Source organism: Type-A symbiont of Plautia stali, from assembly GCF_059731155.1.
Genome location: NZ_AP035891.1, coordinates 633089 through 690759, shown reverse-complemented (window position 1 = coordinate 690759; position 57671 = coordinate 633089). Strand labels below are relative to the sequence as shown.

General features: G+C 56.0%; 44 protein-coding genes and 16 pseudogenes (2 of these 60 running past the window's edge). 19 read left to right on the top strand and 41 right to left on the bottom strand.

The genetic code is table 11. The features are described 5' to 3' along the window. From malP to glpE, 4 genes and pseudogenes are all read right to left on the bottom strand, one after another. Positions 1-1384 (bottom strand): annotated as a pseudogene (malP, locus tag AC6I8M_RS03640) (maltodextrin phosphorylase) (it extends 1015 nt beyond the left edge of the window). 240 nt (positions 1385-1624) lie between these two features. Further along, positions 1625-2383: a DeoR/GlpR family transcriptional regulator gene (locus AC6I8M_RS03635; RefSeq protein ID WP_010617410.1), complete on the bottom strand. Its 759-nt coding sequence runs from the start codon at positions 2381-2383 to the stop codon at positions 1625-1627. 43 nt (positions 2384-2426) lie between these two features. Then, entirely contained in the window at positions 2427-3251 is an 825-nt protein-coding gene (gene glpG, locus AC6I8M_RS03630; RefSeq protein ID WP_010617411.1) for a rhomboid family intramembrane serine protease GlpG, read from the bottom strand. Between the two features lie 32 nt (positions 3252-3283). Then, positions 3284-3610, bottom strand: coding sequence for a thiosulfate sulfurtransferase GlpE (glpE, locus tag AC6I8M_RS03625; protein WP_010617412.1), 327 nt, complete (start codon positions 3608-3610; stop codon positions 3284-3286). 229 nt (positions 3611-3839) lie between these two features. On the opposite strand from glpE, the gene glpD reads away from it, so the two are divergent. The 3 genes and pseudogenes from glpD to AC6I8M_RS03610 all read left to right on the top strand — a co-directional run bounded on the left by glpD (position 3840) and on the right by AC6I8M_RS03610 (position 6816). Continuing rightward, positions 3840-5351 (top strand): glycerol-3-phosphate dehydrogenase, encoded by a 1512-nt coding sequence (glpD, locus tag AC6I8M_RS03620; RefSeq protein ID WP_498013673.1) that lies wholly within the window; start codon positions 3840-3842, stop codon positions 5349-5351. Positions 5352-5531: 180 nt separating this feature from the next. Continuing rightward, a pseudogene (locus AC6I8M_RS03615) lies at positions 5532-6368 on the top strand (DUF3289 family protein). A gap of 82 nt (positions 6369-6450) precedes the next feature. After that, positions 6451-6816, top strand: a complete 366-nt coding sequence (locus AC6I8M_RS03610; protein WP_082231746.1) for a DUF943 family protein — start codon at positions 6451-6453, stop codon at positions 6814-6816. Between the two features lie 82 nt (positions 6817-6898). Here the strand turns inward: AC6I8M_RS03610 and iolE are convergent, their stop codons facing one another. From iolE to iolD, 3 genes are all read right to left on the bottom strand, one after another. Beyond that, complete coding sequence (gene iolE / locus AC6I8M_RS03605; protein WP_010617416.1) at positions 6899-7795, bottom strand: myo-inosose-2 dehydratase; 897 nt, start codon at positions 7793-7795, stop codon at positions 6899-6901. A gap of 52 nt (positions 7796-7847) precedes the next feature. Beyond that, the gene (gene iolG, locus AC6I8M_RS03600) at positions 7848-8879 is read right to left on the bottom strand and encodes a bifunctional inositol 2-dehydrogenase/D-chiro-inositol 1-dehydrogenase (RefSeq protein WP_010617417.1); all 1032 of its coding nucleotides are present in this window, start codon (positions 8877-8879) and stop codon (positions 7848-7850) included. A 64-nt stretch (positions 8880-8943) separates the two neighbouring features. Next, the gene (gene iolD, locus AC6I8M_RS03595; RefSeq protein WP_010617418.1) at positions 8944-10878 is read right to left on the bottom strand and encodes a 3D-(3,5/4)-trihydroxycyclohexane-1,2-dione acylhydrolase (decyclizing); all 1935 of its coding nucleotides are present in this window, start codon (positions 10876-10878) and stop codon (positions 8944-8946) included. A 415-nt stretch (positions 10879-11293) separates the two neighbouring features. On the opposite strand from iolD, the gene AC6I8M_RS03590 reads away from it, so the two are divergent. Then, on the top strand, positions 11294-13207 hold the full coding sequence (locus tag AC6I8M_RS03590) for a bifunctional 5-dehydro-2-deoxygluconokinase/5-dehydro-2-deoxyphosphogluconate aldolase (RefSeq protein WP_010617419.1): 1914 nt from the start codon (positions 11294-11296) through the stop codon (positions 13205-13207). A 215-nt stretch (positions 13208-13422) separates the two neighbouring features. Continuing rightward, positions 13423-14265: a MurR/RpiR family transcriptional regulator gene (locus AC6I8M_RS03585; protein WP_022548997.1), complete on the top strand. Its 843-nt coding sequence runs from the start codon at positions 13423-13425 to the stop codon at positions 14263-14265. A gap of 120 nt (positions 14266-14385) precedes the next feature. Here the strand turns inward: AC6I8M_RS03585 and AC6I8M_RS03580 are convergent, their stop codons facing one another. Beyond that, positions 14386-14976, bottom strand: coding sequence for a recombinase family protein (locus AC6I8M_RS03580; protein WP_022548474.1), 591 nt, complete (start codon positions 14974-14976; stop codon positions 14386-14388). A 161-nt stretch (positions 14977-15137) separates the two neighbouring features. Between AC6I8M_RS03580 and AC6I8M_RS03575 the strand changes: the two genes are divergently transcribed. Further along, complete coding sequence (locus AC6I8M_RS03575) at positions 15138-15731, top strand: tail fiber protein (protein WP_498013672.1); 594 nt, start codon at positions 15138-15140, stop codon at positions 15729-15731. 71 nt (positions 15732-15802) lie between these two features. Here AC6I8M_RS03575 and AC6I8M_RS03570 read toward each other — a convergent pair. From AC6I8M_RS03570 to AC6I8M_RS03460, 23 genes and pseudogenes are all read right to left on the bottom strand, one after another. Next, positions 15803-16324 (bottom strand): annotated as a pseudogene (locus tag AC6I8M_RS03570) (type IV conjugative transfer system coupling protein TraD); the annotation flags it as partial. A 12-nt stretch (positions 16325-16336) separates the two neighbouring features. After that, positions 16337-16660: pseudogene (locus tag AC6I8M_RS03565) on the bottom strand (DUF2859 domain-containing protein); the annotation flags it as partial. A 5-nt stretch (positions 16661-16665) separates the two neighbouring features. Continuing rightward, positions 16666-17301 (bottom strand): annotated as a pseudogene (locus AC6I8M_RS03560) (lysozyme family protein). Beyond that, entirely contained in the window at positions 17280-18002 is a 723-nt protein-coding gene (locus AC6I8M_RS03555; RefSeq protein WP_010615549.1) for a TIGR03759 family integrating conjugative element protein, read from the bottom strand. The pseudogene AC6I8M_RS03560 and the gene AC6I8M_RS03555 overlap by 22 nt, the downstream one beginning before the upstream one ends. An 11-nt stretch (positions 18003-18013) precedes the next feature. Continuing rightward, positions 18014-18649 carry a hypothetical protein gene (locus AC6I8M_RS03550; protein ID WP_498013671.1) on the bottom strand — a complete coding sequence of 212 codons (636 nt, stop codon included), beginning with the start codon at positions 18647-18649 and terminating at the stop codon, positions 18014-18016. 96 nt (positions 18650-18745) lie between these two features. Next, on the bottom strand, positions 18746-19411 hold the full coding sequence (gene pilL2, locus AC6I8M_RS03545; protein ID WP_022549003.1) for a PFGI-1 class ICE element type IV pilus protein PilL2: 666 nt from the start codon (positions 19409-19411) through the stop codon (positions 18746-18748). A 138-nt stretch (positions 19412-19549) separates the two neighbouring features. Next, positions 19550-19987 carry a DUF29 domain-containing protein gene (locus AC6I8M_RS03540; protein WP_498013670.1) on the bottom strand — a complete coding sequence of 146 codons (438 nt, stop codon included), beginning with the start codon at positions 19985-19987 and terminating at the stop codon, positions 19550-19552. Positions 19988-20120: 133 nt separating this feature from the next. Continuing rightward, positions 20121-20657 (bottom strand): single-stranded DNA-binding protein, encoded by a 537-nt coding sequence (locus AC6I8M_RS03535; RefSeq protein ID WP_010615553.1) that lies wholly within the window; start codon positions 20655-20657, stop codon positions 20121-20123. A 60-nt stretch (positions 20658-20717) separates the two neighbouring features. After that, positions 20718-21188 (bottom strand): STY4534 family ICE replication protein, encoded by a 471-nt coding sequence (locus AC6I8M_RS03530; RefSeq protein WP_010615554.1) that lies wholly within the window; start codon positions 21186-21188, stop codon positions 20718-20720. 637 nt (positions 21189-21825) lie between these two features. Beyond that, complete coding sequence (locus AC6I8M_RS03525) at positions 21826-23847, bottom strand: DNA topoisomerase III (RefSeq protein ID WP_058948907.1); 2022 nt, start codon at positions 23845-23847, stop codon at positions 21826-21828. 15 nt (positions 23848-23862) lie between these two features. Then, complete coding sequence (locus AC6I8M_RS03520) at positions 23863-24417, bottom strand: hypothetical protein (RefSeq protein ID WP_010615556.1); 555 nt, start codon at positions 24415-24417, stop codon at positions 23863-23865. 1 nt (position 24418) lies between these two features. Continuing rightward, complete coding sequence (locus AC6I8M_RS03515; protein ID WP_010615557.1) at positions 24419-25132, bottom strand: PFL_4669 family integrating conjugative element protein; 714 nt, start codon at positions 25130-25132, stop codon at positions 24419-24421. Positions 25133-25476: 344 nt separating this feature from the next. Continuing rightward, entirely contained in the window at positions 25477-26715 is a 1239-nt protein-coding gene (locus AC6I8M_RS03510; RefSeq protein ID WP_010615558.1) for an STY4528 family pathogenicity island replication protein, read from the bottom strand. A 99-nt stretch (positions 26716-26814) separates the two neighbouring features. Continuing rightward, complete coding sequence (locus tag AC6I8M_RS03505) at positions 26815-27063, bottom strand: ParE family toxin-like protein (protein ID WP_004115572.1); 249 nt, start codon at positions 27061-27063, stop codon at positions 26815-26817. Further along, positions 27060-27650 carry a DUF2857 domain-containing protein gene (locus AC6I8M_RS03500; RefSeq protein ID WP_006777722.1) on the bottom strand — a complete coding sequence of 197 codons (591 nt, stop codon included), beginning with the start codon at positions 27648-27650 and terminating at the stop codon, positions 27060-27062. Before AC6I8M_RS03500 ends, AC6I8M_RS03505 begins: the two co-directional genes overlap by 4 nt. Before the next feature lie 6 nt (positions 27651-27656). Then, a complete protein-coding gene (locus tag AC6I8M_RS03495; protein ID WP_010615559.1) occupies positions 27657-28367 on the bottom strand; it encodes a DUF2786 domain-containing protein in 711 nt (236 codons plus the stop codon). Next, positions 28360-30054: pseudogene (locus AC6I8M_RS03490) on the bottom strand (ParB family protein). The gene AC6I8M_RS03495 and the pseudogene AC6I8M_RS03490 overlap by 8 nt, the downstream one beginning before the upstream one ends. Further along, the gene (dnaB-PI, locus tag AC6I8M_RS03485; RefSeq protein WP_010615562.1) at positions 30051-31421 is read right to left on the bottom strand and encodes an SPI-7-type island replicative DNA helicase; all 1371 of its coding nucleotides are present in this window, start codon (positions 31419-31421) and stop codon (positions 30051-30053) included. The pseudogene AC6I8M_RS03490 and the gene dnaB-PI overlap by 4 nt, the downstream one beginning before the upstream one ends. Further along, on the bottom strand, positions 31414-32289 hold the full coding sequence (locus tag AC6I8M_RS03480) for a ParA family protein (protein WP_022549004.1): 876 nt from the start codon (positions 32287-32289) through the stop codon (positions 31414-31416). Before AC6I8M_RS03480 ends, dnaB-PI begins: the two co-directional genes overlap by 8 nt. Positions 32290-32514: 225 nt before the next feature. Next, a complete protein-coding gene (locus AC6I8M_RS03475; protein ID WP_010615565.1) occupies positions 32515-32814 on the bottom strand; it encodes a helix-turn-helix domain-containing protein in 300 nt (99 codons plus the stop codon). Continuing rightward, the gene (locus tag AC6I8M_RS03470; RefSeq protein ID WP_010615566.1) at positions 32801-33100 is read right to left on the bottom strand and encodes a type II toxin-antitoxin system RelE/ParE family toxin; all 300 of its coding nucleotides are present in this window, start codon (positions 33098-33100) and stop codon (positions 32801-32803) included. Before AC6I8M_RS03470 ends, AC6I8M_RS03475 begins: the two co-directional genes overlap by 14 nt. Before the next feature lie 127 nt (positions 33101-33227). Next, positions 33228-34397, bottom strand: coding sequence for a Gfo/Idh/MocA family protein (locus AC6I8M_RS03465; protein ID WP_010615567.1), 1170 nt, complete (start codon positions 34395-34397; stop codon positions 33228-33230). Positions 34398-34407: 10 nt separating this feature from the next. Then, on the bottom strand, positions 34408-35331 hold the full coding sequence (locus AC6I8M_RS03460) for a TIM barrel protein (protein WP_010615568.1): 924 nt from the start codon (positions 35329-35331) through the stop codon (positions 34408-34410). Here AC6I8M_RS03460 and AC6I8M_RS03455 point away from each other — a divergent pair. Next, on the top strand, positions 35330-35500 hold the full coding sequence (locus tag AC6I8M_RS03455) for a hypothetical protein (RefSeq protein WP_195910885.1): 171 nt from the start codon (positions 35330-35332) through the stop codon (positions 35498-35500). The two genes, AC6I8M_RS03460 and AC6I8M_RS03455, sit on opposite strands and share 2 nt — an antisense overlap. A gap of 29 nt (positions 35501-35529) precedes the next feature. Here the strand turns inward: AC6I8M_RS03455 and AC6I8M_RS03450 are convergent. Continuing rightward, positions 35530-36550, bottom strand: a pseudogene (locus AC6I8M_RS03450) (LacI family DNA-binding transcriptional regulator). 319 nt (positions 36551-36869) lie between these two features. Between AC6I8M_RS03450 and AC6I8M_RS03445 the strand changes: the two are divergent. Further along, positions 36870-37754, top strand: coding sequence for a sugar phosphate isomerase/epimerase family protein (locus AC6I8M_RS03445; protein ID WP_010615569.1), 885 nt, complete (start codon positions 36870-36872; stop codon positions 37752-37754). Between the two features lie 162 nt (positions 37755-37916). Here the strand turns inward: AC6I8M_RS03445 and AC6I8M_RS03440 are convergent. Continuing rightward, positions 37917-38827, bottom strand: a pseudogene (locus AC6I8M_RS03440) (Gfo/Idh/MocA family protein). Between the two features lie 100 nt (positions 38828-38927). On the opposite strand from AC6I8M_RS03440, the pseudogene AC6I8M_RS03435 reads away from it, so the two are divergent. Both AC6I8M_RS03435 and yghU read left to right on the top strand, forming a co-directional pair. Next, positions 38928-39938, top strand: a pseudogene (locus tag AC6I8M_RS03435) (LacI family DNA-binding transcriptional regulator). Between the two features lie 101 nt (positions 39939-40039). Then, complete coding sequence (gene yghU / locus AC6I8M_RS03430; RefSeq protein WP_010615572.1) at positions 40040-40921, top strand: glutathione-dependent disulfide-bond oxidoreductase; 882 nt, start codon at positions 40040-40042, stop codon at positions 40919-40921. 559 nt (positions 40922-41480) lie between these two features. Here the strand turns inward: yghU and AC6I8M_RS03425 are convergent. Next, positions 41481-42128: a hypothetical protein gene (locus AC6I8M_RS03425; protein ID WP_022547328.1), complete on the bottom strand. Its 648-nt coding sequence runs from the start codon at positions 42126-42128 to the stop codon at positions 41481-41483. 338 nt (positions 42129-42466) lie between these two features. Then, positions 42467-43154: pseudogene (locus tag AC6I8M_RS03420) on the bottom strand (aldehyde dehydrogenase family protein); the annotation flags it as partial. Positions 43155-43258: 104 nt separating this feature from the next. Between AC6I8M_RS03420 and AC6I8M_RS03415 the strand changes: the two are divergent. After that, positions 43259-44100 (top strand): annotated as a pseudogene (locus AC6I8M_RS03415) (LysR family transcriptional regulator). A 9-nt stretch (positions 44101-44109) separates the two neighbouring features. Here AC6I8M_RS03415 and AC6I8M_RS03410 read toward each other — a convergent pair. Further along, positions 44110-45015 (bottom strand): flagellin, encoded by a 906-nt coding sequence (locus AC6I8M_RS03410; protein ID WP_010618159.1) that lies wholly within the window; start codon positions 45013-45015, stop codon positions 44110-44112. Between the two features lie 841 nt (positions 45016-45856). Between AC6I8M_RS03410 and AC6I8M_RS03405 the strand changes: the two genes are divergently transcribed. From AC6I8M_RS03405 to AC6I8M_RS03375, 7 genes and pseudogenes are all read left to right on the top strand, one after another. Next, complete coding sequence (locus AC6I8M_RS03405; protein ID WP_022549016.1) at positions 45857-46465, top strand: glycosyltransferase family 2 protein; 609 nt, start codon at positions 45857-45859, stop codon at positions 46463-46465. A gap of 3 nt (positions 46466-46468) precedes the next feature. Next, on the top strand, positions 46469-46732 hold the full coding sequence (locus AC6I8M_RS03400; protein WP_022549017.1) for a hypothetical protein: 264 nt from the start codon (positions 46469-46471) through the stop codon (positions 46730-46732). A 118-nt stretch (positions 46733-46850) separates the two neighbouring features. Beyond that, positions 46851-47672 (top strand): MATE family efflux transporter, encoded by an 822-nt coding sequence (locus AC6I8M_RS03395; protein WP_022549018.1) that lies wholly within the window; start codon positions 46851-46853, stop codon positions 47670-47672. Further along, a complete protein-coding gene (locus tag AC6I8M_RS03390) occupies positions 47587-48153 on the top strand; it encodes an MATE family efflux transporter (RefSeq protein WP_318285136.1) in 567 nt (188 codons plus the stop codon). The genes AC6I8M_RS03395 and AC6I8M_RS03390 overlap by 86 nt, the downstream gene beginning before the upstream one ends. Next, positions 48150-48503: a glycosyltransferase family 2 protein gene (locus AC6I8M_RS03385; protein ID WP_022549020.1), complete on the top strand. Its 354-nt coding sequence runs from the start codon at positions 48150-48152 to the stop codon at positions 48501-48503. The genes AC6I8M_RS03390 and AC6I8M_RS03385 overlap by 4 nt, the downstream gene beginning before the upstream one ends. Next, positions 48494-49144, top strand: coding sequence for a hypothetical protein (locus AC6I8M_RS03380; protein ID WP_318285137.1), 651 nt, complete (start codon positions 48494-48496; stop codon positions 49142-49144). The genes AC6I8M_RS03385 and AC6I8M_RS03380 overlap by 10 nt, the downstream gene beginning before the upstream one ends. 399 nt (positions 49145-49543) lie before the next feature. After that, a pseudogene (locus AC6I8M_RS03375) lies at positions 49544-50832 on the top strand (HAAAP family serine/threonine permease). Between the two features lie 99 nt (positions 50833-50931). On the opposite strand, the pseudogene AC6I8M_RS03370 reads toward AC6I8M_RS03375, so the two are convergent. The 3 pseudogenes from AC6I8M_RS03370 to dbpA all read right to left on the bottom strand — a co-directional run bounded on the left by AC6I8M_RS03370 (position 50932) and on the right by dbpA (position 55372). Next, positions 50932-52487, bottom strand: a pseudogene (locus tag AC6I8M_RS03370) (methyl-accepting chemotaxis protein). A gap of 532 nt (positions 52488-53019) precedes the next feature. Then, positions 53020-53914, bottom strand: a pseudogene (locus tag AC6I8M_RS03365) (chemotaxis protein). Positions 53915-54055: 141 nt separating this feature from the next. After that, a pseudogene (dbpA, locus tag AC6I8M_RS03360) lies at positions 54056-55372 on the bottom strand (ATP-dependent RNA helicase DbpA). A gap of 400 nt (positions 55373-55772) precedes the next feature. Between dbpA and AC6I8M_RS03355 the strand changes: the two are divergent. Then, positions 55773-55970, top strand: a complete 198-nt coding sequence (locus AC6I8M_RS03355; protein ID WP_010618157.1) for a hypothetical protein — start codon at positions 55773-55775, stop codon at positions 55968-55970. Between the two features lie 109 nt (positions 55971-56079). On the opposite strand, the pseudogene AC6I8M_RS03350 reads toward AC6I8M_RS03355, so the two are convergent. Then, positions 56080-57440 (bottom strand): annotated as a pseudogene (locus AC6I8M_RS03350) (amidohydrolase family protein). Between the two features lie 89 nt (positions 57441-57529). Then, positions 57530-57671: the 3' portion of a LysR family transcriptional regulator gene (locus tag AC6I8M_RS03345; RefSeq protein WP_498013668.1), read on the bottom strand. It continues 521 nt past the right edge of the window; only the last 142 of its 663 coding nucleotides appear in the window; its start codon lies off the right edge, out of view; it ends in the stop codon at positions 57530-57532.

Sequence of the window (57671 nt, the reverse complement as noted above, 5' to 3'; positions counted from 1 at the left end):
TGCTTCAGCCAGCGGCGCGGCGTAATGCGGTTGGTGACATTATGAAACTTGTGCGGCCACAGCTGGTGATATTCCGGGAACAGATCGTTAACCACCAGCTGCGAGTGTAGCGCTGCCACACCGTTGACGGCGAAACAGCTCACCACGCACAGATTGGCCATGCGCACTTCGCCGTCGCTGACCACTGCCAGCTTGTGCCAGAGGGCACTGTCGTTCGGCCAGCGCTGTTTGACCTGCTGCTTCAGCTGGCGATTGATCTGTTTGATGATTTGCAGATGGCGCTGCGCAGTTCGCGCAGCAGGCTCGCCGGCCAGCGCTTCAGCGCCTCCGGCATCAGCGTATGGTTGGTATACGCAAAGGTGCGACTGGTAATGTGCCAGGCGTCATCCCAGCTCAGGCCATGCTCATCCAGCAGCAGGCGCAGCAGCTCCGGAATAGCGATAGTGGGATGGGTATCGTTGAGCTGAATCACTTCGAAATCCGGCAGCGTATGCAGCGCACGACCCGCCAGCCAGTGACGGCGCAGTATGTCGCTCACCGCGCAGGCGCACTGAAAATACTGCTGCATCAGCCGCAGACGTTTACCTGGCGCATGGTTGTCATTGGGATAGAGCACTTTGGTCAGCTTGTCGGCTTCAATGCCCGGCTGCTCCGCCTGCAGAAATTTCCCGGCGTTAAACAACGTCGGGTCAAACGGCTGCGCGCTGGTGGCTTGCCACAGCGGCAGCGTGATGCCGTTGCGATAGCCGATTACCGGCAGATCCCAGGCCTAGCCGATCAGCTGTTGCGCCGGACGCCACTCGACGCTGCCGTCGTCGCGCTTTTTAACCTTACCGCCCAGCCCCACCGGCACATCCAGCGCGGCGTTGTGGCGGAACCACGGATAGCGATCGCGCTGCCAGTCATCCGGCGCTTCGTGCTGCTGTCCGGCCACAAACGACTGACGAAACAGGCCGTACTGATAGTTGAGGCTGTGCCCCATCGCCGGCTGGCCGACCGTCGCCATTGCGTCCATATAGCAGGCCGCGAGCCGTCCCAGACCGCCGTTGCCCAGCGCCGGATCGACCTCCTCCTCCAGCAGTTCATTCAGCTCAACCTAGTGCTCTGCCAGCGCGGCGGCCACCTAGTTATACCAGCCGAGATTAAGCAGGTTATTGCCGGTCAGTCGGCCGGGCAGAAACTCCATCGAGAGATAATTAACGTAGCGCTGAGTGCTTTTCGGCAGCACGGGCGGCTGTGCGGCGAGCAGTTCCATCAGCGCCCGGCTGAGCGCCTGCCACCATTGATGCGGCGTCATTTGCCGGGCGGAAGTTAGTCCGAGCTGCTGCCACTGGCGGGTCAGCGCGGCGTCAAAGCGGGTTTTATTGAATTTTAGCGGCGACATAGTGCATCCCTTTGCATCCGAAACGGTAAACACGGGCAAGCGCAAATCTGAAAGAGTAAGTTAAGCCGGGGACGCTGAAAAAAGCGACAGGGAAATGAAGATGCAGTGAAAAAAGGCGTGCCGCTGCGGCTTGGTCGCCATAAATGGCGACCCTACAATACAGCACAATGCTCTAAGAGTGCGGTTTGGTAACTATGGCCTGGTGCCTCACAGGGTGCGCATTTATGCGCACCTAGGAAATCAGCACAGCTCCAGATGAACTTCGTGCTGTTCAATTACCTTAAGTACGCTTAACGGCGGGGTTTGATCGGTATACAGGTAATCAATCAGGCTCATGTTGCCAAGGTTAACCATGGCGTTACGGCCAAACTTCGAATGATCCACCACCAGCATCACGCAGCGCGAGTTCTCGATAATGGCGCGTTTGGTGCGCACTTCGTGATAGTCAAACTCCAGCAGCGAACCGTCCATATCAATACCGCTGATGCCGAGAATGCCGTAATCGAGCCGGAACTGAGAGATAAAATCAAGCGTGGCTTCCCCCATGATACCGCCGTCGCGCGTGCGCACTTCACCGCCGGCGATAATCACGCGGAAATCCGGATTGCCCATCAGCAAAATCGCCACGTTGAGGTTGTTGGTGACGATACGCAAATTGTTGTGGTTGAGCAGCGCATGCGCCACCGCTTCCGGCGTAGTGCCAATATCAATAAACAGCGTGGCACCGTCCGGGATCTGGCTCGCCACGCGCTCGGCGATGCGTGCCTTTTCCGCCGACCACATCATTTTGCGATCCTGCCACGCGGTGTTTTCGGAGCTGGAAGGCAGCGCCGCGCCGCCGTGATGACGCTGAATTTTGTTTTGATCGGCCAGATCGTTCAGATCGCGCCGGATAGTCTGCGGGCTAACCTCAAAGTGATCCACCAGCTCTTCCGTACTGACATACCCCTGACGCCGGACCAGATCGATAATGGCGTCATGACGTTGCGTCTGCTTCACATCTCTCTCCTCGGCTCAAGGCCGTGTTCTTTTTATCCTGCTACTAGCGACGTGCGCGTTTGCGCGTATCAACGAACGCCATCGCCAGCCCCACCAGCAAACCGGTGACGTGCGCAGCGTTCGCGATCGACAGGCCAAAGGCACCGTACCAGCCAATCACCAGCCATACAATAGCGAAGCCAATCAGACCGCGCTCGAGATAAATGCCACTTTCGGGATCGCGCTCGCCACGCAGCCAGCAGTAGCCCATCAGCGCATAGACCACGCCGGACAGACCGCCAAACAGCACGCCGCTGAACTTCGCCTGCATCCAGCCGCTCAGCAGCGCTGAAATCAGCATGATAACGAACAGCTTGCCGCTGCCGAGGCGTTTCTCTACCGCACCGCCGAGATACCACCACCACATCAGGTTGAACAGAATGTGCAGCAGCGAAAAGTGCAGCAGCGCGTGGCTGAACCAGCGCCACACCTGAAAATACTGGGAGGAATCCGCCGGCCAGGCCAGCCAGCTGAGTACCACATCGTCGCCGACAATCTGCATCAGGATAAACACCACCACGCAGGCGATCATCATGGTCAGCGTGAGCGGACCCGCGCGTTCGCGAATGTTTGCCCAGATATTGCCGCGCTCATAACGCAGACCGCTGTCAGTGGTACCGCTGTGCCAGCTCGCCGCCTGATAGCGTGGATGGTTGGGATCGCGCACAAACTGTGCGAGTTCGTTTTCGACCATCTCCAGTTTGCTGTCGTCATCCAGCACAATGACACAGTGACTTTCGCGCTCAATGCGCAGCGTGACGCCACGCGTCGCCATGTAATCCACAAACGCCTGCGCCATGCGCGGCTGGTTAAACTGGGTGATGCGCATCATGCGGTGCTCTCCTTCCTTTAATCGGTCAATCAGAGGCTGCCGGTCGCGACCTGCGTCGGAAACGCCGCGCGCCAAGCATCAAAACCGCCGTCGATGCTGTAGACGTCGCTAAAACCCTGGCTTAACAGGAACTGCGCCGCGCCTTTACTGCTGTTGCCGTGATAGCACATCACCAGCACCGGCTGGTCGTGCTGTGCGCCGGCGATGAACGTCGCCAGGTTGTCATTGGTCAGATGTTGGGCGCCAGTAGCGTGGCCCATGGCAAAGCTTTGCGGATCGCGGATGTCCACCAGTTGCGCTCCCTGTGCCAGATGCTCGTTAGCCTGCAGGACGTTAATACACTCGAAGTTTTCCATGGGTCTCTCATTACCTCGTCATCAATTGGCGTTAGTTTACCCTGATAAGCCGCCGCTATAACCTGACAAATCCTGTGGATATGTGATTTTTTTCCTGCCGAAATGTTAGCTATATCACGCAAGAATGTTTTTATTGAGTTAAGCGCTGGCGTCAATGTTGGTTTCCGATTATTATTTCGCTCGAAAACGAACTTTTTTTAGAACTATTCCGAACATCGGAGGAGATGACGTGGAAACCAAAGACCTGATCGTGATCGGCGGCGGCATCAACGGTGCCGGCATTGCAGTAGATGCTGCAGGACGCGGCCTGTCAGTGCTGATGCTGGAGGAGCGGGATTTGGCCTGTGCAACCTCCTCTGCCAGTTCCAAGCTGATTCACGGTGGCCTGCGCTATCTGGAACATTACGAATTCCGTCTGGTGGGCGAAGCGCTGGCCGAACGTGAAGTGCTGCTGAAAATGGCGCCGCACATCGCCTTTCCGATGCGTTTCCGTCTGCCACACCGCCCGCATCTGCGTCCGGCGTGGATGATCCGTATGGGCCTGTTTATGTACGATCGTCTCGGTAAGCGCACTACGCTGCCGGGCAGTAAAGGTCTGCGTTTTGGCGCGGAATCGGCCCTGAAGCCCGAAATTACGCGCGGTTTCGAATATTCCGACTGCTGGGTAGACGATGCGCGCATGGTGGTGCTTAACGCACAGGAAGTGGTAAAACAGGGCGGCGAAGTGCGCACCCGCACCCGCGTAACCCGCGCCTGGCTTGAAGCCGGCCTGTGGATGGTGGAAGCGGAAGACGTCGATACCGGCAAAACCTACACCTGGCGTGCCAAAGGGCTGGTTAACGCGGCCGGCCCCTGGGTGAAGCAGTTCTTTGACGATGGCCTGAAGCTAAAATCGCCGTACGGTATTCGCCTGATCAAAGGCAGCCATATCGTGGTGCCGCGCGTGCACACCGACGAGAAGCAGGCTTACATTCTGCAGAACGAAGATAACCGCATCGTGTTTGTGATTCCGTGGATGGATGAGTTCTCAATCATCGGTACCACCGACGTCGAATACAAAGGCGATCCGAAAAATGTCAAAATCGATGACAATGAAATCAGCTACCTGCTGAAGGTTTATAACGCGCACTTTAAAAAGCAGCTGACCAGCGACGATATCGTCTGGACCTACTCCGGCGTGCGTCCGCTGTGCGATGATGAATCCGATTCACCGCAGGCGATCACCCGTGATTACACGCTGGACGTGCACGACGACAATGGTCAGGCACCGCTGCTGTCCGTGTTCGGCGGCAAGCTGACCACGTATCGCAAGCTGGCGGAGCATGCGCTGGAGAAACTGGCGAAATACTACCCCGATGCCGGCTCGGCGTGGACCAAAAACGCCGTGCTGCCAGGCGGTGATTTCTCCGGTACGCGTGAAGACTACGCTGCCAGCCTGCGCCGTCGCTATCCATTCATCAGCGAAGGCATGGCGCGTCACTTTGCCCGCACCTACGGCAGCCGTACTGAAGTGCTGCTGGAAGGCGCGAAGAGCCGTGAAGATCTGGGTGAAAACTTTGGCCACGAATTCTATGAAGCCGAACTGCGTTACTTGGTGAAACACGAGTGGGTGTGCGAGCTGGACGACGCCATCTGGCGCCGCACTAAACAGGGTATGTGGCTGAGCGAAGCCGAACAGGCGCGCATCCGCGACTGGCTGGCGGAAAACGGCCAGAAACCGGCGCTGTCGCTGGCTTCGTAATTGCCTTAAGCATTGCCCTCAACCCCGCCACCGCGCGGGGTTTTTGTTTTTTCTCTTTTTGTGTCTGCGAGAGGTTATTCACACAAGGCACTGCACCAGATCAATTCTCACCGCTCCGCTTACTGACTAAATGACCCGCGACCGGATTAACGGACTCGTCAGTGACAAGGAGCATCACGCATGGCTTTAGCAACTTTTCCGCTCAATATCTTTACCACACAGCGCATGTTTAATGACTATGGCGCTGACGATATGCGCTACGGCGATATCTGTGAACGCCGGATGAAAAACGAATTCGGCCTCACCCACATTTCCAATGTGGTCGACCCGTGGAGCATGACGCGGCTGCATCCATTCCATAATCCCCAGTCGCGCTTTGCTGGTGCTTATGCGAAACCTGGCGAAAAGCTTTCACCGCTGGAGTGCGCCAGGCTACTGTTTGCTGAGATGCAAACCACTTAATTACCTTTCGCGCTTGTTGGCCAGCAACGTTTCCTGATAAATAAGATGCTGGAACATTTTATGCGCTCCAGCGGCCTGCCGTTTCGGGATTTATCGCTGGATATGGCATATAAAGACAGAATTCTCAACGAGAAGAGTGATAACAGCGCTCGCCTGTTCATCACGGACTTTTTGAATGCTAATCTCGACTATAAAAATAGATGCTTGCCTTCAACGAGCGTCTCTTTTTAAAAAAAAGAAATTGGCCGGACGATTCTACCCAAATTCGACTCTCTCGCAGACAGAATCAATGGACTGGGCATAACGGTACATGACGTGCATGCAACAAAGATAGATATAATGCATCTTACATTAGCGGGAAATCGCTGGAAGGCGAGACTTCGCTACCATGGACAGGATCATTTTGGTCTCGACATTGCTGATATTCACAAAGCAAAATTTCGGCAGTTTCAATTCTTTAAGATCTGGTTTATCCTGCAGCGTAGCGATAAATTTAGTTTTCGTCCGTTTTTGACAGACATGGAAGCAATAATTGATATTGAAGGAGGCGCCTGATGAAAATATTAATTCTAATAATTATATTTATCGGCGGTAGTTTACTTTTTTTTATTTCATATCTTCATAACCTGTCCAGGTCATTGCGGTGCATCATTCTGATGGAATTACTGATATTCTGGTTAATGACCTTCCTCACTCTCAACAGAAAGCGATTGCATGGTGGCAAAGTAACAGGCGAACTATCCTGGCTGAGTATCAGATCCCCGCAATAGATAATGTTAAATTTAATAGTATATCTTTTTTCAAATTTGGCAAAGGCTATCAGGAATTGGGAAAAAAAGATCGCTTATGCTTTGAGGACATGGCACCGCCCCGAAATTGCATCGATAAATTGTTATTAATGTCAGTATCCGTGACACGTGAGAGAAATTTCCTCTATAGATTCCAGCAAGGTGTATACATCGAAACGCCAGATGGCGAGGTGATTAAAAAAGAGCAACCGTAATATAAAAAAAACCAACTACGCCGCTACCAATACGTGTACATACCGTAGCGGCGCAATTCATTGCGCTAATTAACACGCAAACTTACAGTCCGGCATTGTCACGAATATATTTACGGGCTTTCACTGCATATTCGAATGGGTTAGCGATGGCTGGATCCTGTTCCGCTTCGACTACCATCCAGCCTTTATAGCCGTAATTATCGAGGATTTTGAATACCGGTTTGAAATCGATCACGCCATCGCTTGGTACGGTGAAGGTGCCTTTTTTCACCCCGTCGAGGAACGACAGCGAGTTTGCGCGCACCTCTGCCACCACGCTGTCACGCACATCCTTCAGATGCACGTGGAAAATACGCGGCAGATGCTGGGTCAGCACATCCAGCATCACCTGCTGTGATCCTTCGGAGTAGTAAATGTGGCCGGTGTCGTACAGCAGACCGACGTTATCATTGGTCATTGCCATAAAACGGTCGATCTCGGCTGGCGTCTGAATGCCGGTGCCCATGTGATGGTGCAGCGTCACACGCATCCCTTTCTGCGCCGCGATCTCCGCCAGTTCGTTGTAACCTTCTGCCGTCAGACGCCACTCTTCGTCAGTGAAAACCGGCTTCTGCTCCAGCACCGGCAGCGACGTGCCCTGAATGCTTTTGCTCTGTTCCGAGCAGCCAATCACGCGCGCGCCCATGGCGTGCAGAAAATTCATGTGGTTGATGAACTGATTGATGGTTTTCGCTTTGTCACCGTTGGCAAAAAAAGTACTAAACCAGGCGTTACAAATCTGAATACCGCGGATATCCAGCATCGGCTTCAGCACCGCCGGATCGCGCGGATATTTGCTGCCCAATTCGCTGCCGGTGAAACCCGCCAGCGCCATCTCGCTGACCGTTTGCTGGAAAGTATTTTCGCTGCCGAGTTCCGGCATGTCGTCGTTGGTCCAGCCAATCGGCGCAATCGCCAGTTTGACGTTCTCTTGGTTCATTTTCAGCTCCCTGATACAGAGAGGCAGCGCTAATCCGCTGCCGTGGATAGGTTTAGCGCACGCGCCTGACTATATTCTGGTAAAACGCCGGACGCGGCGGCATGGCAACGCGCTCAATCGCGCCGCTGGTTTGCGCCTTCAGGCAGGCATCGGCAGCCATCGAGGCGGCAAAGCCATCCCAGGCGGAAGGCCCGCTCAGCTGGCCCGCTTTCACATCATTGATAAACGCCTGCAGCTCAACGTCGTAGGCTTCGATAAAGCGATCTTTCCAGTCGGTAAGCAGCGCGTTGCCAAGGCGGGCATCTTTGCGCATCTGAATGGCCGACGGCTCCGGCAGTCTGGCGATGCCCTCTTCGCCCACTACTTCACACTGAATGTCGTAGCCGTAAGCGCAGTTCACAAAGATCTCCACATCGATGCGGATGCCCTTCTGCGTTTCAAACAGCACGATCTGCGGATCTTTCAGCTTCGCGTGTGACTTTGAGGTCGTGCGCGGGAACACCACCTGCACGCTCTTGTAATCGTCCTCGGTCAGCCAGCGCAGGATATCCAGCTCGTGAATCAGGGTGTTGGTAATGGCCATGTCGGTGGTGTAATTCTCGCCGACGCTCTGATTACGGTGCGCGCAGTGCAGCATCAGCGGCTCGCCGATGTCACCGTCGGTGATCACCTTTTTCAGCGCACGATAGCCGGCATCATACGGGCGCATAAAGCCCACCTGCACCAGACGTTTGCCGTGCGCGATCTCGGCGTCGACAATGCGACGGCAGCCCTCCGCGCTCAGCGCCAGCGGCTTCTCGCAGAACACCGGTTTCCCGGCGGCAATCGCGGCCAGCGTGAACTCTTCATGCGTCGGGTCCCACGAGGTCACCAGCACGGCATCCACTTCTGGCGAGTTAATCACCTGATGACCATCCTGATACACTTCGGCCTGGATATTCAGCCGCTGCAGCGCCGCGCGCGCACCTTCCACATTGATGTCTGAGACCGCCACCACTTTTGCGCCCTGCAGCACGTTGTTGCAGCGACGAATATGTTCCTGACCAATTGCGCCGGTACCGATTACACCGAGTTTGAGCGTCATAATTACACCTGTAGAGTCGGATAAGTAGGTTAAAACGGGCCGGGCAGCGCCGGCCTGAAAAGGGTTAGTACTTACGCGCCTGTTGAATATGCTGATTGAGCTTGTCGGCCACCTGCTGCGTCTGCTCTGAGGTGGAAGCCTGCGCCACGCCGACGTGCCACCAGCTGAAGTATTTGTGCACCATAGTTTTCGGCAGCACTTTGATGTCAATCAGGGTCGAAACCGTCTGCTGCTGCGCATCTTCCAGCGCCGCTTTCAGCTGCTCCAGCGTGGTAACACGGTAGGTTTTACAGCCGTAGCCGGCGGCTATCGCCGCGAAATCAACCGGCACGAAGCCGCCATCCAGCTTGCCGCCCTGCGGATTACGGAAGCGGAACTCGGTGTTGAAACTGTCCATGCCGTGTTCCATCTGCAGGTTGTTGATACAGCCGTTGGTCATGTTATCCAGCAGAATGACATTGATTTTCGCCCCTTCCTGAATCGAAGTGACCAGCTCGGAGTGCAGCATCATGAACGAGCCGTCACCCACCATGGCGTAGACTTCGCGCTGCGGCTGTGCCAGCTTCACGCCCAGCGCGGCATTCACTTCGTAACCCATGCACGAGTAGCCGTATTCGACGTGATAAGCGTTGTAATCTTTGGTGCGCCATACACGCTGCAGGTCACCCGGCAGACTGCCGGCGGCGGCGACAATCACCGCATCCTTTGGCAGCTGTTCGTTTAAGGTGCCCAGCACGCTGCTCTGCGTCAGCACCGACTTTGTCAAACGCTCAAACTCGGCGAACAGCGCGGTGCGATCGATGTGGTCAGCGATTTCCGGAATAAAGTCGTCGGTATTGAAAGTGGCGGCGTACACGCGCTGCGTCTCTTTCAGCAGTTTGCTCTGCGCCTGTTCAATCTGGCCACCCCAGTGATTCTCAAAGCCGTTCAGTCCGGCTTCCAGCGCGGTTAATCCTTCGCGTGCATCCGCCAGTAACTGCACGCCATCCAGCTTGTAGCTGTCGAAGTTGTTGACGTTAATGTTGAGGTAGCTGATTTCCGGATGCTGGAAGATCCATTTTGAGGCCGTGGTGAAATCGGTATAACGCGTACCAATACCGATCACCAGATCAGCCTCTTTGGCCAGCAGGTTCGCCGCCAGACAGCCGGTTTCACCAACGCCGCCCACGTTCAGCGGATGGTCGGAAACGATGGTGCCTTTTCCGGCCTGCGTTTCGGCAAACGGAATATTGAAACGCTCGGCAAAGCTCAGCAGCGCCTGACCGGCATCGGAGTATTTCACGCCGCCACCCACCACAATCAGCGGCTTGTGCTTACGCGCAATCAATGCCAGCGCCGCGTCCAGCTGGGCCGCCGCCGGCAGACGCCGGTCAAGCAAATGCACGCGTTTCTGGAAGAAGTATTCCGGGAAATCCCAGGCTTCGCCCTGCACATCCTGCGGCAGCGCCAGCGTCACTGCCCCGGTTTCCGCCGGATCGGTCAGCACGCGCAGCGCATTGATACAGGCGGTCATCAGCTGCTCCGGACGGCTCACGCGGTCCCAGTATTTACTCACTGCGCGGAAGGCATCGTTGGTGCTGATACTGAGATCGTGACTCTGCTCGATCTGCTGCAGCACCGGGTCCGGCTGGCGCGTGGCGAACACATCGCCCGGCAGCAACAGCAGTGGAATCCGGTTGGCTGTTGCAGTGGCTGCCGCGGTAATCATGTTGGCGGCACCCGGTCCGACGGAAGAGGTACAGGCAATGATTTGACGGCGTAGCGACTGCCGGGCAAAACCGATGGCAGCGTGCGCCATACCCTGCTCGTTACGGCCCTGATACACCTGTAAATCGCCGCTGTCCTGCTCCAGCGCCTGACCGAGACCGAGCACATTGCCGTGGCCGAAAATAGCAAAGATGCCGTGCACGAATTTGGTTTCAACGCCGTCAACGTTCAGGTACTGGTTATCCAGAAATTTCACCAGCGCCTGTGCGGTAGTCAGTCTGATAGTGCCCATATGCTTCTTCCTTTACATGTGGTACCCGCTCAGGGGTACGACGCGGTTCGGGTCGGCGGCGGAAAACGCGCCCGACGCTAAGTGAAACAGCCTGCTGTGCCTCAGCCATCATAACGAAATTTCATTTCACGTCAGCAGCTTCCTCTTATCCGTCATCATTTCTTGCGAGCTGGCTCACAAGCCAGAGCACCCGCGAAACAGGCTGGCCGCAAAAGGCGATAAAGGTGGCGGCATCAGAGTTTTACCTAGCTCACAAAATCGCGATGGATGTTTCATTTAATGTTGTGTTTGGAATTTTTATTCCTCACACTGCCCATATAGCCAGTCAGGCACCCTGAGACCCCCGGAAGCATTGCGCTTGATAGTGGGCGGCAGCGCCCGCCGTGTCTGCTTATCACAGAAGGAAACCATCAGTATGAGTACACAACAGAAGCGGCTTGATGTGATTTGTATTGGACGCATCGCCGTCGATCTTTACGGCCAGCAAATTGGCTCGCGCCTGGAAGATATGACCAGCTTTAATAAATACCTCGGCGGCTCTTCCGGCAACGTAGCCTATGGCACCGCGATTCAGGGCCTCAAGTCGGCGATGCTGACGCGCGTCGGTGACGAACACAATGGCCGTTTCCTGCGTGAAGAGCTGCAGCGCGTGGGCTGCAATACTGACGGGCTGATCACCGATAAGCAGCGCCTGACCGGGCTGGTGATTCTCGGCATCAAAGACGAAGAGACCTTTCCGCTGATTTTCTATCGCGACAACTGTGCTGATATGGGGCTGGTTCCCGAGGACATTCGCGAAGAGTTCATTACCTCGTCCCGCGCCGTGGCGGTAACCGGCACTCACCTGTCGCATCCGGACACGCGGGCGGCGGTGCTGAAAGCGCTGGATATTGCCCAGCGCAACGGTCTGCGTACCGCACTGGATATCGATTATCGCCCGGTGCTATGGGGACTCACCTCACTGGGTGACGGTGAAACGCGTTTCATTGAGTCCGGCCAGGTGACGCAGCAGCTGCAGGAAGTGGTGCACTATTTCGATCTAATCGTCGGAACGGAAGAAGAGTTACATATCGCCGGTGGCAGCACCGATACGCTGACCGCGCTGAAAAATGTGCGTAAGGCCAGCAGCGCCACGCTGGTCTGCAAACGCGGGCCGCTGGGTTGTGTGGTGTTTGAGGGCGAGATTCCCGATAGCTGGGAACAGACGCGCCTGCACAGCGGCGTGCGCGTTGAGGTGCTCAACGTGCTGGGCGCCGGCGATGCGTTTATGTCGGGCCTGCTGCGCGGCTGGCTCAACAATGAGAGCTGGGAGCAAGCGTGCCGCTACGCCAACGCCTGTGGCGCGCTGGTGGTATCCCGTCACGGCTGTGCGCCGGCGATGCCAACGAAAGAGGAACTGGACGATTTCCTCAGCCGCGATAAAGCGGTGAAACGTCCAGATCTTGACGCGCGCCTCAATCATCTGCATCGCGTTACCACGCGTAAGCAGCAGTGGCCGGAGCTGAATGTGTTCGCCTTTGACCACCGTAAACAGCTGGCCGATATGGCGCGTGAAGCGGGCGTCAGCGAGGAGCGCATTCCACAGCTGAAGCTGCTGCTGCTGCAGGCGGCACAGGAGGCGGCTAACGAAGCCGGTCTCAATGAGAAGAGTGGCATCCTGGCGGATACCACGTACGGCCAGAAAGCGCTCAACGCCATCACCGGCAAGCACTGGTGGATTGGGCGGCCAATCGAGCTGCCGAGTTCACGGCCACTGCGTCTTGAGCACGGCAATATTGGCTCTCAGCTGGTGGACTGGCCGGCCGAACACGTCGTCAAGTGCCTGGTGTTTTACCATCCCCATGACAGTGCTGAACTGCGTAAAGAGCAGGACGACCTGGTTCTTGACGTGTGGCGCAGCTGTAACAAAAGCGGGCATGAGCTGCTGCTGGAAGTGATTTTGCCGGAGAGCAACCCGGACCGTAACGAGTCCTACTATTTCGACATGCTGAGCCACTTCTATAGCCTGGGCGTGCAGCCGGACTGGTGGAAGCTACCGCCGCTGACGGCGGAAAGCTGGCAGGCGATCGGTGAGCTGATTGAGCAGCAGGATCCGCACTGTCGCGGCATTCTGTTACTCGGCCTTAATGCGCCGGAAGAGAAGCTGAAAGCCGGCTTCGCCGCCGCCGCTCAGGCGACGTGGGTAAAAGGTTTTGCCGTGGGTCGCACCATTTTTGGCCAGCCGTCACGCCAGTGGCTGAACGGTGAGCTGGATGATAAGGCGCTGATTGAGACCGTGAAAGGCAATTATCTGCGCCTGATTGGCTACTGGCGCGCCGCGCGCGGCTGACGGATTTGAAGAGGATGTACTGAGAAGCGGCCTAGCGGGCCGTTTTTTGGTGTGTTGCGCGCGGCGGATACCCTCACTCCCCTGAGTTTTGTGAGGCAATTCATAAACCGATGAAATAGCCTTCACGATAGCGTCAAACAAATGAAATTTTCCATCCATCTGGTACTATAGCGCTCATTATCCAGCCATATTTCCTTTTCTGACGGGCCGAAGTAATGACCAATAACCCAACGCAATTAACCTTGTTACAGGACGATATCCGTCGTCGCTACGAGACGCTGAGTAAACGCCTGAAGCAGGTGGCTCGTTATATCCTTGATAACAGCAACAGCATCGCGTTTGATACCGTCGCCTCTATCGCCCAGCAGGCAGGTGTTCCACCCTCCACGCTGATCCGCTTCGCTAACGCGTTCGGCTTTAGCGGCTTCAACGAAATGAAACAGGTCTTTCGTCAGCACCTGATGGAAGAGACCGTGAACTATACCGAACGGGCGCGCCTGTTCCGCCAGACGGCCACCGACGACAGCGCCAGCTCACCGGAGAGCCCGGTGGAGATCCTCAACGTCTTTACCATGGTCAACAGCCAGGCGCTGCAGCAGCTGGCGATGCAGGTGAATCCCGACCAGCTGAACAAAGCGGTGAAGATGCTCAACGAGGCGGAGAACATCTACATCATCGGTTTGCGCCGCTCGTTCAGCGTGGCCTCGTATCTGGTGTATGCGCTGCGCCATCTGGAGCGTCGCGCTTTTCTGATTGATGGCTTGGGCGGCATGTTCACTGAACAGCTCAGCATGGTGAATCCGAAAGACGTGGTCATCGCCATCAGCTACTCGCCGTATGCGCGTGAAGCGGTGGAACTGGTGGAGCTGGGCGCTAAACGTGGCGCGCATCAGATCGTCATCACCGACAGCCAGGTCAGCCCGCTGGCGGCGTTCAGCGATGTCTGTTTTGTCGTGCGCGAAGCGCAGGTGGATGGCTTCCGCTCGCAGGTGGCCTCGCTGTGCCTGGCGCAAACCCTGGCGGTGTCACTGGCGCTGAATAACAGCAGCAGCGAATAAACCTTAGGTACCGAATATAAAAAAGGCAGCCATTTTGATGCGGCGTGCGATATTTGAAGCCAAAACGTGCGATAAATGGCAGGCTACTTTTGTTTCCATCAGTGCAACGAAATTACACTGTCATTTTTCATCAAAGCCATTTTGGCCTGTTCGAGCATTCCGGTTAACTGGACAATATTTGTAGATGCTGGCCAATGAAACATCATACAGTAATGCAAGCTGTTTTCTGCTATGACCATTCGCCAATAATTTTTGAGCTTCCTGTTGCTGTGCAAAAGATAGCGACTGAGGTCTGCCGCCAATACGTCCTCTGCTTCTCGCTGCAGCTAAACCAGCCTGAGTACGTTCAACAATCAGTTCGCGCTCCATTTGTGCTAACGCGCTCATCACATGAAAGAAAAAACGGCCTGCGGACGTAGAGGTATCAATGGCATCCGTCAAACTATGAAAATGAATACCTTCATCTTCCAGATTGGATATTAAAGTAATCAAATGTTTAATGCTGCGACCCAGCCTGTCGAGCTTCCAGACCACCAGAGTATCCCCCGATTTCAGGCAGTTTAACGCGCGTTTTAATCCGGGTCTCTGGTCTGTTTTTCCACTGATTTTATCCTCAAAAATCTGTTCGCAATTTGCACAAATCAAGGATTTTTGCTGTAAATCGGTGTTTTGGTCATTTTTTGACACCCTCATATAGCCAATTTTTGCCATTTTAGCCCCTAATCCTCCCTCCGAAAGCCTTGTCATCGCTGGTTTTGGGCAAAATATTAGCTAAATTCCCGATTTAAGAAAACCTTGGTTTAACGGAAACGGTAGATTGTGCAAAAAATGCACTGGATAAACGGACTGGCGGAACGGTCAATGGTGACATTATGTCACAGGGGGGCCAGATCACCCTGAAGGGGGATGGCCGCAAGCATCTGGGTATTCATAATCAGGATGATAGCGTTCGCATGTGGCTCTACAAAGACAAGGGCGGTGATGGCGTTCGGCTAAACAATGGCAATGACGGCGGCGGCGATTATATTTTTCATAAAGATGGCGGTTTTCGTGCCCCTTCTTCCGTATATGCCGGAGCCGCAAGGATAGCCTCTGACGGCAATATCTACGGTAGCATGTGGGGCAATCAGTGGCTGGACGCTTACCTGAAAAAGACCTTCCAGCCCAAAGGGGCCTACGGCAAACCCAATACGGCGAAGCGCGAGGTCAATGGATGGTGGAAATGCGGGGACACGGGATTGATTATCCAGTGGGGTAAAACGGATAGCGAAAGCTTTGACCGGAAAATTCTTCCGCTGCCCCTTCCGTTTCCAAACGAAGGCCTGTGGGCGCTGGGCTGGGTTGCTGAAGCTATAGGGATGGGTGAAGATCTATGTTCACACTCTGCCGGATTAGTCGATAGGGCGCATATCAAGGTTACAACCGACTACAACCTGGCTACAGCCAGGATAGCAATAGGATATTAATCATGTATTACTACAGTCCGGGTGAAAATGCTTTTTTCCCTGAAGAATTAAAACAGGACTATATCAGGGCAGGCAGCTTTCCCAAAGATACCATTGAAGTCGGTGATGATGTCTGGCTGGAATTTACAGGCAATCTGCCTCCCAAAAAGCTCATCCCCGCGCCCGGCCCGGTGGGCCTCTGCCCAGACGCGTTTCATCAGGTCTGCGTCGCCTTTCGGATCAAACACGATGGTGACTTCACCCCGCCGGATGTCCTGGGTGACCAGCAGCTCGGCCAGCCGGATCTTACCGACGCGCGTGGTGCCATAAACCACCGTATGGCCAACGCGCTCTCCCAGGGCCAGGGTGACGTCTTTTTCATCGGGCTCGATGCCGTGCAGCGCCGGATTCCCGCCCACCGGCGGTAATGACCGCACCGGGTTCAGCGACGTATCGGCACTCAGCAGCTTCCCCAGCCAGGGCAGACGATGCTCTGTCAGCAATTCAAGCTGACGCGCGCCCTGATAAAAGCGGTTCGGCTGCAGGTAGCGGGCCACTTCCGGGCGCAGCGTATCCTGCAGGCGCTGGGTGTGTTTCTGGGTCCAGCGGAAACCAGCCAGCTCACCGGCATTAGCCTTCAGCCATTCACGGGACAGAGCATCATCCCCGACCAGAAACAACGCCCCGATGCCGGGCAGCTGCAGCGGCCGGTCGGCAATGCTGCCCGGGCGCAACTCCGGCGTGAATACCGGCAGCATGGCGACCTCGCCCTGCAGCACGGGTGACGGGGGTGAAGATGTGGTGTCGTTTCCCGTGCTCATACCGGGCTGTTTATTAACGGCCTCAAAATACGGCGCAGCATCTTCACCGCCCAGATCAGCAATCACGTTCAGTTCAGCATGGCCGGTCAGGGGAAGGAGGGTAAACAGCAGTAAGGACAGCGTTTTCATCAGGGTTATCTCCCGGGTTCAGTCCAGACGAAGCCTGGATCGGGGGTGAGCGCAGCAACCGAACGGTGCGCTTCAGCTGCCGGCGCAGAAATGAGGGGTGCAGGGCTGATTTTTGCCAGATGCCCTCTCACAATGGCGCGGTAACGTGCAGCAGGCTGACCACCTGCGGGATGGTGGTAGCAGCCGGCCGCATCCAGCCAGCTGCCTGGCTTACGCGCCCAGCACTCACGCAGAATGGTGGCGGCGGCGTTCAGGTTGGTGTAAGGGTCAAACGCATCCCACGTCGAGGCAAAATGATGACCGTTCCAGCCCAGATTGACCTGGGCAATACCGACATCGATGCGCTTAAGCGGGGGACGCTTCATAAATACCTGCAGCGCCTGCTAGGCCTGTAGACGCGTCTCATAGCGATACCCTTTGCCTGCCACATTGATGGTCCAGGGCCATGGCCGCACGCCGCGGGGAAGTTTGCGCGAAGACTCGCTCAGTGATACCGAGTAAAGCGCTTCCGGGGGCACGCCGTGCGCCATGGCCACGCGGACGTAACCCTCCGGCACCGTCTGGTCAGCATGGCCGTCAGGGACGGCCGCCATCAGTAAGCCCAGCGCCAGCGCGCCGGTCAGAACGCTGCGATTGCCCATTTACCGTCTCCCGCCTGCTGCAGTAAAACCGGCATCAGGCCGTTACCAAAGCGCATCCACCGTCCGCCGTCGTGGTTAAGCGTGATCTGGCGCTTGCGGACCTTTTCCACGGGAATGTGATGGTCCCGCGCCCAGCTGCGAAGCGCATCATCACTGCCCTGGCTGTCGACCAGATAGATGTCCACCGGCCGGTTGTTAGCCAGCACGGCAGACAGTTTCGCGTCGCAGGTGGCGCAGTCTTTTGACCTGACGAACAGCGCCAGCCGGCCACCACTGTCGTGCGCCACGCCGGAGGCGTTCCCCATATTGACCGGCAGCGTGCCCAGATACAGGCGCTGCCAGGCCGCGTTCACCTCACGCTGGAAATCAAGCTCCTTCTGGGTGCGGGCAAACTCTTCCTTCACCCACTTTTCAGCAAACTTACGGCGCTCTGCCGGCGTCTGCGCCTCAATACCCAGGGTGGAAAGCGGATCGAGGCCCGGCGACTGGATACCCCGGGGTCCCTTCATCAGCTGCTGATAACGCTGATAATCGTCGGCACTGAGTCCCCACTGACCGGCCTGCTGCTGCAGGTTTTGCTGTGCGGAGTCCGCCCGTTGTGTTGATTCCTGTCGGCTGACATCCGTCTGTCCTGATGTGGTCGCGGCCAGGGTCAGGGGACTCAGCAGCATGGCGGCTAAAAAGGTATGTTTCAGTTTCATCATTCGCTCCGTTATTCTGCTCTGAGCACGGTCAGGCGGCCGTTAACCCGAAACGTCGCTTCACCATAACCGGCACTGACCAGGGTCCAGCCGGCAACGGTTTCGCCCTCTCCGACCAAGGCCACCTGCGACAGGCTGCTGTAGCCCCGGGGCGCGATGGCAGCCCAGGACTCTGCCCCCCGCTTCTCCACGCCCGTCAGCACAAAAGGCGCGCTGCGGGCCACGCGAAGGGACGGAGCAGCTCGACGTGTGTCAGCGGGACGAGGCTTCTTTGCCGCAGGTTCAGTTTTTTTAACCGGTGCGGCGACAGGCGCGGCGGGTGCGGGTTGTGTTTTCAGCGCTGTCAACTGCTCAGTGAGCGCACTCAGGCGGGTTTCCAGCCCCTGCTGTGCCTCCTGGAGGGTTCGCAATGACTGACGCACGGCGTCGTCGCTACCGGCCTGTTTCGCTGCTGCGCTCAGATCCTGCTGCATCTCACCAAGTTTTTTCCGGGTGTCCTGCAGACCGGCTCTGAGCATGGTCACATCTGACTGCAGGGCCGCGACTGTCTCAACAGTGGCCGCTGTACTGCCCTGAGATTCAAGGCGTGTAAGGCGTTCATCAAGGTTCGATATGCCCAGACTGAAGGCGGTGTAGCCCAGCGCCACACCGCCGGCAGCGACCCAGATGAGGCGGCGGCGTGGACGCCAGCTGAATCTTTTACGGGCCGGAGCGGGGTCAGTATGGAAATGGTTGCTGTTCGCTCATTTTCTCAGAAACCCTCCGCTGACAGGTTTAACGGGGACGGACTGAGGGGCGCTGATGGCCGGTTGTGACACGGCTGACGGCGCAGGCGTGGACCAGCTGCTGACCGGCGGCGGAAGCTGGGAGACCGGCAGCTGGTAGCCGTCGCGCAGGCTGTGGCAGACCACACGCTGTACATCATCCACCTCAAGCTGCCAGGCCGGACCGGCCAAGACCTGCAGGGCAGTACGCAGGCGCATCGGGCCCAGCTGGTACTGGACTGCCGGCAATGCCTGGCGGTAAAGCACGCCGTTGGCGGAGCAGGTCGCGCACAGGGAATAACCGGACTGGCGCAGGGCGTAACGCAGCGCATCCGCCACAGTAGGATGCAGGGATGACGGGATGCGAATATCAATAATCTGCGAGAGAGGGTCACGCTGGGCCGCCTGCGGATCGGTACTGACCAGCAGATAACGATCGTAGCGCACCACTTCCGGCGTCCGCGCATACTCGTCCGGAGAGACCGGCTGAACGTTGCGGGTAACGGTGGTGCCGGGTGCCGGGTCCGCAGGAGCACGTTGCTGCAACTTTTGCGGCTGGGAAACACAGCCCGCAAGGAGCAGCAGGGGAAGAACAGTGGCAAGCCTGCCTGGTGAAAATATGTTGTGAGAGGTGTTACGTTTCATCCGGAATTTTCCTGTACAGTGATAAAACAGCCCTCACTGTGCGGAATCGGTCCGGTTTCACTCAATTAACAACTGATTTTCCGTTGATGAAAAAAAACGCCACCCGAAAGGATGGCGTTGCGGTGAAACAGACAGTAATCAGTCCGGGTAAAACTCGTTACTGAGAATAGTATCTGTTGTCCAGATGCTGTCTTCAGGAAAGATATCCAGACCTATGCCGGTTTCTTTGGAAGCATCGGCGCGGGCGTCAAACCACACATCCGCAAGCCATTCAGGATCAGAAAACACGTTTTTCAGGCTCGACGTCTTGTTCAGACGTCGTACAATCAAATCACGCTGACCTTTAATGGTTAACTCCCAGCTTTTACCACGATGGGTTGGCTGAAACTTCCATTTAAGAAGGTGGGCCAGTAAGACAGCCATACGGCTGGCCAGCTCACGCTTTTCACTTTTGCCCACGTCTTCAATCTCCTCGGCGATGTTCTCAATATCAATCTGACTGAGCTTTCCGGCACGCAGTAAAGCTGCCTGTTCACTGGCCCAGGCAACAACGTCTGAATCGTAACGTGCTCCCATACAAGCCTCCGTTAGTCAAAAAGTGAAGAAACCGCCAGAACAGATATGCTCCGGGGATAACATAAGATGCAACATAAAAAGTTGCTTCCTGAAGTTTGTCAGAGACAGGCATAACAGTCAAAGCTCCATTAATTCAGAGGGCGTGAATTGCCACTCTGGAACAGTCATACCCGAGGCCAATGAACGGTATATCATCGTCAAAGTCCATCGGTGGCGCACCGGCACTGCTGCCGGAAGCCTGGCCACTGTGAGCCGGTCCTGAAGGTTGCTGAGGCTGCCCCCAGTCATTCCGGGAAGACGTATTCTGACCGCTGCCAGACTGCCGGCCGCCAAGCATCTGCATGGTGCCACCAATATTGACCACCACCTCTGTGGTGTATTTCTCCTGGCCGGCCTGATCGGTCCATTTGCGAGTGCGCAGATGGCCCTCGATGTAAACCTGGGAGCCTTTACGCAGATATTCACCCGCAATTTCTGCCAGCTTGCCGAAAATAACCACCCGATGCCATTCGGTCACTTCTTTCTGTTCACCGGACTGCTTATCGCGCCAGCTCTCAGACGTGGCCAGCGAAAGGGTGGCAACTGCACTGCTGTTAGGAATATAACGAACTTCAGGATCCTGGCCGAGGTTTCCGACAAGAATAACTTTGTTAACGCCGCGTGAGGACATAGTCATTTCTCCTGTAAGGAATAAAGAAACACCCCGCGAACGGGGTGTGTCAGGTGCGCATCAGAATGAGTTTTCTGCGTAGTCGCGTTGTGCGGCAGAGCCATTCTGTGGCGGCACGGAGTCAGATTTTTCAGTCTTGTAAACCATTTCCTGGCCTATTTTGATCCAGTCCACCTTTATCAGGCGGGCTTTCAGACTGACGCGCTGTTCGCCGGCATGGTCGCCTTTGTTCAGCGTAAATATGTCCGTGGACGGGTTACTCAGGTTAAAGCCCAACAGGACTTTCTTGTCTTCATCGACGGCTTTTTGGCAGCGGGCGATAAGGCTGGTTGCCTCTTTACCTGCGACAGAAATGTCAAATCGGACGTAGGCCGGATTATCAGTCGGACCACTCAGTGCATTGATTACGCAGCTGAGGAACGAGCCATTCTGATGGTTAACCTGGCGGATGTTGCTGAGATACCCGATGCCTTTGATAGTCAGGTTGAAGTACTCAGATTTTGCAGATGCAGAAGTATTGTTTGCAGACATGATGTTTTCTCCATGGAGGTAAAAAAAGGTACGGCGGAGAAACCATCTGCCCTGACGGGAGTGGTTTCCCGTCGGGGGTCAGGATCGGTTGAATCCTGAGAGTCTGGTATGTTGAAAGGACCTCAATCACTGTGCAGTGATATCCGTTTCCAGAGGTTAAACGGATTTACCACCCGAAGGTATCCTCTCTCAGGCTGCGAGGATTTTCCGGTCACCCGAAGGTGTTTCTCTCAGACCGGTGAAACGTTAGCTGGCAGTCACCCGAAGGCGTTTCTCTCAGACTGCTGAAACTTTAGCTGGCTGTGAAAAACAGCGGTAAGCACTGTTGATTTTTAAACCAAACAAGCCTGGTGTCAACCCATAAAACCAGAAATGAAAACGGCGCTGCATATGCAACGCCGTGGGGGCTGTACCAGACCTTAAAGTATCTCACTACTCCGGGGATCCGTTCCCGACGCGATTTTCACGGAGCGCATGCGTCTTACAGTTCCTGCCAGATGTGCAATGGCAGACCGTCGTGCCGGTTGCCAGATTAATCCCGTTAAAGTTAAGCTGGCTGCCTCCGGCAAAGGGGTACATATCGAAGCGTAGTCACATTAGCAGAACCCGGCCCGGGGTTGTACAGTGAAATAACTCATCACTGTGCGGATGATTCTGTTTTTGTCCCTGTTGCTGCTTTTTTGCGCTTTGTGGTCTTTTTCCCGTTGGTGTTAATAATACCTTTGCAGTCTGGGTAACGCACGCAACCCCAAAAATCTCCTTTCTTACCCTTGCGTTTACGTGTGGGCCCTTTGCATAACGGGCAAGGGGGCGTGACGGGAGCGGTGATTTTCACACTGTCTTGGCGGCCTTTTTCGACAAGGTGACGGGGCCACTGCAGCTGCTTTTGCATAAAGACCGCAAGCGACATTTTCCCCTGCGAAATATCATCCAGTGCCTGCTCCCATAATGCGGTCATGCCCGTGCTCGTCAGCGTTTCCGGCAGGGCCGCAATCAGCTCCCGGGCCATCTGCGTTGAGTGGATGTGCTTCCCTTTTTTCTCCAGATAGTGTCGTTTGAAGAGGGTTTCGAGTACTGCCGCACGCGTCGCCTCTGTTCCCAGACCGGCGTTATCACGCAGCACTTTCTTGAGCTTCGAGTCACTGACGAAACTGGCCGCGTTCTTCATGGCAGCAATCAGCGTCCCCTCCGTGAACGGTTTAGGCGGACTGGTTTTCATATCCTTAACCTCAGAACCGGTGACAGCGCAAATATCCCCTTTTGCCAGCGCCGGCAGCGCCATACTGTCACCGTCGACGTCCTCTTCATCGTCATCTTTTTCAGCCTGGAACAATGACTTCCAGCCCGTCACCACACCGACTTTCCCGCGTGTACGGAACAGCTGGCCACCGATATTGAAAGACGCCTCCGTCACGTCAGATTCCTGCTGCGGAAGGAACTGGGCGAAATAATGCTGGCGAATCAGATGGTAGACCTTCAGCTCATCGGCGCTGAGGCGCGACAAATCAAATGCCTGTCGGGTGGGAATGATGGCATGGTGCGCGGTGATTTTCTTGTCATTCCAGACACGCGAGACAAACTGCCTGTCCAGCTGATTCAGTACCGGGGCCACAGCGGGATCGGATTTTGCCACTGCCGCCAGAACGTCGGGTATTTCCTGCTGCATCGAAGTTGGAAGGAAACCGCAGTCTGTCCGGGGGTAGGTGGTCGCTTTATGGGTTTCGTAAAGTGACTGAGCAATGGCGAGCACATCATTTGCTCCCATGCCGAATTTTCGGGAACAGACCTGCTGAAGGGTGCCTAGGTCAAAACAGAGCGGCGCAGCCGTTTTCTCCCGCTTCTGTGTCACCTCCAGTACCTTAGCCCTGCCCTGCTGCTGACAAAGCTGTCCCACCGCCCGGTCTGCCTGGGGATTGATGCAACGCTTTTCCTCGTCACAGTACTGCTCAACGGGCACCCAGCCCGCCCGGAACCGGACACCCTCTTTTTCAATAAGCGCATGTACCTGCCACCAGGGCTTTGGCACGAAGGACGTGATTTCATTATCCCTGTTAACCACCATGGCAAGCGTCGGCGTCTGTACCCGCCCGACGGACAGCACTTCTGACACTCCTGAGTCACGGGCTTTGAGGGTATAAAGGCGGGTCAGGTTCATACCGATGAGCCAGTCAGCCTGGCTCCGGCCCTTGCCGGCATCATAAAGCAGGGCTGTTTTTTCTCCGGGAAGAATATTGCCCAGTGCTTCCTTCACACTGGCCTCATCCAGGGCTGACAACCAGAGCCGGCGTACCGCGCCACTGTAGCGGTAGTATTCCAGCAGCTCACGCGCGATCACCTCGCCCTCGCGGTCGGCATCGGTTGCGATGACCACCTCAGATGCCTTTTTGAGCAGCTTACTGATAACGGTGAACTGCGATTTTGTCTGATCTTTGACGACCATTTTCCAGGCCTCAGGCAGCACAGGCAGAACATCGGCACGCCATGGCCTGCCATACTGCTCGCCATAGGCTTCAGGGCTGGCAGTTTCGAGTAAATGGCCGACCGCCCAGGTCACAACGATGTTACCGCCGCTGATAAATCCCTGCTCCCGCTTGCTGATGCCCAGCACGCGGGCAATATCCTTTGCCTGGGAGGGTTTTTCACACAAAAAGAGTTGCATGTGTTACCTCCCGCATCAGCGTTTTTCACCCGCCGCAACAGCGCGGACATCATTCATCAGCTTCCTGACGCCGGACCCGGCCAGACGCTGTGATGATGATGAGCGATAGACAACATAGAGCCTGCTGCCGGACCCGTTTTTCTTGATTTCGATATCCAGGTGATCACGTCCGTTCCAGTCGGAGCCCATTTTGTAGTAGCTGCCCGGCATGGCGTCCCAGACGGGATGCGCATCATCTTCAGCAGCCGCTTTCCAGTCCCCGTCATTTGCGGCCTGCCGCAGTGCCTCAAGCTCCTGCGTGGAGATAAATTTGTAATGGCGCTTCAGGCGGGCCGCCGCGGTATCCACATCGACCGGCACGGAGAACGTTTTATCGACGGACTGCATGGCCTGTTGCCCCGCCGGGGTCATCAGCGGCATCCCACCACTTTCTCCGCTGCTGTTGCCGCCCAACGTTTTTGTCAGGTTTGCGGCTGTGTCACTGACCTGTTTATTAATCGCAGCCCAGTCCGTTGTTGCGCATCCGCTCAGTAAAAAGAAGGAGGTGAGGAGGAACACAGGGCGAATCATATTACTTCTCCTCCTGAACGGCTTTTCTCAGAGGTGGAGAAAAGGAAGAGCGTTTCTTACCAGTAAGAATGTCAGTATCGGGCATGCCCAGTTTTTCTATTGCCTGTTGTGCTTCTTTAGTCTGGATTGCTATGTCAGCACGGTTAACCTTGACGGTTCGATAAAGGCGTAGCACACCATATACTTTTCTGATTAAGTGAGCGCAATGGCTCAGTAGTTCATCGCGACGGTTTCGGGATATGAGACCGTAATGAGCCGCCTGGAATGCTTTAAGGGCCATCTGGTCATATCCGACGAGCACCCATACACATCTGTAACCCAGCGGAGAACGACTGTATACACCTATATTAAGTGGAGACGAGGAGGCAATGTCAGAAAATGAAACAGCAGGGGGAACTGATTTCAATATGACCTCAAGTTCTTCTACCCGGCTTTTGATATGTTCTCCAGCTTCATTCAAAAGCGTTTCAACCCTGAACATCGCCTCATCTGCCCATGGGTTATCTGCCAGGGAATCCTGATAAATAATTCCTGAGCGCTTAATAGCCTGGGGCATACTCATGATGGCATGCTTAACTTTCTTTACACCCTCCTTTGCCTGAGCCTGCGGGCGGCCTTCCCAGAGACGGATAGCATAGTTTGAGTGGATCTCGATTTTCAGGGAGGATGTGAGTCCGCCCGGTTTATCGCTTCGCGTTTCATTTTCAGTGGTCATGAAATCATCTCCTGTAAGATCCCGGTCAGGTTCGACCTGAGTCAGTGATACTCTTCAGGCAGGAGCTTGGGGACAACCAGAAACCAGATCCCTAATCTAGGAAATTCACTTATATGGCTTCATAGCGGGCTAGCTCAGGGCATTGAAGTAGTCAGTTATATAAAATGACTCCTCAAACTGCTTAAAAATCAAAAGATAAAATCCTTTCATGTTTTACTCAAACTAGACCCATGCAGTGCTGTACATTTTTTATCCGCCGCTGCCACTTGCAGCACCGACTAATTTTTAACCACTGCTGCCACTCGCAGCACTGTTTACTTTTTAACCTCCAGTTCCAGAAGTAGCTATCTATCGTTTAGCTTTCTACGAATATCTCTAACCAAATTTCGTATGTTCTCTTCCGATACAGGATGGACAGAAGAACGTGGTTCTGGCTTCCACAGCTGTTGTTCAGGACGCTGAGCGTTTTTTTGCACGGCACTCTCAGGCGAATCATCAGCCTGACGGGGCGCGTATAACCTGCCCTCACGGGCTTTTTTCATTACGGCCAGCAACCAGCCAACCGGGTTGCTGAGCTGCTGGCGTGCCATCACCTTTTGCAGGCTGAGCAGCACAAGTTGTGCCTGTTCTTCAGGCAGCGCCTGCAGCTGTGCGGTCAGCATGGAAATATCTTCTGCCGGCACAAGTTCATGCAGACTGTCGGGAAGCACAGGTTTACCCGGTACGTACGTATTTTTATTCACACTGTGTGTGATACTACGTACGTAATGGTTCGGTTTCCGAACCCGATCATAACTGCCTGTTTTTACTGGCAGTACGGATTCCGAACTCAGTGAATTGTTGTATCTTTCTGGACTGAGTTCGGTATCCGAACTCTGTTTTTTAGCGACGATTCCTGGCCGTTTATGACTGAGTTCGGTTTCCGAACCCGGTGCGGGACAGGGTATTCGGTGATGATGTTTCGACATCTGGCTGGGAGTCTGTGGGCTGTCCAGACGCGATTCTATCAGCGCAAGATGGCTGCGATAATGGCGCATGGTGGGGTCGTTTTTTATATCGTCGAGCACTTCGCGGGCGGTCTGGCTGATAGTCCGGTTTTTACTCAGGCAGGCATCCGCCACCGTATCAAGGAAGCGGGGGTCGAGCATTTCCGCATCGCTGAACGTCAGGGGCTCATCGTGCTGAGCATAGATATTCCCCCTCACCCGCCCTTTATCATCGCGCACGCGTTTACAGAGGCTGAGCCAGCCGGTTATTCGCAGCATCAGCAGGACGCGGCTTACCGTTTCCCTTGAGGCTTTTCCCTTTCCGGGTGAGGCAAGCTGCAGCTGCAGTTCGTCATAGCTGGGGAAAACCGCCCTCTCATTATTTTGTGCATACAGCCGGATCATCATCCAGCCCATCTTGTCCAGTGGTGACAACCGCGTGTCGAGCAACAGCCGGCGGGGAATGGAATCATGCACATTTCCGGTAAACAGCAGGCCGTTACGTATCCTGCCATCATCCCGCCGGGGACTGGCCGCAAGGCGGGCATTCATTTTATCCAGCGTATAAGCAATCAGGCTTTCTGCAGGCAGACTCATTATTTTTCCTTTTCGGCCGCCATCACGACCGTTCTGAACTGTCAGTATGCTTAGTACTGCACCCGCGTACGGGTGCAGGGTAAACAGGCTGTCATGCTGCTATTTCCGTATGGCGCTGTTATAGCGTTCGTGGCTGAGAAGAAGCCATGTCCGGCCTTCGTTGCGACTCAGCAGACGCCAGAACGGGCCGAGATCGATTTTGTAGTAACCGCAGCCTTTCTCATCGAGCCGGGTGTAATTACGCGCCCCCTGCCGGAAACGGCGAACCTGACGTAACGCCTTCTGACAGCATTGCGGCGGCGTACCATGGGGAGCCCGCAGGCCCGGCGCAACCATCCTGTATTTCATGCCGTCTTCCTTACCGGCGTTCGTGCCGGAGAAGGCTGCCGGGTCTTGTGCCAGCCACGGACCGCATGCCAGACCGACGTCAGCGAGACGTTCATCTGTTCTGCAGCCAGCATCATCACGTCCAGCCCGTCAGCACTTTCCGCATCTTCAACGCCGGACTTTTGCCACTGACGCCACAGGGCGGCGTTTTCCTCATCACCCAGTGCGTTACCGCGCCCCGGCCGGACATCGATACCGGCAATACGACGGCGGGCCGCCACGTCCGTACTGGAGAGCCCGAAGTAATTGGCCATCAGTTCAATGGAGCCGCCCAGCGCCAGCGCCCGATCGATACGCTGGAGTCGTTTCTGTTCAGTCCGGGCCTGCTGCAGCATGCGCACCAGATTGCCGTGATTGATCCCCACACTGATGATCGACACCTCACTGCCGGAAAGGTAGTGAAGCTCTTCGAGCGAGAGCCCCTGCAGCATCTGCATTTCCTCGCGGTTCAGTCCCAGCGATTCGCAGCGGCGCAGATAGCCACTTCTGAGATCCATAACCAGCTGCATCAGCAATCCGTTGGCCGCCTGAGATAAACTGTTCATCATTCCCCCTTAATCCTGACGGTAACCAATGGCTGCCGGACCCCGGCCGCTGACACCCTGATGAAGACGGGCATTTTGTCCGGCTTCATACCCCTGATAACGTGCTGTATCCGCCCCGCGGCAGGCTTTCAGTTCACGGGTTGTGACTGTTTTCATACTGCGGCTTTCCAGCCAGTGGCTCATCACCTGCTGCTCCTCGCTGCTGATGTCAGTTGCCGATATCACCTCACGCACCCCACATACCCAGCCGTCACGAAACTGCTCCGCTCTCGCCCGGCGTGTGGCCAGTTTCAGCCGCTTACTCTGGGTTTTGAGATAAGAATTTGTGGCATCTTTCAGCTGGCGCGTCAGCACATCAAAGGCATAGGCTGCTATCTCAGGTTTTTCACTGAATCCGTAAAAGGTTACCGAACGGCGATACCCGGCAGAGGTCTGACGCCATGAGTAATAAGCGCGGCAGCCAAAGACATGACAGACGCCCCAGACAAGGGTTACCATCCATTCCGGAACTTTTTCAGCATCCGAAGGGGCCGTGCGGGAAGACGCTTCGCGCACAGATGTAAGACCGGCGTCAAGCTCGCTGATACCGTATCTGGCCATCAGCTTCTGGGCACGCTGCAGGGCCAGTCCTGCCTCATGGGCATTAGTGTTGCTGCGGCCCAGCTTCAGCAGCTTCCTGACAAGATTCAGCAGTCGCAACTGTCGCTGTGAGTTATTCATCACTGTTATCCTCCCCGTACGTCAGACCACGTTGCAGCTCCCGGAGACGGCGCATAACGCGCATCAGGCGCAGCAGTTTCAGAGCATCTTCATCTGTCAGTGCAGGTGCTTCCCCCTCACCCGGGCCGCCGGTGAAAAGCTCCGGCAGACCACACACTCCTGCCGCAGGATGCAGCGCAGGTGCTTCGCCGGTCAGGCCCAGCAGAAATGCGGCGGCTTCAGAACACACCTCACCTGCCCCGACGTAACCGGCAGACATGTCGTTGTCGCGTTGAGGAAGAATTTCATCTTCGCAGCCAAGGACCTCACCCAGCTCCCAGGCCAGACGAAAAGCGGTATTCTGCAGGTGTTCGATATCGTCCTGATGGGCCGGCACATGCCAGATGCTGTCATTAGTCACCGGCGCGTCATCCTGCAGGACAACTTCAGGTTCTGGTGTTAAAAGAGAAAGCAGGCCATCCTCCCCATTGTCCTCTATCTTCACCATTCTCTTCTCCGTACCCATCGGAGAGGGTAACCAGCCCGCTAACATCCCCGCTCTCACCTGAAATGACCGGCGCGGCACCGTACATATCTGGCTGAACCTCATGCCGGGGGTGCTGTTTATCCAGTTTTTCAGGTGGGGTATTATCCGGGGCGGGCGTTACCGGCTCTCCTGAGATTTCACGACGTGGACTGGAGAAAGGCTGCGCGACCTCAACAGACTTCTGCGCCGGTGTGGCCTGACCTGCAGAGTCAGCGGTGACGAGGCTGTTTGCGGGAGGGATGGACACCGGTTCTGGATCGCCGAAGTGATGTCTGCGGTTACGTTCTTTAGGATCCAATTCCATCATCCAGCGGTCATAATCCAGCTCCGGATGGGGCAGCGCATGCAGTAAATCACCAATTAATTCATCGCGAAACATCTCAAGAGACCACAGTTCCGGTGAGTTGAAACGGCCACAACACTGGCCAAAAACATCGCTGAAGGATTTTTCGCTGACATCTGAAAGCAGGCTATACTCATCCCACACGCGTTCCGCATCATGCCGAAGCGCCAGCAGTGACGTTATTTGTGGCCTGCCAAGCCGGACTCAAGCAGGTCAGGGATCCACGGAAAAAGATATTTCAGTGCATCTTCCATACGGCTGATAGTTGAATTATGTACCGGCAGACCTTCACGGGTCAGAAGCTCTGACAACTGTCGTAAAGAGACTGCCTTTCCCAACTGCTCTTCATATATAGAGCGGGCTTTGTGGATCCCCTGCGCTTTTTCAATAAAACTCAGTTCCCCGCGCACTTCATTCTCTGCCAGATGGCCGATAACACACTGCAGCCGTCCCGGCCACGGCTTGAACAAAACATGGACACGGAAAAAACGGTCTTCTCCGGTCTCCTGCCACAGTTCTGACAGGATCTGATAACGTGTATTACCCCCGTCGCTGAAGATGTACATATCGGGCTCACCATCCGGGTCACGGGTGACTTTGGGTACGGTGTCCAGCCCGCGCGAACGGATGGAAGCCTTGATATCGTCATAACGCGGATTGCGTGATGTTCGCGGATTATCAGGATTCGGGCTTAACTGGTCGAGCGTCAGGACCATGGGCATTTCAGCCGCCGGCATGACGCTGATATTGCCGGCCGCCTGCGACTGGCGTCCGGGCTGCAGCATGGCAGCCCCCACATTAGAACTTTTACGGCTCATGCCTGTTTCCTCCCGCTGCGGTAACCGAAGTCATAGCTGCCTTCCTGAAACTCCGAAAAGAGGGTATAACGCCCGTCAAATTTGACTTTCACCGTGCCGGTTGGCCCCTGCCGCTGCTTGCCGACAATGATCTCAGCCACCCCGGCATCAGGGGTGCCGGGGTTATAAACCTCATCCCGGTAAATAAACATGATGAGGTCCGCATCCTGCTCCAGCGCACCAGAGTCACGCAGATCACCATTATTGGGGCGTTTATCGGTCCGCTGCTCCACTAGGCGGTTGAGCTGGGAAAGCGCCAGTACCGGACAGCCCAGCTCTTTACCGAGCGCCTTAAGCGAGCGGGAAATTTCCGCTATTTCCTGCGTGCGGTTTTCCTGCTCGGGGGAGCGGACAAGCTGCAGATAGTCCAGCATGATGAGAGAGGGTCTGCCGTATTTGCGGACATAGCGACGGGCGCGGGCGCGCAGTGTGGCCGGGGTCTGGTAACTGGTATCATCAATGATCAGACGGTTTTTCCATTCAATAATGCGACCGGTAGCCGCTGACACGCGAGCCCAGTCTTCATCATCCATGTTGCCGCTGCGAAGCCGGGACAGTTCCACCCGGCCTTCCATCGCCAGCAGGCGCATCATCAGCTGCTCTGAGGGCATTTCAAGACTGAACACAAAGACGTGATCGTCAGGTTTTGCGCCCACGGCCGCGGTGCAGGCTGCCATGGCCAGCGACGTTTTCCCCATGGAAGGACGGGCGGCCAGCAGGGCCAGATCGCCGGGCTGGAGACCACAGGTCATCGCGTCCAGTTCACTGAACCCTGTCGGTGTCCCGGTGAGGCCGTCACTGCCGGACATGCTTTCCAGATGCGTCAGCAGTTTATCCAGCGCCTCGTTAACGCCGGTCTCACTGTTGAGCTGCATGGCTCCCTGTTCGGCAATGTTAAGCAGCTTACCTTCGGCCGACTCAAGGATGCCGGCCGAGCTGGCTTTCGGGGCCTGCACATCGGAAAGAAGACTGTTACCCACTGTCATCAGCTGCCGCAGGCGGCTTTTCTCCGCCACGACCCCGGCATAAGCCAGGATATTAGCTGCAGACGGCGTGTTTTTACTCATTTCAGCCAGATAAGCAAAGCCGCCACACTGTTCAAGGTCGCCTCTGTTCTCCAGACGTTCCGTAATAGTGATAAGATCGAGCGGTAGCCCTTCTCCGGCCAGCTCGGCCATCACGCGGAAGACCATACGGTGAGGTCGGGAAAAGAAATCTTCCGGGGAGATTTGCAGTATCACCTCATCCCACCGGTCGTTATCAAGCATCAGTCCGCCCAGTACGGCCTGCTCAGCCTCATAAGAGCAGGGCATCATCATCTCAGACATGACGCACCTCCCGGGTCAGAACGTCGCTAAAATGGCTCTGCCACTCAGGGAACAGTTCACACGCGAGGTCGTGCATGGTGACGGCTGCGGCCGGACCTTTGCGGCGCGTTTTGTATTCCAGACGATGCACGGGCTGCTGCTTGACGTGCCCCAGTTTGAAAATATCCAACGCCTCGATACGGGTATCGAGTAAACGATAAACGTCACGGTTGCCCAGCGCAGAGGCGTCGTAATGTTTTTCGTTAATGATGGCGGCAAGACCGTCCATTGCTTCACGGTCAAGCAGAGTGTTTTCGATACAGTTGACGAGAATGGAAATATCAGGAAGGCGGATACCGTAATTTTCATAGGTTTTCAGGCGGGTAAGCATATGAAGGGAGCCGCGGATAAATTCACGGACATCCGGAAGGATGGGTTTAACAACGCCCATCACATTACCGGTAGAGGAAAGGAGGGAAAGTTCGGTCATGACGCCTGTTGCGCCTTTCGAATCCACAATAATGACGTCATAACGGTTAAAGAAAGGATGCTGAAGTATGTTACGCAGGCGCAGACGGCCGTCTGCAGCATGGAGCATCGCGGTCGGCAACAGTTCGTCCGGGTCGTTAGAGTAGATGACATCGAGATTTTTTATGGCGGTCTGCGAAATGCATTGCGTATGGTCACTGACCATCTGCATCAGCAGTTCATAGAGGCCGCAAGGGGATTCATGCTCCAGCGCGAAGATACTGCTGGCTGTGGGCTGGGAATAGTCTGCATCCACAAGGAGGGTGTTCAGGCCAGCATCGGCAAGAAAACCGGCAAGGTAAGCAGCAAACGTGGATTTGCCTTCTCCACCTTTAGGAGAGATAACGGGAAGTATTGTCATTTTGCACATCCAAAACAATGGTTTGGATGTATGCGTTAGCGATTATTCACATCTATGTAACACAAAGGCAAAAAATTTAACTTTCCGGCAATGGGATTGAAAATCCCCGTGTCGGTGGTTCGATTCCGCGTCCGGGCACCACTATTCAGAAAACCCAGCCTTATGGCTGGGTTTTTGCTTTTCTGCGCCGGCAGAATCGCTCATCCTGTGGCCTGGCAGAAACCCTTAAAGCTGAAAAATCCGCCCGTCACCGGCTGGCAGTTCAACTGTTACGCTCAATTTTCCGCCTAACGCCTCAACGTACTTTTTCAGGCTGGAGAGTTTCAGTTCGTCACCGCGCGCCTCGATGGCTGCAATAGCAGGTTGCGAAACACCCATCTTTTCAGCCAGCTGTACCTGTGAAAGCGCCAGTTCTTCCCGCAGCTGCCGCAGACGAATCTCGAGGATTTTTTCCGCCGCCTTATTTCTGATGCGCGCCTGTGATTCAGGCGAACGCTGAGCAATCAGGTCTTCAAGTTTTGGCATGATTCATCTCCTCCAGATGCTGTTGATACTCGCGGTCAGCCAGTTTAATCATCGCCTGATAAAAGCGCCGCTGATGCGTTCCGGTTTTGTTTCCCGCACAGAGCACAATGGCCCGTCTGACCGGATCGAAGGCAAAAAACGCACGAATCGCCCGGCCATTACTCTGAACACGGAGTTCTTTCATATTGGAAAAACGCGACCCGACGAGGGTATCAACATCAGGCCGCCCTAACGTGGGCCCGAACTCCCTGAGAACCGCCAGGCTGGCCAACACATCCTCAATCATCGCGTCATCCTGCGCCGCGCCATCGATCAGATCGCCGCAGCGACTGCGGAAGGCATGCGCAGCGGCTCACAATAAAGCACGGATGCCGCCCCGCGGCCTCTCACTCAGCTTAAATTTCGTCAGCTATTCAGCACTCAACCCACACCGCACCGGCATCCGCCGATTTGACACACTGTTCCACCCAGCGTACCCCCATCAGCCCGGCGTGCACGTCCGGATACCAGAAATCCTTCAGGAAGGCGTGATCGCCGCGGTCGGTGGCGTCCATCGCCAGCGCAAAACGGCGATAGAGATTCGACCAGGCTTCAAATAATCCTTCGGGATGGCCGCCACCAATACGGTCATCGGCCAGCGCGCTGGCGTGCAGATAGCCCATGCCACGCTCAAGAATCTGCACCGGCTCGCCCTGCACTTCATAGCGCAACTGGTTTGGCTGTTCGTCCCACCACTCCAGACTGGCTCGGGCACCCACCACGCGAATTTTCTGGCCGTGCATCGATCCGCAGTTCACCGCTGACGCCCACAGCGTGCCGACCGCGCCGTTGTCGTATTCCATCATCACAAAGGCGTTATCTTCCAGCGGCGCACGCGAGGCCACAAAGCTCTGGCGGCTGCACAGCAGGCGTTTTATTTGCAACTGCGGCAACAGGGTTTCAGCGATAAACAGCGGATGGGTGGCCAGATCGCCCAGCACATAGCTCGGGCCGACAAAACGCGGATCGACGCGCCAGCGGGTGCTGGCGTTCTGTAGCTCCACCGCTTCGTGATGAAAGCCGTGAGCAAACTGCATGTTCACAATGCGGATCTCACCCAGCAGCCCGTCAGCAATCATGGCGCACGCCTGCTGAATCAGCTGATGGCCGGCATAACCGTAGGTCACGCCGATGATCTTCTGCTGCGCCCTACACAGTTGCTGCAGTTCCTCAGCTTCAGCGGAGGTGAAACACAGCGGCTTTTCACACACCACGTGCAGCCCGGCGCTGAGCGCGGCGCGGCAGATAGCAAAGTGCGTATTGTTCGGCGTGGCGATGGAGACGGCTTCAATGCCATCAGCACGCGCGGCTTCCGCTTTAAACAGGGTTTCGTAATCGCTATAGCAGCGCTCGGCCGCCACGCCCAGCGCGCGGCCAAACGCCTGTCCGCGTGCCGCATCAATATCAAACGCGCCCGCCACTAAGGTGAAGTTGCCGTCGCGTAAGGCAGCGGAACGGTGGATGTAACCGATCTGGCTGGTGCCGCCGCCGCCCACCATGCCCCAGCGCAGCGCGCGATCCAGTACTTTGCTCCCGTTAATCATGCTGTTCTCCTCAGAATCCGATGGAATGCAGGTAGTGCAGGCTGGCCGTAACGTCCTGCAGACTGGTGCCGGCGTTGCGCGGATCGCGCTCCTGCTCTATGGTGATCCAGCCCTGATAGTGACGTTCAGCGAGAAACGCCCGCAGCGCCGGGTAATCAATCGCGCCCTGGCCAAGCGGGCACATCACGCCCTCGGCACAGGCAGTGAAAAAGTCGACGCCGCGCGCAATCACATCGCGCCAGACGGCCGCATTGATGTCTTTGAAATGCAGATAGTCGATGCGCGACCAGTAACGTTGCAGCCAGGTCTGCGGGTCCATGCTGGAATAAAAAAGATGGCCGGTATCGAGACACAGTCCGGCGACCTCATGCGGGATGTCCTGCACCAGCTGTTCCAGTTCATCAGCAAACTCAATGCAGCCACCGGCATGAGGATGAATCACCGGTCGCACGCCGTAGTCGTGCCAGGCGATGTGGCTGAGCTGAGTGATGTGCTGCATCATGCGCTGCCAGTCCGCGGGTGCCAAGCGCGGCGCTTTCTCCGTCTGGCCGGCAAATTGCGCCCGCTGCGGGTTGCCGAAATCGATAATCACCAGATAGGGCGTGGGCCGGTTATCACCGTGCGTGCGCGCCGCGCACGGCACCTGCGACAGGTTGCGGCAGATGTTGTGCGTCAGCTCAACCATCGCCGGGAAATTCGCCTCGCTGACCAAATAATCAAAAATGGTGCCGGCCACCAGCGACAGCTGATGCGCTTCCAGCTGCTGGCGCAGTTCGGCGGCATCGGTCGGCAGATAGCGCCACGGCCCGAGCTCAATGCTGCGGTAACCGGCCTGGGCCGCCTCACGCAGCACCGTTTGCCATGGCGGCAGGAAGGGATTGTCAGGATCGTCTACGCCCCAGCTGCAGGGCGCATTGGCAATGTGTAGGGTCATGATGGTTCCTTATGATGAGGGCTGGCGTCAGTATCAAATAGATATTTCACCAACCTCAATCATGGAACTTTCATTCTTTGATAGCGATCATAAATTTAATTATCAAAATTTTGATATCTTTTTATCAATCATTACCGCCGCGCGCGCTGGCGCGGCTGTCGTCCGGTGAGCAATAACAAGGGGTGACGGCGCAACGCCTCATACATTTTCCCGCATAACGATCTCAAACGGCAGGGTGACCTGAGAAAAATGGTCGCTGCGCTCGGCGTGACGTTGCAGCACGGTTTGCGCCAGCTGTCGTGCCATGTCATCGATCTGATGGCGCAGCATCACCGTGATGATGCCATCTACCAGCGCCAGGTCGCCATCATTGACCGGGCCGTGACAAATCAGCGCCACCTCATGCTGCGGCTGCTCACGCAGCGCCTGAACGACCCCTTCAATACCGCCGCACAGCGCGTAGATCAGCGCCAGATCGGCATGCTGCTCCAGCAGCTGGCGAGTCGCCTGATAACCACCCGCAATCGATTCGTGGGTTTTGAGCGGTTCCAGCACGCGCCGCGCACTGTCCTGCTCGCGCAGATACGAGCGAAAACCACTCTCGCAGTTTTCCTGACAGATGAAGCGGTGATCCCCCAGCAGCACACCCGCCGGACCCGGCTGATGCAGCAGATGGCTGGCGATCCAGCCCGCGCTGCGCCCGGCTTTCTGATTATCCAGGCCGAAATAGCCAGCATAACCACAGGGCGAGAAGTCAGAAAACAGCGCGTAGACGCGCACGCCCTGACGCGAAACGTGCGCTATCGCGTGGCGGATCAGCGGATGATCCAGCGCCACCACGCCGGTAGCATCCACCTGCTCAGCCAGCCGGTAGAGCGAATCCACCACCGCTGCCACCTCATCAATCTCGTGCCAGACAAACAGCGGCTCGCTGCCGGCCGGATGAAATGGCTGCGTCTGCTGGCGCAGCGCATCGGTTAGTGTTTGATAAAATAGAGTACGAAGCCGACAGCAGGATAAACCCCATACGCAGCGTCACGCCGTCGCTCTGCGTGCTGAGCGGGGCGTGGCTGCTGCGGTAGCCCAGCCGATGCGCCGCTGCCAGTACTTTCTGTTCGGTTTGCGCCCGCACCGGCGCGCGGCGATTGAGCACCCGATCCACGGTGGCGATCCCCACCCCGGCAGCGGCGGCAATCGCGCTCATGGTAATTTTGCTCATCGTTAAGCCCCTTAATGATAATAAACTATCAAAAAAATGCCTGACGTTATGCTTTCACGCCATATAAGCCGGTCTTTATCCCTCAATAAATGAGTAAATCCTCTCATTCTTTTGATCGCTGTCGCACAAACACCATCATCCGTTTCATTTCTCACATAAATAGAATAATTATTTGGCAAACGATCGCCGCAGCGTGTCGCCAGCACTGATGGAAATGCATCAGCAAAGCATTAGAGCCGGTGCCGGGCTGTTTTTATAGTTGACGCGACACAAGCCGCCAATTGCGATGGTGGGTAACGTTACGCGCAGGAGAACAACAATGAAAATCGCTTTTGATGTGGATGTTATCCGCGATCTCGGCATCACGCGTATGGTGCATCAGGTCGCGGAGTGGGGCTATAAATACATTGAACAGTCGCCGCATCCGCAGATCAATCCGTTCTATAAACACCCAAAAGCCAGCCGGGAGATCATGCGCGAGTACAAAAATGCGCTCAACGCTACCGGACTGGAGATCTCCTCGTTTATTACCGTCTATCGCTGGTCGGGACCGGATGAGCTGCGGCGCCAGGCGGCGGTGAAAAACTGGAAGCGAATGATTGAGATTGCCGTGGAGATGGGCGTGCAGGTGATCAATACCGAGCTCTCCGGTAACCCGAACGAGCCCGAAATCTGCGAAGAGATGTTCTATCGCTCAATGGACGAACTGCTGCCGATTTTCGAGCGTAAGGGGATCCGCCTGGAAATTCAGGCGCATCCGTGGGATTTCTGCGAAGAGAGCAATGAAACGGCCGATATCGTCAAGTCGTTCCGCAGCGACAACGTCAAATACATCTACAGCGCACCGCATACGTTCTACTATGACAAGGGCAAAGGCGACGTGAAGAGTATGCTGCATTACGCTGGCGACGATCTGTCGCACATGCTGATTGCCGATACCATGAACCACACTAAACATTGTCGCTACATCGTTAACCCACCGGGCGTCGATGCCACCATCCACCAGCACGTGGCCGTTGGCGAAGGTGAGGTGAATTTCGACGCGCTGTTCGAAGCGCTGCGCGAGATGGATTTCGCTAACCGTCACTATAAAGTGGGCGGCGAGTCGATTATCTCCGCCGCGCTGTTTGGCTATCCGGAGAAGATGAAGTATCAAGCGGTGGAAACACGTGAGCTGATTGAGCGCGAGCTGCTGAATCTGTAAGTTGCCCGCACCATCAGCCCCCTCTCCCGCTAATGACACATGGATGCACCATCAACCCCCTCTCCCGCCAGCGATAAAGGGACGCACAATCAGCCCCCTCTCCCGCCTGCGGGAGAGGGCTGGGGTGAGGGCAAACGCCATCGCCCACTCCCCATCAAACCGTCACCCACTCCACCTCAACTCGCCGCGCGTCAGCGACAGCTGCGCCGCTTCCGCGATGGCCTGCGCGCGCAGCCCGTCAATCAGCCCCGGCAAACCGGCCACTTTCTCACCGCCAATATGTCGCACAAATGCATCGAGATGGCTGTAATAGGTCTCCTGTACCCGACTGAACCAGTCCGCCCCGGCTGGCGGATGTGCTGCCCCTGATACAGGGTCGCACCGCGCACCGCCTGGCTTTCCGACGCCAGCATGCCCAGACTGCCCATCGCACTGATGCGCTCGTCATAGCCGTAAGCGGTACGACGGGCATTATCGAGCTGCGCCAGCGCGCCCTGCTGCAGGCGCATAATCAGCACCGACGTATCGACGTCAATGTCGCGGATCGCCGGCATCGCCAGCGCGGCACCGAACGCACCCACGGTGACAACTTCATCCTCAGTTAACCAGCGCAGCAGATCGAAAAAGTGGATGGCCTGGTCGCGCATCTGTCCGCCGGATGCCTGCAGATAGCTCAGCGGCGGCAGTTCAGAGGCGCGGCACACCATCTGGATGAGCTCGCTGCGCCCAATCACGCCCTGCTGCAGCTGGGCTTTCAGTTGTGCATGGCTGCGATCGAAACGGCGATTGAACCCTACCGTCACCGGCACCTGCAGCGGGGAAATGCTGGCTACCATTTCCCGGGCGCGCGGCAGCGACAAATCGATCGGTTTTTCACAGTACACCGCTTTGCCCGCCAGCACCGCCTGCTCCAGTAGCGGAGCGTGGGTCGGCGTCGCACTGGCAATCAGCACCGCATCAATGACCTCACTGCTCAGCGCCAGCTCAACGCCGAGATGGCGCGCCAAGTTTGCGGCATGCACCTGGCCAATAAATCCGCAGCCAATCAAGGCAAAACGTTGCGCACTGCGCATGATAACGCTCCTGTTGCTCACACTTCGGCATAGTCGGTCTTGTCAAAATATCGCTTTCTGGCAGGCTGCCTGAACGCGGTTTTTGATGGAATTCACTCAGATGAAAACAATGACGCTGGCCGAACTGGCTAAGCGGGTGGGCGTGGGCGTCGCCACGGTGGATCGGGTGCTGAACGACCGGGGCGGCGTGTCGCCCGCGATGACGAAAAAGATTTTACTGGCGGCGCGCGAAGCGGGTTTGAAACGCATCCTGCCGGAGGAGCACCGCCACGCATGGCAGATAGAGGCGGTAACGGTTCCTTCTTCTTTCAACAGCTGGCGCAGGATTTTGCCCGGCTGGCGGATGAGCTCGGCTATCGTCGCCTGCGGCTGCACCGCACGCTGATTCCGGAGCACACGCCCGAAAAGCTGGCGGCGCATATCGAAGCCAGCAGCAAAAAGATAGACGGGCTGATTGTTTTCGCCCATGAAAATCCGTTGATTTACGCGGCGCTTGAGGCCTGTAAAGCGCGTGGCGTACCGGTTATCACGCTGGTGGCCGATCTGCCTGATGCGCCGCGCCTATGCCATGTCGGTATTGACCAGCTGAAGACGGGACGCACCGCCGCGCTGATGCTCGGCAGCATGCTACCCGTGGCGGGTGACGTGGTGCTGGTTAGCGGTCGCGCCGATTACGCCGCGCACCGTCTGCGCATCGAAGGGTTTCAGGGCGGTGCTGGCGGAGCGCTTCCCGCATCTGCGGCTGCGGGAGATCATCGCTGGCCAGGACGAGCGCGAGCGCATCAGCCGGCTGCTGGAGAAAACGCTGGCCGCATCGCAGCACATTGTCGGCTTATACAATACCGGCATGGGCAACACGCTGATTCACGAAGCGCTGGCGCGCCACCGGCTGTGCGCCAAGGTGGTATATGTTACGCACGAACTTTACCAAACCACCCGTGAGCTGCTGGCTAAACGCGTACTGACGCTAACGCTCGATCAAAACACTCTGCGTCACGCACAACTGGCGCTGACGCTGCTGCTGCGTCATCTGGAAGAGGGTGAGCAACCAGAGACCTATCAGCCCGGCAAAGTCGACTTTATGCTGTTTACGCAAGAGAATTTTGCCTGATTCGACTTTGTCTTTTATCGCCAACGCGGTTAAATCGGCGTGATAGCGTGCTGCTACACTCAGTAGCAGCAAAAATCTTCTCACGACAAGGCGAACGCATTATGTCGGAAAATCAGTATCAGCCCGCGAAAGTCTGGACCTGGGACCCGGAAGCCAAAGGTAACGGGGCGAAGACTAACCGTCCAACCGCCGGGCCGACGCATGAGCAAACGCTGCCGGTCGGTAAGCACCCGCTGCAGCTCTATTCGCTGGGGACGCCAAACGGCCAGAAAGTGACTATTCTGCTGGAAGAGCTACTGGCGCTCGGCGTGCAGGAAGCGGAGTATGACGCTTGGCTAATCCGTATCGGCGACGGCGATCAGTTCTCCAGCGGCTTCGTTGAGGTTAACCCCAACTCAATAATTCCGGCGCTGCGCGACCACTCGATCACACCGCCACTGCGCGTGTTTGAATCCGGCAATATCCTACTCTATCTGGCGGATAAATTCGGCCACTTTATTCCCTCTGACGTGGCGGGCCGCACTGAAACCCTGAACTGGCTGTTCTGGCTGCAGGGATCCGCGCCGTACCTTGGCGGCTGTTTCGGCCACTTCTATCACTACGCGCCAGAGAAAATTGAATACGCTATTAACCGCTTCACGCTGGAAGCCAAACGTCAGCTTGATGTGCTGGATCGCCAGCTGGCGGACCACCGTTTCCTCGCCGGCGACGAATATACCATTGCCGATATCGCGACCTGGCCGTGGTACGGCAATCTGGTGCTGAATAACCAGTACGGCGGCGGCGAATTCCTCGATGTGCAGTCGTACAAAAATGTGGTGCGCTGGGCAAAAGAGATTGCCGACCGTCCGGCGGTGATCCGCGGGCGTAAAGTGAACCGGGAATTTGGCGCCGAGCCGCAGGCTCCGCTGCTGGAACGGCACGATGCGAGCGATTTTGATACCAATACTGAAGACAAGCGTCAGGCGCGAGGCGAACAATAATGGCCGCATATGTTGTCATGATTAAAGACGAAACGCTGGACAAAGATGAACTGGCCACCTGATAGGACGTGAGATATTTAAAAGGGAAACGTGCGATAAATGTGGATCTACCTGGGACAAACTGGATCTATCTGGGACGGGTGAGGTAATTAAGTTTCACATAGTGAAACAGAAATCAGTACTCAAATCGACCGATTATTGAAATCATGTTGCTGCTTGAAGTCGTATCCGGTTCAGTCAGGAGAAGAGCCTGATGGCTTTCCTGCTGTAATTACTTTTCAGTATGTGAAAGAGAAAACAGAATCAAAATCACCTGCCATTGCATCTTTCCTCAACGATAATCTAGAATCTCGTTTGCTAGTACATCGATTCTTATACTACGTGAGGAAAGTGCAATGAGTAATAACAAAGACCAGAGGCATGACCGCGTTGACTACTCTGACGACTCCAAAGGTATGGTGACGATTGTTTTCGACAAAGATACGCTTCGTAATGAGAAAACAGACTCATCTTCTAAACCAGTCACACCACCGCCATCCAGACCAGCCCGACAATAACGTTACTCTTCAGGGAGAACCCTTGCCTCTTTGAACCTGGTTCTCCTTACCTGTACCCGCGCTATCTGATCCGCAGGGACATAAGTCGCCAGTGCTCCCCAGGTTTCATGCAGTACATCACTGCATGCTTTCCAGTCTGTGCTGCCAGCCGCTTTTTCATGGGTTACATAGAGCAAAATGTCTTTTTCGTTTCCCAGAACAAAGCATCCGCATGGTTGCCCTTCAAAGTGGCCAGGTGCTTCCGACAAAAGCGTTGAGCCATTTTTCAGGTAAACATAGACTTCCGAAACATAGTAGCCACGCTGGTCAAACATCCTCTGCCAGGCAGAGTGGGTGCTGTCAGACCACGATATATCATATTTCCGCAGGAGGCCATACATCCATTTCTTGCCGTATTTGCGCCAAACCGAACCTGCAATAAAAGCAGAGATAACAGCCGGAACAGATGCTATGTAGGTGTTGAACCCCAACCACACTGCTGAATGATAAAGCCCGGCGGGTAAAAGACAAAAGACCAGGGTCGTAAACGTGATATCAACAGGCTTATGGTGCTGTTTCAAGCCAACATTGGCAATAAAATAACCGATGTAGCCAGAGGCCAGTGTTACCAGAGTTGCCCAGGGCAGATTCAGCAGCGATGCCTCTATCATTCAATCCTCCTTCGCCTCGTGTTGCCAGGACTCATTAGTGCTTTCTCGCAGAACATTCTTGTATACATATGGCAAACAGACTAGTAAACACCTTTAATGACGTTGAGGATTTTACCCTCATTGCACAACAAGTGATGAATCGAGCATATGAAATATTCTTCTATTGTCTGGTTAGCATTAACCCAATACTCACTATCTGGTGTACAGGTTATGTTTTTCTCTCCGACGTTTCACTGTGTGAAACTTAATTACCGTAACCTGTCCCAGATAGATCCAGTTTGTCCCAGGTAGATCCACATTTATCGCACGTTTCCCTTTTAAATATCTCACGTCCTATCAGCTTTGCCGGTGGCGGTCGAGCCGGTGAAGGAGATTTTCGCCACCTGCGGACTGCGGCTCAGGGCTTCACCGACGCTGGCACCGCGTCCGGTGACGATATTAAACACGCCCGCAGGCAAACCGGCGGTGTGCAGCGCCTTGGTGATCACCTGCGTCTGCAGCAGGCTGAACTCGCTGGGTTTGATCACGGCAGTACAGCCTGCGGCAATCGCAGTCGCCAGTTTGTGGCAGATAAAGCCCGCGTTGCTGTTCCATGACGTGATCAGGCCGGCAACGCCGAGCGGCAGCATCTGCACCTGCGCACGGCCTGCCTGTTGTACAAACGGATAGCGTTTCAGCTCTTCAATTACCTGCAGAATCACGTCAGCCGGATAAGCGGCTCATCCACTCGGAGCGTGCGGTGGGCGCGCCATACTCCTCAAGGATCGCCGCGCGCAGCTCGCTTTCGGCGCGGTTAACCGCATAGTACATCTGTTCCAGCAGGGTGATGCGCTGCGCCACCGTGGTCGCGGCGAAGGCGGGAAACGCCGCCTCTGCTGCCGCAATCGCGCGTTCAGCATCCTGCGCATCCGCCAGACGCGCTTTACCGATTACGCTGCCGTCGGCAGGTTTGATAATATCCAGCCATTCATCGCCGTCAGGAGTGACAAACTGGCCGTTGATATAGATGTGTTCAATCATGTGCATGGCTATGCTCCTTTGCATGTTGCGTGGCGGCAAAGTAGCACGCACCACCGGCGGCGATAATCCGCCTCCGCCTGCAAAGGGTATTGCGCGAAACGGAATAATTGATGAACCGGACAGGTCTGACTGAACTGGAAATTGTGCTGGCGGTCGCGCGGCGCGGCACCTTTAAAGCGGCGGCCAGCGAGCTGGAGATGTCGCCTTCGGCGGTGACCAATGCGGTTGCCGCGCTGGAGAAACGGCTGGGCGTGCGGCTCTTCAATCGCAAGCGCAGCTGAGGAAGCCGGCAGCGATCCGGGCGATCCGGCCGGCATGCTGCGTCTCAATGTGCCGCCCGAGAGCAGCGCGCTGTGGTACACATCGATATTGCTGCCGTTCCTGCAGCGCTATCAGCGCATTCGCGTCGATATTTACAGCCAGAAAGAGCGGGTGGATTATAGTGGCCGACGGCTTCGATGCCGGCATACGGCTGGCAGAGGACGTGCCGGGCGATATGATTGCCGTCAGGCTGACGCCGGAAATGCGCATGATTGTGGTGGCCGCGCCAGCCTACCTCGCACACGCGGGCACACCACAGACGCCAGAGGCGCTCGATCAGCATCAAACCCTGTGTATGCGCATATCGGACGGCAGCGTTTATCGCTGGGAGCTAAGCCAGCAGCAGCAGCGTTATCGGCTGCAGGGCGAGCCGCGTATGGCGGCCAGCGACATGAGCGCCATCCACCAGGCGGCGCTGGCTGGTCTGGGCATTGCCTGCATGACGGAACAGCAGGTTGCGGCGGATGTGCCGGCGGGCCGGCTGGTGCGCCTGCTGCCCGGCTGGCAGGTGCCCCTCGGTGCGCTCTGCCTTTACTATCCGGGACATCGGCTGGTACCGCCGGCACTGCGGGCGCTCACCGAATTTGTGCGTGAGCAGCGTAATGCTTCTGCCTCACCTGAAGCCGGATAATGCCCTTTATCAGGCGTTCAGTAACTTCAGTACCTGCTGCGGCAGCTGATTAGCCTGCGCCAGCAGGGCGCTGCTGGCCTGCTGCAGAATTTGCTGACGCGACAGGCTGGAGACTTCCGTGGCGTAATCCGCATCCTCGATACGGGAGCGTGATGCCGCAATTGCGGCGGTCGCGTTGCCCTGTAGCGTTTGCGCCGAGAGCAGCCGGTTGGCGACGGCGCCCAGACGGGTGCGCTGACTGTCGATTTGCCCGATGGCGCGATCCAGCGTGGCGAGCGGATCGTCCGGATGTTTCAGGCGGATCTCTGAACCGGTCTCGGCCACGCGCAGGGTCGTAAAGTTGGTGGATGCATCGGTAACTGACGACAAAGCAGCCTGAAAGTAAATCTGCACGTCACCCACGCCCTGCAGGGTTTTCAGCATCAGGTTGCCGCTGCTGTCACTGCGGACGAAGGTGGCGGTTTTATCCAGATTGCCGTTCGGCACATCCATGTAGTAATTGCCGTCGGCGTCGAGTTTCAGCACATCATTACTGCTGTTGCCATCGACATCGGTATAGCGCACATCCACATTGGCCGGATCGAGCGTGATGTAAGAGGTGCCGGTCACGCTGTTCACCGCACTGAAGCTGTTAATGCTGCTGGCGCTGGTCACGACGATGCTCAGGGCGTTACTGGTGCCATCCGAGGTCGCGCTGACAGCGGCGTTGTAATACTGGTAGTTACCGCCGCCGTTATCCACTTCCATTACATACTGCCCGCCGCTGGTGCGCAGCAGACGGCCATTGCTCACCGCGTTGCCGCTGGCATTGCTGAAGCTGAGGCTGGCGGTGCTGGTGTCGATCGCCGGCGTGTCGGTCACCGTGGTCGGCAGGGTCGCGAAATTGCTGTCGGATTTGGCGGCACCGCTGGTCATGCGTGCCGTTACTGCGCCGCTGCTGCCAAAGCTGAGCGTGGCCGGATACCAGCTGTTGTTCTGCTCAATATAATACTGGCCATTATCCTGCGTTAACGTGGCTGCGGGCGTGGTGCTCAGCGCGCTGCCGCTGCTGTCCTGAAAATTAACCGCCGGGATAGCGCGCGACGCAATGCTGCTGACGTTGCTGTACCGCGGCGCCGGGTTGCTGCGGCCGATCGAGACGTTACCGGCAGCCGTGGCGGTGTCCCAGCGCGCACTGACGGCGGCCAGATAATAATGTCGTGACGCTTGTTGCGAAAGCCCGTCGAAAGATGCACCATTTCAACCGCGGTCGGCAGTTCCCGTTCTCCTGATGTGGCACAAAATAGCTGGAGAGGTAGCGCTGCTAAAGATAACGAATAAACCTATACCTGATAAATGTTTTACCCGGCAGCAACGCAATAAACACGTTGCTGTGCAAGAAGCGTTGGGGATAACCAGCTGATAAATCACTGAACTCTGCGGAGTGCAGCGCCCCCTCTTTGCGCCTGAAAATGCACCAAAAAGAATTTCAGCACGCTGGTCGCTGTAAGCCAGGGGCGGTAGCTTGCGGTTTTTACCCTTTAAATCACCAGATAAACCTGACCTCAATATATAGCGAAATTCTTATCTGGCGCCAGCGAAAAATAGCCTTATTCCGGCGGTCATATTTTGCTGAGGAAACTCTGAAAACAGCGGTGTATTAATGTTAAGCAGGATGAAAGTATGGGCCGTTAAACGTTAAGCATTAACGGTTCAGTATCGATTTTTATTTCGTCACGGCGGGTTTAACTCCCGATAAATTATGTTTTGAGGTCATATGCTAACTCCCGTTAACGACGTGCTGATTAGCGTCATTGTGCCGGAGTATAACGCCGCAGCTTATCTGGAAAGATGCATCGACAGCCTGCAGCAGCAGGATGAGGTTCGCTTTGAGGCCATTTTTATTAATGACGGCTCCAGCGATGACTCGCTGGCGATCCTGCAGCGCTACGCGGGTTATCCGCAGTTCCACCTTATCAGCCAGGCCAACGCGGGCGTCTCGGCGGCGCGCAACCGGGGCATTCGCGCCTCGCGTGGCCGGCTGCTGTGTTTTTTAGACGCCGATGACTTCCTGCCGCCCCAGGCCTTCTCGACGTATTTGCGGCTGATGAGTAACGAAACGGCGATGGTGGTGGGCGAGTCACAACACTTCAACCCGGACGGCGCACCGCTGGATTTTCCCGCCAACCGTGAACAGGCGCACGCGCTGTCGGTGTCGGCGGCGATTAACGATCTGCTCTATTACCACCCGCGCCACGGTATCTGCGACAAGGTGTTTCGCGGCGATGTCATTCGTCAGCACCGGCTGCGGTTCAATGAAGAGATCGCCAATTTCGAAGACCTGCTGTTTGTCATGAACTACCTGCATCTGCAGCAGGATCGCTAGGTAGTGATGACGCAGCGGGTGGTTTATCACTACGTCAAATCCACGCACTCCGCCACGCGTTCGGCGCTGCGGGAAAAACATTTATCTTTTGCCCGCTCGTTCAGCGGCATGAAAGCATTTTTATCGAGCCAGCATTATCGCTGCTATTACCACCTCTATTTAAAAGTCACGGCGTCTTACATCCACAAAGGGCTGCACAGCGACAGTCTGAGCCGCGCCTTTATTGATGAATACATCACGCTCTATCGCCGAAGTTTCCGCAGCTGATGCTCCGCCGGACCGCTATTTAATCCGTGGAGCCTGTATTTTGCGCTGTTTTTCATTAGCCCGCGCCTGGTCTCACGGCTGCGCCGGCTGGCAGAGAAATAATCGCACCGGAGGCGTTGTGAAAGACAAATTAAAAAACTCCATGTGGACGATTGCCGAAAAGCTGATTGCGGTATTCGGCCTGATTTTTGTTACCTCCTACGTGGCGAAATACGTCGGGCCCACCACCTTCGGCATTATCTCCATCGCCATGCTGGTATTTCAGTTTATTCAGACCATCGCACTGATGGGCAGCGATGTGATTCTGCTGAAACGCATCGCGCAGAATCATCACTCCGGCCTGCGCCTGATGATGGCGACCTTCCTGCTGGTGCTGTATTGCGTGCTGTCGATTGTCGGCATGGCGATTATGGAAGAGGAGTGGAGCGCCGACGCGCTGGTCTTTATCTGCGCGGCAGCCATTGCCTGCCTGTTCTCATCCATTGACCTGATCAATATTTACAATGAAGCGATGCTCAACGCGCGCCTCAATGTGATTGCCAACGTCATCGGTCTGGCGATCAGCCTGACGGTGCGCTTTCTGATCTCCTATTACCAGCTGGAACCGGCTTATCTGGCGATCCCGATTGTGCTCGCCACCTTTATTCCTTTCACCATCAAGTTAACGCTGTTTCTGCTGTATGAGCGGCGTGCACCGCTTCCGGCGCTGCGCCACGTGAACAAAGTATTCGCGCTACATGCTGGTGTCCGGCATGTCGCTCATCTTCTCAGCGATTGCCGTTGCGCTTCATACCCGCGTCAACCAAATCAGCGTCTCTTATTTTCTCGGCGTGAAAGAGGCGGGCATTTTTTCCGTGGCGCTGACGCTGTCGACCGCCTGGGTATTTTTATCCAGTGCGCTACTGGCGTCGTTTTATCCGGCGTTTTTTGCCGAGCGTAATGACCAGCAGGCGATCGTCAAAGCGCAGAAACTGCATCTGCTGGTGATTGGCGTTTCCGCTGCGGTAATTGTAGCGATCTGGCTGCTGTCGGGCTGGTTTATTCGTGACTTCTACGGTGAGCAATATCTTGATGCGGTCGCGCCGACGTTATTACTCAGCCTCGGTGCGATGTGCGCGGTGCTGAGCAGCGTAATGGATCGCTTCATCATTAAATATAACGGCTACCGCTATCTGGTGAAGAAAACCTTCGTGGTATTAGTGATTTGCCTGCTGTCGTCGCTGCTGCTGGTGCCGCATTTCGGCTTAACCGGTGTCGCCATGAGCGTGGTATTAACCGAGTTTTTATCGTTCTCCCTGCTGAATTATTTTTTCCCGGCGCAGCCGGTCATGCGTATTCATCTGATCTTTTTCAACCCCAGGAAACTATGGCAGCTCTTTAGCACTATCAAAACCTCAGACAGTAAAGAGAGTTTATCATGAATGAAAAAACGCTATTTAGTATTATCATTCCCGTCTATAACGCGCAAAACACTATCCGGCGTACGCTGCAAAGCGTATTAAATCAAACCTTCAGTAGCTATGAAATTATTGTTGTCAACGATGACAGTCGCGATAACAGTGCACAGATTTTGCAGGAATTTGCTCACTATCCGCAGGTTACGGTGCTTAATCAAATTAACGCGGGCGTCAGTGCGGCACGCAATAGCGGGCTGCAGCAGGCCAGCGGGGAATATGTTCTGTTTCTCGATGCGGATGACTGGGTTGACGATAATTTCCTGATGAGTTTCAAACTCAATCTCAATGCCTGGCCGGCCAATCGGTGGACTTAATGGTTGGCAACCTCAACGACAACCGTATCGGCAAACTCTCGCAGGCGGGATTCTTCAGCCAGCAAGATATTCCTTACGTGCTGGGCGAGCTGGAGATGAGCGACAACATTGGCTATCTACATAATAAATGTTATCGCCGCCAGATTATTGACGATCTCCATCTGCGCTTCATGGAAGGCGTCTCAATGAGTGAAGACCTGCTGTTTAACCTGAAGTATTTCAGCTGCGTCAGTAATTTCCTGATCACCCCAGGCGCGGCTTATCATTATGAGGATGTGGCGGGATCGCTGTCGAAACGTAAAGTGCAGTACAGCGAACTGAAAGTGCGTAAACAGTCGCTTACCGATTTGTACGATTCCATTGTGGAAAAGTACGCGTCCGGTAATCTCGACCATTTTTTAAAAGCGATCTCGAAACGCGTGCTGGCACTGGATATGCAGATTGTCACCGCCATGTATCACGCCTCGTTTTCACCTGCCGATATTGCGCAGGAAATTAATCAAATCAAGCGCGGAAAATATTCTAAAGGTATTTTTACGCTGCTGAATAAAAATGAAAAATTGAAGTACATGATTATTAATTTGAATACTATCACAGCGTACTATTTCCTTTATGCCCTCTACAGAATGCGGGCGTTCTGATTTTCAATTCTCCCGGCGTTATCCTCTGGCGACGTGCTGCGTTGCCCGAGGCTAGCTGCCGGGGGAGTTCCCTCCTCAGCGCTCTGCTGCTGGCAATACCCCCGCACTTCATTCTCCCGCTAACGTCCACTTCGCTCTGTGTCTTGCACTCCTGACGCTTCTCAGGTCAAATAGCGCCCCAGGCAATCGATTGCGTGCGTGTTTCGTGCGTTATTGTTGCTTTTATCGCCATCTCGCGCATTTTTACCGCCTTTGTGATGCATGTCTTGCGTTGCGGCAATCCACGCCGGGCAAAAACGGGTAGCATAGGCGCGTTTTGTGAAGCGACCGCACGCTGCAGGCCGCCGCGAATTTTTGGCCGTCGTTCCGGCTGCATTTGAGACAATTTTGGAGAGACAGATGGATAACTCACAAACCGGTACCCTCGGTACGGTGGAGGCGGCAGCAACCGGCTGGCGCAAGAGTGATACGGTGTGGATGCTGGGCCTGTACGGCACCGCGATTGGCGCAGGGGTGCTGTTTCTACCGATTAACGCCGGCGCGGGCGGGCTGATTCCATTACTCATCATGGCGATTCTCGCTTTCCCGATGACCTTCTTTGCGCACCGTGCGCTGACGCGCTTTGTGCTCTCCGGCAAAAATCCTGGCGCGGATATCACTGACGTAGTGGAAGAGCATTTCGGTGTCGGCGCCGGTAAGCTCATCACGCTGCTCTACTTCTTTGCCATCTACCCGATCCTGCTGATGTACAGCGTGGCGATCACCAATACTGTGTACAAGCTTTATTGTGCACCAGCTCGGGCTGGTATCGCCGCGTGCGCTGCTGTCGCTTATTTTGATCGCTGGCATGATGACGGTGGTGCGCTTCGGCGAGCAGATGATTGTCAAAGCGATGAGCGTGCTGGTGTTTCCGTTTGTGGCGGTACTGATGCTGCTTGGCTGCGTAGCTGGTGCCGCACTGGCACGGCACGGCGCTGGAGACCTTATCGTTTGCGCAAAGCGGCAGCGACAGCAGTATCTGGATGACGCTGTGGCTGGCGATTTCGGTGATGGTGTTCTCCTTTAATCATTCGCCGATTATCTCGTCTTTTGCCGTGGCGAAACGCGCCGAGTACGGGGCCGACGCTGAGAAGAAGTGTTCACGCATTCTGGCCGGCGCCCATCTGATGATGGTGGTGACCGTGATGTTCTTTGTGTTCAGCTGCGTGCTGAGCCTGTCGCCCGCCGATTTACAGGCAGGAAAGGCGCAGAACATCACCATTCTGTCCTATCTGGCTAACCACTTTAACGTGCCGATGATTGCCTGGATGGGGCCGATTGTCGCCATCGTGGCGATCACCAAATCGTTCCTCGGCCACTATCTGGGCGCGCGTGAAGGCTTTAACGGCATGGTGGCGAAGTCACTGCGCAGCCGTGGCAAAACCATCACGCCGCAGAAAATGAATCGCCTGACCACGCTGTTTATGCTGCTGACCACTTGGCTGGTTGCCACTCTGAACCCGAGCATTCTCGGCATGATTGAGACGCTGGGCGGGCCGGTGATCGCGATGATTCTGTTCCTGATGCCGATGTACGCTATTCACAAAGTCCCGGCGATGCGCCAGTACAGCGGCAAAATCAGCAACCTGTTTGTGATGCTGGTGGGGATTCTGGCGATTTCATCCATCGCTTATTCGCTGATGAATTAAGAGAAGGGCGCGGTGCGCCGAACCCTATGCGCACCGCCATGACAACGCCAGCGACACTGAACGGCCCCGTCTGACGGATGCAGAACGGGGCTACCTGCGTTAAACCGCGGCGGTTTTAAACACGCTCATCGACTGCGCCAGACGATCGGCCTGCTCCTGCAGCGCCTGAGACGCAGCGGAAGCTTCCTGCACCAGCGCGGCGTTCTGCTGCGTCACCGCTTCCATCTGCATAATGGCCTGATTGATATCACTGATGCCGCTGCTCTGTTCGCTGCTGGCGATAGTGATTTCGCTCATGATCTCCGCCACGCAGCTTACGCTGTTGACCACTTCACCAATGGTTGAACCGGCGTGCGTCACCAGACGGCTACCTTCATCCACCTTCGCCACCGAGCCTTCAATCAGCACTTTGATCTCTTTCGCCGCGGAGGCAGAACGCTGCGCCAGGTTACGCACTTCGGTGGCGACGACGGCAAATCCGCGACCCTGTTCACCGGCGCGCGCCGCTTCGACCGCCGCGTTGAGCGACAGAATGTTGGTCTGGAAGGCGATAGAGTCAATCACGCTGATGATGTCGACAATCTTCTTCGAGGAGAGGGCAATCGCCTCCATCTTCACAATCACCTGCTCCATTACTTCACCGCCTTCTTTGGCGACGCCGGAGGTTTTTTCGCCACCAGCGAGTTGGCTTCGCGCGCATTGTCGGCGTTGTGCTTCACGGTAGCGGTCATCTGCTCCATCGCGGACACCGTCTCTTCCAGCGAGCTGGCCTGCTGTTCAGTGCGCGAAGAGAGATCAATGTTGCCGCTGGAGATCTGGTTGGACGCCACGGCGATGGTGTCGGATCCGGCGCGCACGTCGGAAACAATGGTCAGCAGGTTATCGTTCATCGCCTGCAGGGCCTGCATCAGCGCGCCCGTTTCATCTTTGCTGCGTATTTCAATGCGCGAGCTGAGATCGCCGGCGGCCACTTTGCTGGCGATGGTCACCGCTTCATTCAGCGGATGCACAATCGAACGGGTCAGCAGCCAGCCCATCACCACGGCAGCGAGAATGGCGAGCGCGGAGAACACCAGCGTGACTTCAATCGCCGTGGTGCCATCGTCGATAATGCCGGCGCCTTCCTGCTGGTGCGAGGACTGGGAATCAGCAAACGCCACCGCCAGGTCGAGGTAGGCATCCTGCACGGCGGTAATTTTTTTCAGCACGTAGTAGCTGGCGTCATCGGCTTTACCGGCACGCACCAGATCCAGCACCTCATTTTTCTGCTGTTCAAACTGCTGACTGGCAGCCAGCAGGCTGGCAATTTTCTTCTTGCCCACGGCGGTAATCTGAATCGCTTCGATCTTCTTCATCGCCGCGTTGGTGCGGGCGGTGGCGTCTGCCAGCTGCTGAAAGCGCTGCACGTTGAACTGCGGCCGGGTGGTATCGATGACGATGCCGCGCAGGTATTTGATCTGATCGTTGACGCCATCGCGCACGTCAAAGCCGAGCCGCACTTTTACATAGCGATCTTCCACAATCGAGGTAATGCCGCTCTTGATGTTGTTGATCTTCATGATTGAGGTGATACCAATCACCACCAGTAGTGCCACCACTAAACCAAAGGCGATGCCCAAGCGGACGCCGACCTTCATATTCTTTAAGCTCAACATTGGATCTCCCCGCAATGCCAAAATGCGGTTGTGTTAAAACGGAAACGCAGACGACGGGCCTGCAATATGTCGATGATGTGTAAAGGAACGATTTTTTGCCGTTGCGGCGAGACGGGTCTGGCGCCAACAGCGCAGGCGCTAAAGTTATCGGTTGCTAATGTTTTAACTTTAATTTTTTAGGGTTTTGTCACAAAACGGTTAAGAGGGCTTAAGGTTGATTAATCACTGGTCGTAATTAGGTGGCGTCACGACATATGCCGGTGCGCAAAATTGCGCACCTAACAAAAACGCGCAGAGATTGTAGGGTCACCATTCATGGTGACCGGGACGGGTAACGGAAAGGCATAACGCATTAAATTGCGCCCCTGCAAAAAAACGCGCAGAGACTGTAGAATCACCATTCATGGTGACCAGGGACGATTAACTGATCAGCAATACGTAATAAATACGCCGTTACGGTAATGCAGCGGATGGCGAGCGGGCATAAAAAAGGCGCGAACATCGCGCCTGAGGGGATGATCGGGGTAAGCGCTTAGCGCTTCTTCTCCAGCACGCGATAAATCACGCTGGAAACCTCGTTGATTTCAAACTTAGCGACGTAACCGTCAGCGCCCACTTTGCGCACGTGATCTTCGTTGGCGCTGCCGGACAGCGAGGAGTGAATCACCACCGGAATCTGCCGCAGCGCGTCGTCGCGCTTGATGTTGCGCGTCAGGGTAAAGCCGTCCATCTCCGGCATTTCGAGGTCGGTCAGCACCAGCGCGATTTTGTCGTGAATCGACTCGCCGTTAGCCTGTGCTTCTTTCTGCATCTCGCTGATTTTAATCCACGCTTCAAGCCCGGTATTGTGCATGATGGCCGGAATGCCCATGCTTTTCAGCCCCTGTTCCAGCAACTGACGCGCCACTTTGGCGTCTTCAGCAACAATCGCTACCTGGCCGGGTTTAAGGTTGAAATTCTTCGCCGTCTCTTCGCTCGGCTCGACGCCACGCACCGACGGAATGATGTCATACAGAATCTGCTCGACGTCGAGCACCAGTGCCAGATTGTTGCTCTGACCGTCGGTGTCCAGAAAGGCGATGCTGGTGATGTTACGGCTGCCGATGCCCGCTTCCGCCGTGTGCACCTGATTCCATTCGAGACGCACAATGTTCTCCACCGATTCCACGGCAAATGCTTGGGTGCTGCGCGCGTATTCGGTTACCAGCTGCAGGTTGAGGCCGGTTTCCGGTTTACAGCCGGTTACTGCCGGCAGCGCGGGTAATCGTCGGCATCGGCACAATTTCACACAGTTTAAATACGTTGATGCCGTACAGCTCAGACTTGCCTTTCAGCCGATCGGAACCCAGCCGGAACAGCAGCAGTTCGAATTTGTTAGAAAGCGCAAGGTTGGCCCGTTCATCGATCTCTTTCTGAAAATTATCCATTGTGGCCTCGGGGCAGAATCTCGGCGGAGTAAAGGGCAGGGCAATAGCGCCATGATTAACTTATCGGCAGCGGAGGAAAAAAATGAAGGGAAGGGCGATGAAAATTTAGCGTAAGGGCGATCGCCTTCATGCTCACGACAGTTACTTCAGCAGAATCGCGCGCACGCTTTTGCCTTTGATCTTGCCCTCTTTCAGCTTGATCAGCGCTTTTTTCGCCTGCGCGGCGTCGATGGCGACATACGCATGGGTCGGGGTGAGATCGATTTTACCGATCTGATCGCCGCTGAAACCGGCTTCACCGGTCAGGGCGCCCAGAATATCGCCGGGACGCATCTTGGCTTTACGCCCACCGTCAATGCACAGCGTCATCATTGCCGCCGGCAGCGGCTGTGTGCCTTTGCCTTTCAGCGTGCTGGCCGGCTGCCAGTTGAGCTTCTGCTGCAGGTAATCTTCCAGCGCATGGGCGCGCACCATTTCGTCGGCCGCCACAAAGCTGACCGCCAGCCCCTGTTCGCCGGCGCGGCCGGTACGGCCAATGCGGTGAATGTGCACTTCCGGATCCCACGCCAGCTGGAAGTTAACCACCAGCGCCAGCGATTTAATGTCGAGGCCGCGCGCGGCGGCGTCGGTGGCGATCAGCACGCGTTCGCGATCGCGCTGATCTGGCGCTCGTTGAGCGCGGCCGCAATTTCATCGCATTCCCGTTTGGTGTTACAGAACACCACGCAGGAAGCCGGTTGCTTCTGGCTGAGCAGAGCGCTGAGCAGGTTGATACGCTCGCTGGCGCTGGCTTCAATAAACTGCTGCTCAATCGCCGGCAGTTCCGACTGCGCTTCGGTCGCCACTGCCAGCGCATCGCGCTGAAAGCGCTGACTCAGGCTGGCAATGGTATCGGGCCAGGTGGCGGAGAACAGCAGCGTCTGACGTGAATCCGGCGTAAAGCCAATGATGGCTTCCATATCGTCGCCGAAACCCATCTCCAGCATGCGATCGGCTTCGTCCAGCACCAGGCTCTGCAACTGACTCAAATCGAGATTGTCACGCTTGAGATGATCGAGGATGCGCCCCGGCGTGCCGACTACAATATGCGGAGCATGCACCAGCGAATCGCGCTGCGCGCTCATTGGCTGGCCGCCGCACAGCGTCAGGATCTTGATGTTGCGGGTAAAGCGCGCCAGCTGACGCAGCACGTTGCTGACCTGGTCGGCCAGTTCGCGCGTCGGGCACAGCACCAGCGCCTGCGTATGAAAACGCCCGCTGTCGATGCGGTTCAGCACACCGATACCGAAGGCGGCGGTTTTGCCGCTGCCGGTTTGCGCCTGCGCCCGCACATCGCGTCCGCTTAAGGATGGCTGGCAGGGAAGCGGCCTGAATCGGCGTCATGGCGTCGAAGCCCATCTCGCGCAGGTTGTAGAGCTGGCTGGCAGGCAGTTGCGTCAGGGTAGAAAAAGCAGTCACAGGAGCATCTCAGGTAGTAGCAGGAATAGCGGCGGCCAGTCTGGCAGAAAGGCGGGCTATCGGCAACGGCAATTACGGCAATAATCACGCGATGAAATTAGTCAGTCGTTGCGCTTTGTCATGGCAATGATGGGGGGCAACTATCGCAAAGTTTTAATGAATGTTCCGAATTTCACACGAGGCAGCACGAACGGTAAAAACGCTTTTTCGAGGGAAAAAATGATATTAGCGGCAGGTAAGCGGCATATCGCGGCATATCGCGGCATGTTACGGCTATTTTCAGTAAGATTTCGCTTATATGTTACCTGTTATGCGGAAAATCTGAGTAAAAATCCTAACCGCTTTGCTTTATATTTAGCGCGCCATTTGGCAATTAATAATTACTTCAGAGGTCACCTCATTGAGTCACTATGTCCAGGGACAAAACGAAGATGTTCTGAAAATCGTCGGCCGCGCCGTGCTAACGCTGCATCTGCATGGAGAGACGTTATCCTCCGATAAAGTCAGCTCCATGATTGCCTGTTATGCGGAAGAAGAGCCTGTTAATGACGATGAGCACCAGCGCCTGTATGCGCTGGCGATTCAGATGTTGTCTTAAATCCAGCATTATCATCGGGCTTGCCGCGCCGGTGTCACCTTCCAAAGCCTCCTGCGGGAGGCTTTTTTCTGGCCGGGTTTGGCGTGCTGGTGCTGGCTGCGATGCGCCTTCAGGCGCTGAATACCGGCGTGCCGCGCTGGAACGTAGCGCGCACCGGCGCGATGCGCGCCACCGCTTCCGCCGAGCAGCTGGCGTCGACCAGCATCATACTGGCTTCATCCTGCAGCTGCGGCCACTGGCGCTCACCGTCATTGGCGAGCGGCAAAATGCCGCCGGTGGCGATATGCAGCGCGCGGCTCAGGCCAAACTCATCCGAACCGCGATACAGCTGGGCATACAGATTGGCTTTCTCCAGCATGCTGCCGGTGCCGAACGGCGACCAGTGATCGATCACGCTGTCGGTGCCGGTCATCACCGTCACGCCCGCTGCCTGCAGCTGCGGCAATGGCATCGTCAGCTTGCCAATCGGAATCGTTGACGCCACGCTCATCTGCTGTTCGGCCATGCCGGCGATAATCTCATCCAGCGCCTTACCTTCCAGCGTGGCGAGCGCGAAACCGTGGCTCAGCGTCACTTTGCCTTTCAGCTGCGGGTTACGGGCGATGGTAGCGATCATGTACTGTATCGCCGCCACGCCGGCTGCGCTGGTCTCATGCAGATGAATGTCCACGCCGCGATCGTAGTCGAGCGCGATGCGGAACATCGCATCAAGCGAAGCCTGCATGGCACCATCCACGTTGGTGGGATCCAGCCCACCGACATACTGCACGCCGAGCTGCATCGCCTCGCGCATCAGGCCATCGACCTGGGAATGCAGCAAACCATGCTGCGGAAAGGCGACGATCTCACAGCGAAACGCCGGATGGTTGGCCAGCGCCAGCTGCAGATGTTCGAGGCTTTTCAGGCCACTGACTGGATGATGTTGCAGTGGCTGCGCGCTTCGGTGCTGCCTTTACTTTGCAGCAGGCCAATCAGCGCTTCGGCGCGCGCCTGCGAGGTTGGCAGCAGCTGGGGAATCAGCACCTGCTCGCGCGCAATCATATCCATGATGGTCTTGCCCTGCCGCGGGCGCGGTGCCTGCCACGGTCCGCCGTAGAAGGTTTTATCCAGATGGATGTGCATGTCCCGCGTGCGCGGCAGCAGCAGCGCACCGCTGGCATCCCACTGCGGCAGGGCCGGCTGCCGCGCCTGACCGGCGGCGCGGATGGCGCTGAACTTGCCTTCTTTAATGGTGATGTCGTACAGCGCGGTGCGGGTGGCGACAATCTCCGCACCGTCGCGCTCAAATCCCTCTTCGAGGCGCACATTCAGCAGCTGATAGTGCGCGACGGCAGGCGGCGGTGTGGACGAGACCGGTTGCGTGTCGGGACGGGCGGCGGTGCTCATGCCAGCCATCATCAGGCTGCCTGCGGCAGTAAGGCGCACGCCGTGGCTGAGGAAATCACGTCGGCTGGAAGCGGTGAGAGGCATCGGAAACTCCATGCAAAAGGAAAAAACCTAATCTGGCAAAACCGACGCCGCCGCGCTGCGATATTTCCCACTGTCTGGCAGTGGAAAAATCACTGCCACTGTAGCTGGCAGAATTGCACCAGCGCAGCGGCCAGTGCCTGCTGCAGCGCATCCAGCGTCTGACACATCTCTTCGCGATACAGCCCCTGCTGCGGGAACACCACCAGCGACAGCGGCGTCTGGTCAAAGCAG

What these genes read in the sequence shown, in the direction of transcription:
- AC6I8M_RS03520 (WP_010615556.1), bottom strand. Translation starts at nt 24,417, where the DNA reads ATGATTCGCCCTGTGTTCCTCCTCACCTCCTTCTTTTTACTGAGCGGA.
- AC6I8M_RS03480 (WP_022549004.1), bottom strand. Translation starts at nt 32,289, where the DNA reads ATGACAATACTTCCCGTTATCTCTCCTAAAGGTGGAGAAGGCAAATCC.
- yghU (WP_010615572.1), top strand. Translation starts at nt 40,040, where the DNA reads ATGTCGGAAAATCAGTATCAGCCCGCGAAAGTCTGGACCTGGGACCCG.
- AC6I8M_RS03405 (WP_022549016.1), top strand. Translation starts at nt 45,857, where the DNA reads ATGCTAACTCCCGTTAACGACGTGCTGATTAGCGTCATTGTGCCGGAG.
- AC6I8M_RS03500 (WP_006777722.1), bottom strand. Translation starts at nt 27,650, where the DNA reads ATGATGAACAGTTTATCTCAGGCGGCCAACGGATTGCTGATGCAGCTG.
- AC6I8M_RS03455 (WP_195910885.1), top strand. Translation starts at nt 35,330, where the DNA reads ATGATGGTTCCTTATGATGAGGGCTGGCGTCAGTATCAAATAGATATT.
- AC6I8M_RS03465 (WP_010615567.1), bottom strand. Translation starts at nt 34,397, where the DNA reads ATGATTAACGGGAGCAAAGTACTGGATCGCGCGCTGCGCTGGGGCATG.
- AC6I8M_RS03425 (WP_022547328.1), bottom strand. Translation starts at nt 42,128, where the DNA reads ATGATAGAGGCATCGCTGCTGAATCTGCCCTGGGCAACTCTGGTAACA.
- AC6I8M_RS03515 (WP_010615557.1), bottom strand. Translation starts at nt 25,132, where the DNA reads ATGACCACTGAAAATGAAACGCGAAGCGATAAACCGGGCGGACTCACA.
- AC6I8M_RS03575 (WP_498013672.1), top strand. Translation starts at nt 15,138, where the DNA reads ATGTCACAGGGGGGCCAGATCACCCTGAAGGGGGATGGCCGCAAGCAT.
- AC6I8M_RS03525 (WP_058948907.1), bottom strand. Translation starts at nt 23,847, where the DNA reads ATGCAACTCTTTTTGTGTGAAAAACCCTCCCAGGCAAAGGATATTGCC.
- AC6I8M_RS03510 (WP_010615558.1), bottom strand. Translation starts at nt 26,715, where the DNA reads ATGAGTCTGCCTGCAGAAAGCCTGATTGCTTATACGCTGGATAAAATG.
- AC6I8M_RS03470 (WP_010615566.1), bottom strand. Translation starts at nt 33,100, where the DNA reads ATGATTGAGGATGTGTTGGCCAGCCTGGCGGTTCTCAGGGAGTTCGGG.
- dnaB-PI (WP_010615562.1), bottom strand. Translation starts at nt 31,421, where the DNA reads ATGTCTGAGATGATGATGCCCTGCTCTTATGAGGCTGAGCAGGCCGTA.
- AC6I8M_RS03460 (WP_010615568.1), bottom strand. Translation starts at nt 35,331, where the DNA reads ATGACCCTACACATTGCCAATGCGCCCTGCAGCTGGGGCGTAGACGAT.
- AC6I8M_RS03445 (WP_010615569.1), top strand. Translation starts at nt 36,870, where the DNA reads ATGAAAATCGCTTTTGATGTGGATGTTATCCGCGATCTCGGCATCACG.
- iolD (WP_010617418.1), bottom strand. Translation starts at nt 10,878, where the DNA reads ATGGGCACTATCAGACTGACTACCGCACAGGCGCTGGTGAAATTTCTG.
- iolE (WP_010617416.1), bottom strand. Translation starts at nt 7,795, where the DNA reads ATGAACCAAGAGAACGTCAAACTGGCGATTGCGCCGATTGGCTGGACC.
- AC6I8M_RS03580 (WP_022548474.1), bottom strand. Translation starts at nt 14,976, where the DNA reads ATGGCAAAAATTGGCTATATGAGGGTGTCAAAAAATGACCAAAACACC.
- glpE (WP_010617412.1), bottom strand. Translation starts at nt 3,610, where the DNA reads ATGGAAAACTTCGAGTGTATTAACGTCCTGCAGGCTAACGAGCATCTG.
- AC6I8M_RS03585 (WP_022548997.1), top strand. Translation starts at nt 13,423, where the DNA reads ATGACCAATAACCCAACGCAATTAACCTTGTTACAGGACGATATCCGT.
- glpG (WP_010617411.1), bottom strand. Translation starts at nt 3,251, where the DNA reads ATGCGCATCACCCAGTTTAACCAGCCGCGCATGGCGCAGGCGTTTGTG.
- AC6I8M_RS03495 (WP_010615559.1), bottom strand. Translation starts at nt 28,367, where the DNA reads ATGAATAACTCACAGCGACAGTTGCGACTGCTGAATCTTGTCAGGAAG.
- AC6I8M_RS03555 (WP_010615549.1), bottom strand. Translation starts at nt 18,002, where the DNA reads ATGAAACTGAAACATACCTTTTTAGCCGCCATGCTGCTGAGTCCCCTG.
- AC6I8M_RS03410 (WP_010618159.1), bottom strand. Translation starts at nt 45,015, where the DNA reads ATGACCAGCGGTGCCGCCAAATCCGACAGCAATTTCGCGACCCTGCCG.
- iolG (WP_010617417.1), bottom strand. Translation starts at nt 8,879, where the DNA reads ATGACGCTCAAACTCGGTGTAATCGGTACCGGCGCAATTGGTCAGGAA.
- AC6I8M_RS03530 (WP_010615554.1), bottom strand. Translation starts at nt 21,188, where the DNA reads ATGTCTGCAAACAATACTTCTGCATCTGCAAAATCTGAGTACTTCAAC.
- AC6I8M_RS03540 (WP_498013670.1), bottom strand. Translation starts at nt 19,987, where the DNA reads ATGGGAGCACGTTACGATTCAGACGTTGTTGCCTGGGCCAGTGAACAG.
- AC6I8M_RS03385 (WP_022549020.1), top strand. Translation starts at nt 48,150, where the DNA reads ATGAATGAAAAAACGCTATTTAGTATTATCATTCCCGTCTATAACGCG.
- AC6I8M_RS03505 (WP_004115572.1), bottom strand. Translation starts at nt 27,063, where the DNA reads ATGAAATACAGGATGGTTGCGCCGGGCCTGCGGGCTCCCCATGGTACG.
- pilL2 (WP_022549003.1), bottom strand. Translation starts at nt 19,411, where the DNA reads ATGAAACGTAACACCTCTCACAACATATTTTCACCAGGCAGGCTTGCC.
- AC6I8M_RS03475 (WP_010615565.1), bottom strand. Translation starts at nt 32,814, where the DNA reads ATGCCAAAACTTGAAGACCTGATTGCTCAGCGTTCGCCTGAATCACAG.
- AC6I8M_RS03535 (WP_010615553.1), bottom strand. Translation starts at nt 20,657, where the DNA reads ATGTCCTCACGCGGCGTTAACAAAGTTATTCTTGTCGGAAACCTCGGC.
- AC6I8M_RS03590 (WP_010617419.1), top strand. Translation starts at nt 11,294, where the DNA reads ATGAGTACACAACAGAAGCGGCTTGATGTGATTTGTATTGGACGCATC.